Source organism: Caulobacter sp. 05L422 (assembly GCF_056397765.1).
In genome coordinates this window covers 108893-165554 of sequence record NZ_JBFTOB010000003.1, presented here as the reverse complement: position 1 = coordinate 165554, position 56662 = coordinate 108893, and the positions used below count along the sequence as shown (strand labels likewise).

At 68.8% G+C, this 56662-nt stretch carries 48 protein-coding genes (2 of these 48 cut by a window edge); 21 read left to right on the top strand and 27 right to left on the bottom strand.

Annotated elements, in window-relative coordinates:
* The 6 genes from AC1DMQ_RS04850 to AC1DMQ_RS04825 all read left to right on the top strand — a co-directional run.
* Positions 1-193, top strand: the final stretch of a protein-coding gene (locus tag AC1DMQ_RS04850; RefSeq protein ID WP_477032413.1) for a type III PLP-dependent enzyme. 1067 nt of this gene lie to the left of the window's left edge; the window shows 193 of its 1260 coding nt (coding positions 1068-1260); its start codon lies off the left edge, out of view; the stop codon is at positions 191-193.
* Positions 194-358: 165 nt separating this feature from the next.
* Complete coding sequence (locus tag AC1DMQ_RS04845; protein WP_477032412.1) at positions 359-1411, top strand: 1,9-bis(guanidino)-5-aza-nonane synthase; 1053 nt, start codon at positions 359-361, stop codon at positions 1409-1411.
* A gap of 60 nt (positions 1412-1471) precedes the next feature.
* Positions 1472-2227 carry an acid phosphatase gene (locus AC1DMQ_RS04840; RefSeq protein ID WP_477032411.1) on the top strand — a complete coding sequence of 252 codons (756 nt, stop codon included), beginning with the start codon at positions 1472-1474 and terminating at the stop codon, positions 2225-2227.
* 61 nt (positions 2228-2288) lie between these two features.
* The gene (locus AC1DMQ_RS04835; RefSeq protein ID WP_477032410.1) at positions 2289-2777 is read left to right on the top strand and encodes a transcriptional repressor; all 489 of its coding nucleotides are present in this window, start codon (positions 2289-2291) and stop codon (positions 2775-2777) included.
* 69 nt (positions 2778-2846) lie between these two features.
* Entirely contained in the window at positions 2847-3569 is a 723-nt protein-coding gene (locus AC1DMQ_RS04830) for a hypothetical protein (RefSeq protein WP_477032409.1), read from the top strand.
* Between the two features lie 80 nt (positions 3570-3649).
* Positions 3650-4597 (top strand): thioesterase family protein, encoded by a 948-nt coding sequence (locus tag AC1DMQ_RS04825; RefSeq protein ID WP_477032408.1) that lies wholly within the window; start codon positions 3650-3652, stop codon positions 4595-4597.
* Between the two features lie 24 nt (positions 4598-4621).
* On the opposite strand, the gene AC1DMQ_RS04820 is transcribed toward AC1DMQ_RS04825, so the two are convergent.
* Complete coding sequence (locus tag AC1DMQ_RS04820) at positions 4622-4978, bottom strand: ankyrin repeat domain-containing protein (protein ID WP_477032407.1); 357 nt, start codon at positions 4976-4978, stop codon at positions 4622-4624.
* A gap of 5 nt (positions 4979-4983) precedes the next feature.
* Positions 4984-5895, bottom strand: coding sequence for an alpha/beta fold hydrolase (locus AC1DMQ_RS04815; protein ID WP_477032406.1), 912 nt, complete (start codon positions 5893-5895; stop codon positions 4984-4986).
* Between the two features lie 73 nt (positions 5896-5968).
* Between AC1DMQ_RS04815 and AC1DMQ_RS04810 the strand changes: the two genes are divergently transcribed.
* Positions 5969-6427 carry a DUF488 domain-containing protein gene (locus AC1DMQ_RS04810; RefSeq protein WP_477032405.1) on the top strand — a complete coding sequence of 153 codons (459 nt, stop codon included), beginning with the start codon at positions 5969-5971 and terminating at the stop codon, positions 6425-6427.
* 161 nt (positions 6428-6588) lie between these two features.
* Here the strand turns inward: AC1DMQ_RS04810 and AC1DMQ_RS04805 are convergent, their stop codons facing one another.
* Positions 6589-7380, bottom strand: a complete 792-nt coding sequence (locus AC1DMQ_RS04805; protein WP_477032404.1) for an SH3 domain-containing protein — start codon at positions 7378-7380, stop codon at positions 6589-6591.
* A 66-nt stretch (positions 7381-7446) separates the two neighbouring features.
* On the opposite strand from AC1DMQ_RS04805, the gene AC1DMQ_RS04800 reads away from it, so the two are divergent.
* Complete coding sequence (locus tag AC1DMQ_RS04800) at positions 7447-8337, top strand: crotonase/enoyl-CoA hydratase family protein (RefSeq protein ID WP_477032403.1); 891 nt, start codon at positions 7447-7449, stop codon at positions 8335-8337.
* 49 nt (positions 8338-8386) lie between these two features.
* On the opposite strand, the gene AC1DMQ_RS04795 is transcribed toward AC1DMQ_RS04800, so the two are convergent.
* From AC1DMQ_RS04795 to AC1DMQ_RS04775, 5 genes are all read right to left on the bottom strand, one after another.
* Positions 8387-9712 carry a hypothetical protein gene (locus AC1DMQ_RS04795; protein WP_477032402.1) on the bottom strand — a complete coding sequence of 442 codons (1326 nt, stop codon included), beginning with the start codon at positions 9710-9712 and terminating at the stop codon, positions 8387-8389.
* 242 nt (positions 9713-9954) lie between these two features.
* The gene (locus tag AC1DMQ_RS04790; protein ID WP_477032401.1) at positions 9955-11202 is read right to left on the bottom strand and encodes a pentapeptide repeat-containing protein; all 1248 of its coding nucleotides are present in this window, start codon (positions 11200-11202) and stop codon (positions 9955-9957) included.
* A 67-nt stretch (positions 11203-11269) separates the two neighbouring features.
* Positions 11270-12229 (bottom strand): magnesium transporter CorA family protein, encoded by a 960-nt coding sequence (locus AC1DMQ_RS04785; RefSeq protein WP_477032400.1) that lies wholly within the window; start codon positions 12227-12229, stop codon positions 11270-11272.
* A gap of 51 nt (positions 12230-12280) precedes the next feature.
* A complete protein-coding gene (locus AC1DMQ_RS04780; RefSeq protein WP_477032399.1) occupies positions 12281-12985 on the bottom strand; it encodes a CHAP domain-containing protein in 705 nt (234 codons plus the stop codon).
* Between the two features lie 67 nt (positions 12986-13052).
* Positions 13053-14150 carry an acyltransferase family protein gene (locus tag AC1DMQ_RS04775; protein ID WP_477032510.1) on the bottom strand — a complete coding sequence of 366 codons (1098 nt, stop codon included), beginning with the start codon at positions 14148-14150 and terminating at the stop codon, positions 13053-13055.
* 117 nt (positions 14151-14267) lie between these two features.
* On the opposite strand from AC1DMQ_RS04775, the gene AC1DMQ_RS04770 reads away from it, so the two are divergent.
* Together AC1DMQ_RS04770 and AC1DMQ_RS04765 are read left to right on the top strand one after the other, a co-directional pair.
* Complete coding sequence (locus AC1DMQ_RS04770) at positions 14268-15047, top strand: TerC family protein (RefSeq protein WP_477032398.1); 780 nt, start codon at positions 14268-14270, stop codon at positions 15045-15047.
* 250 nt (positions 15048-15297) lie between these two features.
* Positions 15298-16869, top strand: coding sequence for an MDR family MFS transporter (locus AC1DMQ_RS04765; protein ID WP_477032397.1), 1572 nt, complete (start codon positions 15298-15300; stop codon positions 16867-16869).
* Positions 16870-16903: 34 nt separating this feature from the next.
* On the opposite strand, the gene AC1DMQ_RS04760 is transcribed toward AC1DMQ_RS04765, so the two are convergent.
* Entirely contained in the window at positions 16904-19066 is a 2163-nt protein-coding gene (locus AC1DMQ_RS04760; protein WP_477032509.1) for a primosomal protein N', read from the bottom strand.
* A 163-nt stretch (positions 19067-19229) separates the two neighbouring features.
* Here AC1DMQ_RS04760 and AC1DMQ_RS04755 point away from each other — a divergent pair, with 163 nt between their 5' ends.
* Together AC1DMQ_RS04755 and AC1DMQ_RS04750 are read left to right on the top strand one after the other, a co-directional pair.
* The gene (locus AC1DMQ_RS04755) at positions 19230-19910 is read left to right on the top strand and encodes a DUF484 family protein (RefSeq protein ID WP_477032396.1); all 681 of its coding nucleotides are present in this window, start codon (positions 19230-19232) and stop codon (positions 19908-19910) included.
* Positions 19907-20857, top strand: coding sequence for a tyrosine recombinase XerC (locus AC1DMQ_RS04750; RefSeq protein ID WP_477032508.1), 951 nt, complete (start codon positions 19907-19909; stop codon positions 20855-20857). The genes AC1DMQ_RS04755 and AC1DMQ_RS04750 overlap by 4 nt, the downstream gene beginning before the upstream one ends.
* 114 nt (positions 20858-20971) lie before the next feature.
* On the opposite strand, the gene AC1DMQ_RS04745 is transcribed toward AC1DMQ_RS04750, so the two are convergent.
* Positions 20972-22999, bottom strand: coding sequence for a sulfatase-like hydrolase/transferase (locus tag AC1DMQ_RS04745; protein ID WP_477032395.1), 2028 nt, complete (start codon positions 22997-22999; stop codon positions 20972-20974).
* 267 nt (positions 23000-23266) lie between these two features.
* On the opposite strand from AC1DMQ_RS04745, the gene AC1DMQ_RS04740 reads away from it, so the two are divergent.
* The 3 genes from AC1DMQ_RS04740 (at position 23267) to AC1DMQ_RS04730 (ending at position 26679) form a co-directional block, all read left to right on the top strand.
* Entirely contained in the window at positions 23267-25246 is a 1980-nt protein-coding gene (locus AC1DMQ_RS04740; protein WP_477032394.1) for a methyl-accepting chemotaxis protein, read from the top strand.
* A 231-nt stretch (positions 25247-25477) separates the two neighbouring features.
* A complete protein-coding gene (locus AC1DMQ_RS04735; protein ID WP_477032393.1) occupies positions 25478-26326 on the top strand; it encodes a hypothetical protein in 849 nt (282 codons plus the stop codon).
* Positions 26327-26331: 5 nt separating this feature from the next.
* On the top strand, positions 26332-26679 hold the full coding sequence (locus AC1DMQ_RS04730) for a hypothetical protein (protein ID WP_477032392.1): 348 nt from the start codon (positions 26332-26334) through the stop codon (positions 26677-26679).
* Positions 26680-26841: 162 nt separating this feature from the next.
* Here AC1DMQ_RS04730 and AC1DMQ_RS04725 read toward each other — a convergent pair whose 3' ends face one another.
* From AC1DMQ_RS04725 to AC1DMQ_RS04705, 5 genes are all read right to left on the bottom strand, one after another.
* Positions 26842-27165 carry a hypothetical protein gene (locus AC1DMQ_RS04725; RefSeq protein ID WP_477032391.1) on the bottom strand — a complete coding sequence of 108 codons (324 nt, stop codon included), beginning with the start codon at positions 27163-27165 and terminating at the stop codon, positions 26842-26844.
* A 78-nt stretch (positions 27166-27243) separates the two neighbouring features.
* A complete protein-coding gene (gene lpdA / locus AC1DMQ_RS04720; RefSeq protein WP_477032390.1) occupies positions 27244-28644 on the bottom strand; it encodes a dihydrolipoyl dehydrogenase in 1401 nt (466 codons plus the stop codon).
* Positions 28645-28844: 200 nt separating this feature from the next.
* Positions 28845-29327 (bottom strand): putative signal transducing protein, encoded by a 483-nt coding sequence (locus tag AC1DMQ_RS04715; RefSeq protein ID WP_477032389.1) that lies wholly within the window; start codon positions 29325-29327, stop codon positions 28845-28847.
* Positions 29328-29371: 44 nt separating this feature from the next.
* Complete coding sequence (locus tag AC1DMQ_RS04710) at positions 29372-29719, bottom strand: DUF3088 family protein (RefSeq protein WP_477032388.1); 348 nt, start codon at positions 29717-29719, stop codon at positions 29372-29374.
* A complete protein-coding gene (locus tag AC1DMQ_RS04705) occupies positions 29716-30708 on the bottom strand; it encodes a GlxA family transcriptional regulator (protein ID WP_477032387.1) in 993 nt (330 codons plus the stop codon). Before AC1DMQ_RS04705 ends, AC1DMQ_RS04710 begins: the two co-directional genes overlap by 4 nt.
* Positions 30709-30837: 129 nt before the next feature.
* Here AC1DMQ_RS04705 and AC1DMQ_RS04700 point away from each other — a divergent pair, with 129 nt between their 5' ends.
* A complete protein-coding gene (locus tag AC1DMQ_RS04700) occupies positions 30838-31473 on the top strand; it encodes an HD domain-containing protein (protein WP_477032386.1) in 636 nt (211 codons plus the stop codon).
* 71 nt (positions 31474-31544) lie between these two features.
* Here AC1DMQ_RS04700 and odhB read toward each other — a convergent pair whose 3' ends face one another.
* From odhB to AC1DMQ_RS04655, 9 genes are all read right to left on the bottom strand, one after another.
* A complete protein-coding gene (odhB, locus tag AC1DMQ_RS04695) occupies positions 31545-32777 on the bottom strand; it encodes a 2-oxoglutarate dehydrogenase complex dihydrolipoyllysine-residue succinyltransferase (RefSeq protein ID WP_477032385.1) in 1233 nt (410 codons plus the stop codon).
* 61 nt (positions 32778-32838) lie between these two features.
* Positions 32839-35802: a 2-oxoglutarate dehydrogenase E1 component gene (locus AC1DMQ_RS04690; protein WP_477032384.1), complete on the bottom strand. Its 2964-nt coding sequence runs from the start codon at positions 35800-35802 to the stop codon at positions 32839-32841.
* Between the two features lie 171 nt (positions 35803-35973).
* Positions 35974-36858, bottom strand: coding sequence for a succinate--CoA ligase subunit alpha (gene sucD, locus AC1DMQ_RS04685; RefSeq protein ID WP_477032383.1), 885 nt, complete (start codon positions 36856-36858; stop codon positions 35974-35976).
* A gap of 5 nt (positions 36859-36863) precedes the next feature.
* On the bottom strand, positions 36864-38063 hold the full coding sequence (sucC, locus tag AC1DMQ_RS04680; protein WP_477032382.1) for an ADP-forming succinate--CoA ligase subunit beta: 1200 nt from the start codon (positions 38061-38063) through the stop codon (positions 36864-36866).
* Between the two features lie 271 nt (positions 38064-38334).
* Positions 38335-41685 carry a glycosyltransferase gene (locus AC1DMQ_RS04675; protein WP_477032381.1) on the bottom strand — a complete coding sequence of 1117 codons (3351 nt, stop codon included), beginning with the start codon at positions 41683-41685 and terminating at the stop codon, positions 38335-38337.
* 75 nt (positions 41686-41760) lie between these two features.
* A complete protein-coding gene (locus tag AC1DMQ_RS04670) occupies positions 41761-43086 on the bottom strand; it encodes a spinster family MFS transporter (RefSeq protein ID WP_477032380.1) in 1326 nt (441 codons plus the stop codon).
* A 90-nt stretch (positions 43087-43176) separates the two neighbouring features.
* Entirely contained in the window at positions 43177-45420 is a 2244-nt protein-coding gene (locus AC1DMQ_RS04665) for a TonB-dependent receptor (RefSeq protein WP_477032379.1), read from the bottom strand.
* A 198-nt stretch (positions 45421-45618) separates the two neighbouring features.
* A complete protein-coding gene (locus tag AC1DMQ_RS04660) occupies positions 45619-46341 on the bottom strand; it encodes a TetR family transcriptional regulator (RefSeq protein WP_477032378.1) in 723 nt (240 codons plus the stop codon).
* 70 nt (positions 46342-46411) lie between these two features.
* Complete coding sequence (locus AC1DMQ_RS04655) at positions 46412-46969, bottom strand: DUF2306 domain-containing protein (protein WP_477032377.1); 558 nt, start codon at positions 46967-46969, stop codon at positions 46412-46414.
* A 157-nt stretch (positions 46970-47126) separates the two neighbouring features.
* Here AC1DMQ_RS04655 and AC1DMQ_RS04650 point away from each other — a divergent pair, with 157 nt between their 5' ends.
* A complete protein-coding gene (locus AC1DMQ_RS04650; RefSeq protein WP_477032376.1) occupies positions 47127-47849 on the top strand; it encodes a LytTR family DNA-binding domain-containing protein in 723 nt (240 codons plus the stop codon).
* A gap of 63 nt (positions 47850-47912) precedes the next feature.
* On the opposite strand, the gene AC1DMQ_RS04645 is transcribed toward AC1DMQ_RS04650, so the two are convergent.
* The 3 genes from AC1DMQ_RS04645 to AC1DMQ_RS04635 form a co-directional block, all read right to left on the bottom strand.
* A complete protein-coding gene (locus AC1DMQ_RS04645; protein WP_477032375.1) occupies positions 47913-49838 on the bottom strand; it encodes a methyl-accepting chemotaxis protein in 1926 nt (641 codons plus the stop codon).
* A gap of 283 nt (positions 49839-50121) precedes the next feature.
* Entirely contained in the window at positions 50122-53043 is a 2922-nt protein-coding gene (gene polA / locus AC1DMQ_RS04640; RefSeq protein WP_477032374.1) for a DNA polymerase I, read from the bottom strand.
* A 54-nt stretch (positions 53044-53097) separates the two neighbouring features.
* Positions 53098-53898 (bottom strand): isocitrate lyase/PEP mutase family protein, encoded by an 801-nt coding sequence (locus AC1DMQ_RS04635; RefSeq protein ID WP_477032373.1) that lies wholly within the window; start codon positions 53896-53898, stop codon positions 53098-53100.
* A 284-nt stretch (positions 53899-54182) separates the two neighbouring features.
* On the opposite strand from AC1DMQ_RS04635, the gene AC1DMQ_RS04630 reads away from it, so the two are divergent.
* The 4 genes from AC1DMQ_RS04630 to leuC all read left to right on the top strand — a co-directional run.
* Positions 54183-54377: a hypothetical protein gene (locus tag AC1DMQ_RS04630; protein WP_056440250.1), complete on the top strand. Its 195-nt coding sequence runs from the start codon at positions 54183-54185 to the stop codon at positions 54375-54377.
* A 33-nt stretch (positions 54378-54410) separates the two neighbouring features.
* Positions 54411-55148 (top strand): tRNA (guanosine(37)-N1)-methyltransferase TrmD, encoded by a 738-nt coding sequence (gene trmD, locus AC1DMQ_RS04625; RefSeq protein ID WP_477032372.1) that lies wholly within the window; start codon positions 54411-54413, stop codon positions 55146-55148.
* 4 nt (positions 55149-55152) lie between these two features.
* Positions 55153-55542, top strand: coding sequence for a 50S ribosomal protein L19 (gene rplS, locus AC1DMQ_RS04620; RefSeq protein ID WP_422182323.1), 390 nt, complete (start codon positions 55153-55155; stop codon positions 55540-55542).
* 451 nt (positions 55543-55993) lie between these two features.
* A protein-coding gene (gene leuC / locus AC1DMQ_RS04615) for a 3-isopropylmalate dehydratase large subunit (RefSeq protein ID WP_477032371.1) crosses the window boundary here: on the top strand, positions 55994-56662 show its beginning. Its footprint extends 774 nt past the window's final position; only the first 669 of its 1443 coding nucleotides appear in the window; the start codon lies at positions 55994-55996; its stop codon lies off the right edge, out of view.

Genomic DNA, 56662 nt, shown 5'->3' with positions numbered 1-56662 from the left:
CGTGGCGATGTCGACCCGCTTCAACGGCTTTGGCGAAACCGAGACCGTCGAGGTCCAGGACGCGCCGATGGCGTCGATGTACGGCCTGGCCAAGCGCTCGATCCCGACCCCGCGGCCCGAGGCCGAGGAACGCAAGATCGTCCGCTTCTCGCGTCCCAAGGGCGCGGCCGGCAAGAAGCGCCGTCGTCGCTAAATCGACGCGGTTCGCCAGTAGATCGTTTCTGAGTTAAACCGCGCGCCGCGCCCGACGTTACAGACGTCGGGCGTAGCCGCATTTCCCATTGCCCCCGTCGGTCGCTCCGTCCTGACGAAGGGTTCCTACCAACGACGGGCGTCCAAAGTCAGGGAAACCGAAGCGATGAACGCTCCCGTTCCGAACAACACCAAGGCCGAGCTGCTGCAGAACGTCGTCGAGCACATCGACATCACGTCGTTCGACGCCCGTCCGATCATCGACGCCATGCGCAAGATGTCGTTCAGCTCGCGCGACACCGCCCGCGCCGCCGACATCTTCAACATGGCGCTGGAAGACAAGTCCTGCTCGCCGTGGCTGATCCTGGCCGGCTCCACCTCGGCCGGCGGCTGCATGCACGTCTACCGCGACATGGTGAAGAACGGCATGATCGACGCCGTGGTCGCCACCGGCGCCTCGATCGTCGACATGGACTTCTTCGAAGCCCTGGGCTTCAAGCACTACCAGGCCGCCGGCCCGGTCGACGACAACGTGCTGCGCGACAACTACATCGACCGCATCTACGACACCTATATCGACGAGGAAGAGCTCCAGAACTGCGATCACACGATCCTGGAGATCTGCAACCGCCTGGAGCCGCGCGCCTATTCCTCGCGCGAGTTCATCTGGGAAATGGGCAAGTGGCTGAGCGAAGGCAACGCCAAGAAGCCCGGCTCGCTGATCCAGACCGCCTACGAGGAAGGCGTGCCGATCTTCTGCCCGGCCTTCGTCGACAGCTCGGCCGGCTTCGGCCTGGTCAAGCACCAGAAGGAACAGATCGCGGCGGGCAAGCCCTACCTGATGATCGACGCGGTCGCGGACTTCCGTGAACTGACGGACATCAAGATCGCGGCCGGCACCACCGGCCTGTTCATGGTCGGCGGCGGCGTTCCCAAGAACTTCGCCCAGGACACCGTGGTCTGCGCCGAGATCCTCGGCGTCGAGGCCGACATGCACAAGTACGCGATCCAGATCACCGTGGCCGACGTGCGCGACGGCGCCTGCTCGTCCTCGACCCTGAAAGAGGCCGCCAGCTGGGGCAAGGTCAACACCACCCACGAGCAGATGGTGTTCGCCGAAGCCACCACCGTGGTGCCGCTGATCGCCTCGGACGCCTATCACCGCGAGCACTGGAAGGGCCGTGAAAAGCCGCGCTGGCAGAAGCTGTTCGCCAAGTAGGCTTGATACGGACGAACCAAGAATGCAGGGTCCCCGAAGTTCGCTTCGGGGACCTTTTTCATGCGCGTCTTGTGGGTGGCCCTCGCCGGTCTGGTTGTCGCGGGTTGCGTGCCGGGCTCGCCCTACCTGGCCAAGGGCGCCTATGACGGGCGCAAGGCCGTGCCGCCGCCGCCCGCCGCCGGGTCCCCCGTCGACCAGCAGGACCGCGCCACCTTCCTGGCCACTCGCCAGCTCAAGGACAGCCCGCGCTGGTCGCTGGCCCGGCAGGACGCCCGCGAGGCCCGGATCCTGGACAGCTACAGCTGCGCCCTGGGGGTCACGCCCAGCCGCCGGGCCACGCCGAAGCTGGCGGCCATGCTGCGGCGGGTCAGCCACGACGTGCGGCCCGCCGTGTCCGGCCCCAAGCGGCTCTACAATCGCAAGCGTCCCTACCAGGTCGATCGCGGCGCCATCTGCGCCCGCAACGGCTGGATCGTGGCCATGACCTCGGACTACCCGTCGGGCCACACCACCTGGGGATGGACGGTCGGGCTGATCCTGGCCAAGGCCCAGCCGGAGCGGGCCGACGCCGTCCTCGCCCGCGCCCGCGCCTATGGCGAAAGCCGGGTGATCTGCGGCGTGCACAACGCCTCGTCCGTGGACGCCGGCCGGATCAACGCCACGGCTCTGGTCGACACGCTCGCCGCCTCACCGGACTTCCAGGCCGATCTGACGGCGGCCGGCGCCGAGCTCGACGCCGCCCGGGCGGCGGGGCCCGCCCCCGACAAGGCCCAGTGCGACGCCCAGGCCGCCCTCCTGGCCCATCCGCCGTACTAGAGCCCTCCCCTGTGGGGGAGGAGCAGTTGCGCGAGGCGGTCGCGCCCTCTACCTGTTGGCCATGGCCCATCACGCCGCGTGCGATCACGATCATCACAACCACGGCGTCGCCGGCTCGGCGCTCGAAGCCGAACTGGCCGCCGCCGAGGCCCGCTGCGGCGCGGCCGAACAGCGCCTGACCGCGCCCCGCCGCCGGGTGCTGGAACTGCTGCTGCAGGCCGGCCAGCCGGTGAAGGCCTACGACCTGATCGCCAGCTTCGCCATCGATGGTCCCCCCGCGAAGCCGCCCACCGTCTACCGGGCGCTGGACTTCCTCGAGAAGCAGGGCTTCGCCCACCGCATCGAGAGCCTCAACGCCTATGTCGCCTGTCGCAAGGAGGCCGACGGCCACGCCGCCGCCTTCCTGATCTGCGACTGCTGCGGCGCCACCCGCGAGATCGAGCCCAAGGCCAGCGCCGAGATCATCGCCGCCGGCGCCTCGGCCGGCTACGCCCTGACCGCCGTGACGATCGAGGCCCACGGGCTGTGCGCCGATTGCCGGGACGCCTAGGCGCCCTCGCCAAAGTCTGTACACTTTTTACGATTGAGACACCGCCTCACCGCCTTCTGGGAGAGCGAGATGAGCGATCGTGAACCGGCCAAGACGCACTGGTGGCACAGCGCCCCCATCGTGGTGAGCGCCATCGCTGGCCTGCTCACGGCGATCACGGGCCTGATCGTGGGCCTGCACCAGGCCGGCGTGATCGGCGGCGGTTCGGAAAAGCCGGCCGCGACGGCTGCGCCGGCCAGCGCCGCCTCGACAGCGCCCGCCGCCGCCCCGTCAGCCCTGGCCGCGCCGCCTGTCGCCGCCGAAGCCGCGCCCGCCCTCGCGCCCCTGACCGGTCCGCCCGGCCGAAACCTGCTGTCGCCGCAGTACGGCGGACGCCTGGTCGCCGCGCCGACCAAGGCCTGGTCGTCGGCCAACGACGACGTCCTGGGGCCTGGAACCACGATCACCTTCCTCGACGCCTTCGGCGTCTTCGGCTTCCAGGACGACCGGCCCGCCACCTTCGACCGTTTCGGCATCCTGGTCCTCAAGGCCGACGAAAATCCCGCCACGATCGAGATCGCCGTCGGCGACGCCCTGACCGGCCCGTTCCGGCCGCTGGCCAAGGTGCAGATCCTGAACCTGTACGTCGCGGTGAACGACGGCTGGCAGTATTTCGACCTGCCCAAGACCACCGCCCGCTATGTCCGGATCAAGACCAGCGAAAGGCCCGACGGCGGCGTCGTGGGCTATTTCAACGAGCTGAGCCTCGACGAGAAGCCCTCGGGCGAGAAGCCTCCGGGCGGGAAGTCTTGACGGCAGGGCGGGAGCGATTGCGGATGACAAGCAAACGCCGCTAGGGTTCGAACAATCGTTCACCCATCCCGGACACGCCCATGACGACCGCTGAGCCCTTCCCCGGCGTCGAGATCTGGCGCGGGGGCGTGAACACCTGGGACTGCGACGAGATGGGGCACATGAACGTGCGCTTCTATGTCGTGCGGGCCATGGAGGGACTGGCGGGGCTAGCGGCCGAGCTGGGCCTGCCGCACGCCTTCTCGCCCTACGCCAACGCCACCGTGGTGGTCCGCGAGCAGCACATCCGCTTCCTGCGCGAGGCCCATGCCGGGGCCACCCTGCACATGCTGGGCGGGGTGATCGAGATCTCCGACACCGAGGCCAAGGTGCTGCAGCTGCTGGTCCACACCGCCACCGGCCAGCTGGCGGCGACCTTTCAGACCACCATCGCCCACGTCACCCCGCGCGAGGGCGAGGCCTTCGCCTGGCCGCGCGTCGTGCATGAGCGGGCCGAGGCCCTGAAGGTCGAGGTTCCGGAACAGGCGCGGGCCCGCAGCCTGGACCTTTCGCCGTTCGAAACCACCGCCAGCCTGGAGCGCGCCGACGCCCTGGGCCTGCAACGCATCGGCCTGGGCGCCCTGTCGCCGACAGATTGCGACGTGTTCGGACGAATGCGCGCCGAGCAGTTCATCGGCCGGGTCTCGGACGGCATCGGCGCCTTCATCGGCCCGTTCCGCGACACCGTGGTCGCCCATGCCGAGCACAAGCCGGCGCGGGTCGGCGGGGCGGTGCTGGAATATCGCCTGGTCCAGCTGGCCTGGCCCCGGGCCGGCGACCGGGTCGAGCTGCGCTCGGGCCTGGTCGGGACGACGGGCAGCGCCATGCGCGTGGTCCACTGGATGCTGGACCCCACCACCGGCCGGGCCTGGGGCACCTCCGAGGCCGTGGCCATCACCTTCGACCTAGACGCCCGCAAGGTGGCGCCGATCTCGGGCGCCGCGCGTGCGGAGCTGGGCAAGTCGGCCGTGGCGGGGCTGGCGCTTTAGAACTCTCTCCGATGGGGAGAGGGGTCAAAGCAGCTCGAACAGATGCACCTGGTCCGCCAGCATCGCCACCTCCAGCGCGGTCTGGTCCCACTCGTTCTTGGCGTCCAGGTTCGCGCCCAACTCCAACAGCGCCGCGACCACCGACGCGTGCCCTGCCGCCGCCGCGTAGTGCAGGGGCGTGAAACCGCGATCTCCTGGCAGGTCGATCCGCCCGCCCAGGCGGACGAGGTCGCGGACATCCTCCGCCTGCCCCAGGCGCGCCGCCAAGTGCAGCAGGGCGTCCTTGGCCGAGCCGACGGTGTTGGGATCCGCCAGCGCCACCCCGGCCAGTTCCGGATGGGTGGCGTAGCGCGCCGCCACCTGCTCGAACGTCCGCGCCATGCCGCCTAGGCCGTCGCCATCTCGAAGATCGCCTCGCGCGCCAGGTCCGGACGCTCCATGGGCAGGAAGTGGCTGGCGCCGGCCACCGTCTCGACACGGATCGATGGATGGCGGCGCATCAGGCCCGCGCCGTCGCCGACATGGGCGGTCGAGCCCTTCTCGGCCTTGAGGATGCGCGCCGGGCAGCGGATGCGGCCCATGGCCCGCCAGGGATCGTGGGCCTGGGCGCTGTAGTTGGAGGCCTCCCAGGCCGGGGCGCAGGCCAGCTCGACCTTGCCGTCGCCGCGATCCTTGAAGCCGCCGCCGACATAGTCGGCCAGCATCGTCTCGGGCCAGGTCCGAAACGCCCCGCGCCCGCGATAGGCGGTGAAGGCGGCCTCGCGATTGTCGAACACGGCGCGGCGGCGCAGCGCGCCCTGCACCAGCGGCAGGTGCTTCCACAACGCGCCGGAGGTCCACGGCATGTGGGCGTAGAAGGCCATGATCCGCGGCATGATCACCGGGTCCAGCAGCACCAGGCCGCGCACGGCGTCGGGGGCGGCGGCGGCGGCCAGCAGGCTGACCGTGCCGCCCATCGAGTGGCCGGCCAGCACCACCGGCTGGGCCTGGTCCAGGGCGGTCAGCAGGGCCAGAAGGTCGTCGCGCAGGTCCAGCCAGCTGCGACGGTGCTCGGGATTGGCCGCCAGGCGGCTGGAGCCGTGACCGCGCTGGTCGACCGCCAGCACCCGCAGACCGGCCGACAGAGGGGCCAGCAGGGCGCGATAGGTCTGGCCGTTGAAGCCGTTGGCGTGGACGAAGACCACGTCGACCGGCCGGTCGTTGGGTCCGAACTCCAGCACCGCCATCTCGCCGGCCCCGGCGCGGCTGGCGATCGGGATGAAGCGTCGGCGAGGCTCACGGAAGACGGCCGCGTCCATGGCGAGATGCTCCTGTTGCGGCCACTGGTCCCTAAGGTAGGCGCGCGGCGTTACGTCGTCCATGGAGGGAACCATGAAACCGCCCACAAGCCCGTCCCCTGGCCCCCTGGCCACCATCGGCTACGAGACCGACACGCTGGACGGCATGATCGGCCGGCTGAAGGCCGCCGGCGTCGAGACGGTGGTCGACGTCCGCGCCGTGGCCGCCTCGCGCCGGCCGGGCTTCTCCAAGACCATGCTGGGAAACAGTCTGCGGGCCGAGGGGATCGACTATGTCCACCTGCGGCCGCTGGGCACGCCCAAGGCGGGCCGCGAAGCGGCGCGGCGGGGGCGGACCGACGAGATGCGGGAAATCTTCCACGCTCACCTGGCCGAGCCGGCGGCACAGGTGGCGCTGGGCGAGGCGACCGCCCTGGCGAGCGAGAGACGCATCGCCCTGCTCTGCTACGAGGCCGAGGCGCGGTGCTGCCACCGGGCGATCGTGGCGGATGAGATCCGGGCCCGGCTGAAGTGCGAGGTGGTGGATCTGTAGAGGTCTGAGCGGCGAACACTTGCCCCCTACGGGCCGCTTCGCGACCGTCTTCCCCCAGAGGGGGAAGAGGCGCGCCGCGTTCCACTCCTCCGCCCCCTATGGGGGCGGACAGACGGCGAAGCCGTCAGGTGGGGGCAAGTGCTCTTGCGCTCAGGCCGTCATCAAGCCGCCGTCAGCTGCCACTCGCCCTTGGTGTCCTTGCAGGCGCTGTAGCGCTCGGTGGTCGGGTTGGCGCCCTGGGTGCGGATCGAGGCGTTGATGACCCGGCAGCTGGGGGCCGGGCCGTAACCGCTCTGGTTCAGCAGCGAGGACGAGACGTAGCCGACGCCGTAGCCGTTGCGGCCCACCAGCAGCCAGTTGCTGTTCGGCGCGCCGCCCAGCACCTCGACGCGCTCGCCGGCCGACAGCTTGCCCACCACCTTGCCGCTGGTCGACGGACCCGAGCGCAGGTTGGCGGTCGAGCGGGCTGTGTAGTCGCCGCCGACGGCGTCGTAGCTGCGCAGCACCGTCACGCCGCGCTCGAAGCGCAGGCCGTCGCCGCTGAGCGGCGGACCGTAGGACGACGACACCACGTCGATGCGGCCCGAGGCGCCGGTGCGCGAATTGCTCCAGGTCTCCGACTGGCCGTTGTCCAGCGCCTTCTTGGTGGCCTGCTGGGCCATGGCCTGGTCGGTCGACTGCATGCGGCAGCCGATATAGGCCCCCGCCGCCGCGCCGGCCGCCGCGCCCAGCACGGTGCCCAGGGTCTTCTCGTTCTTGCTGACGGCGCGGCCGACCAGGGCGCCGACGCCGGCCCCGATCAGGGCTCCGCCTTCCTGCTTCTTGCCCGAACCCTCGCAGGCGAACAGCCCGCCGATCCCCTTTGACTGGGCCATCGCCGGCATCGGCGCGGCGACCAGCGAGGCGAGGACGGCGCCGACGGACAGGGTGGTGGCGATCGAATGCTTGACCATGGGGGAAGGTCTCCTCTGCAAGACTTCGGACCTTCGAAGGAAGGCCCGTTGGCGCCTGACGTCCCCATGATACAAGTGATCAACGATAAGGGAGAATGGAACGTGCAGGCCAAGCCAGACTATAGCTGCTTCGATGTCGAGATCGAGACAGGCGTGGCGCATCTGCGCCTGAAACGTCCCGAAGCGCTCAACACCATGACCCGGGCGTTCTGGAACGAGCTGCCGGCCATCGTCCGCGACATCGACGACAACGCCCGCGCCCGCTGCATCGTCATCTCCTCGACCGGCAAGCATTTCTGCGCCGGCATGGACCTGTCGGTGTTCACCGACGGCGAGGGCGTGACCGGCGGCGACCCCGCCGACCGCTTCGTGGCGGCCGAGAGCTTCCGCCGCCACGTCCATCACCTGCAGGACACGTTCAGCTGCCTGGACGAGGCCCGCATGCCGGTGATCGCCGCCATCCAGGGCGGCTGCATCGGCGGGGCGGTGGACTTCATCAGCGCCTGCGACATCCGCTACGCCAGCGCCGACGCCTTCTTCACGATCCACGAGATCAACATCGGCATGACCGCCGACGTCGGCACCTTCCCGCGCCTGTGCAAGCTGATCCCCGAGGGCTGGGTGCGCGAGCTGGCCTACACCGGCCGTCGCCTGCCCGCCGCCCGGGCCCGCGAGATCGGCCTGGTCAACGAGGTGTTCGCCACCCACGAGGAGGTCGTCGCCCACGCCCTGGCCACCGCCCGCGAGATCGCCAGCAAGTCGCCCCTGGCCGTGGCCGGCAGCAAGGTGATGATCAACTACGCCCGCGACCACACGATCAAGGACGGGCTGGACTACATCGCCACCTGGCAGACCGGCATGTTCTCGCCGCCCCACATGATGGAGGCCTTCCAGGCCAAGGCCCAGAACCGCGAACCGGTCTATCCGGACCTCGTGCCGCTGAAGAAGCGGATGTGAGCGATCCGGCCCCCTCGCCCTTGCGGGAGAAGGATCTGCAGCCGGCGGCCTAAGGCGCGGGAACGATCTGGATGATGGCGGCCCGATCCAGCCCGCCGGCCAGGACGGGGGCGATCTTGTCGTCCTTGCGTTGCCAGTACAGGTACTCGGAGGCTCCGACGAGCCCGAGCGCCGGCACGAAGGGCTCGGAGCCCCACCCCTGTCGCCCGTTTGTCGGGGCCATCACCAGCCGCAGCAATGCGGCGTACGGCCGGAGGTCCACCTTGCCTCTGTCGACGGCGACGAACCGATCCCGTGGCACCTGGCGCAGGAAGAAGCAGTCGTTGGGGGCGTTGGGCGCGTTGGGGCCGCCGTTGGGGTTGCGCTTCTGGAACAGCCATATCTCCGCGTTCGGGGCTTCCCGGGGGAAGTGCCTGCGCGTCTCGGGGTCCACGAATCCCAGCCCGCGACCGCCGTACAGGACACGGGAGATGTCCCATCGGCCCGCATGCATGTGGGGACCGCGCACGAGGTACCGACGTCCCTCCGTCAGGGAGGCTGGCAGGGTCCGGGTCCATTGCGGGATCGCCTCGTTCAGCATGGCCCGCTGCAGCGCCATGCTCTTGGTGGTGTCGGCGATCTCCTGCTTCAGGGTCTCGAAATCGCCGGCGGCGACGCGGGCGTTGGCCAGTTGGGACATGCCGATGTACTGGACCACGAACAACCCGTGCAGCCACTCGTCCAGCCGGCGCCAGTAGGTGCTGAGCGGCGTGTCGGGCGCGAGTTGCCGGCCGAGGAAGATCGGTTGCCAGCGCGAGGTGAACAGGCGGATCAGCGGATCGCTGACCCCCATGGGGTCCTTGCCGAGTAGGACGTCGCTGATGACCTTCAGGCTGGCCGTGGTGCCGCCGTTGACGTCGGTGATCGCCGCCCTCAGCTCCGCCGCCCTGCGGTTGCGCTCGTCCGGGTTCACGACGTTCGACAGATGCCCGAGCTGCGTTTGGAGGTTGTCGATCTGCTGGACCGAGGGATAGCCGCGGGTGATCAGGTGCTGGAACTTCACCTCGAACAGCAGGTCCGCCAGCTTGCCCAGGATCAGCTTCTGCTGCGCCAGGATCGTGTTCAGCATGGCCTTGATCTGTTCCAGTTCGGAGCCGCCGCCGCCCCGGCCGAGAACCCTGAGCAGCGAGGCGGACACCCATTTCAGGGCCGCGCCGCCGCCGGCCCGGGCCAGCTCTTCCAGCTTGCTCTTCAGGAATTCCTCGATGCCTTCGGGCGTGGTCAGCGCCTTGGCCTCGTCGGCCATCAGGGCGTTGAAGTTCGCCTCCGAGCCGAATTCCTCCATCAGGATTTGCGATTGCTCGAACGCCGAGGTTCCCGCCTCGTCAGCCGCCATAGCCCCCTCCACCCCTAATGCGGATCTAGACGGACCGCTCTGAGGGCGATCCCTAGAAATCTACCTGAGGCAGCATAGTGCGACATACTCGCAAGTAAATAGATTGATCGTCGGGTTTCCGACAAACGAACGCACCTCCGTCCTCGCTAGGCCCCCCGCCAGACGTCGCGTCAGTTCGGCCGACGACATCGGGGGCCTCGGCTACGATGGGAGCGAACGCCGGTGCCGTGACGGCGCGGCGGTTAGGCCTCGATCGCGTCCGGAAGCTCGGCGCTGGTCAGGTCGCAGCCGTCCAGCTTGCAGCGGGTCAGGTCGGCGTCGATCAGGCGGACGCGGCGGGCGTCGGCCTTGCTGAGATCAGCGCCGCGCAGCACAGCGCGGCTGAGATCGGTGCGCAGAACCCGGCCCTGGACGATGGTCAGCGGTCCCAGCTTGGCGCCGGAGAGATCGGCCCGCGACAGCTGAGCGCCGACGAGGCGCGCGCCGCGCAGGTCGGCGCCGCGCAGATTGACCCCGCGCAGATCAGCCTCAGACAGGTTGGCGCCCTGCAGCTCGACCTTCTCCAGGTTCATGCCGAAGAAGATCGCGCCCGGCGCCGACAGGCCGGCCAGGCGGCGGCCCTTCAGGCGCTTGAGCGGCCGGAAGTCGACCATCGGGATCTTGGCCGGCGCGCCGTCCCGGCCGTCGCTGGTCACGAACAGCTCGTGCGCCTCGAGGATCTCGTGCAGCGGCGCGTCGTCGACATAGATGATCGGCGGCGGGGCGCGCAGCACCTGCGTCAGGTCGGCGCCGTCGAAGGTGGTCCCGGCCAAATCGGCGCCGGTTAGCACCGCGCGGCGCAGCGAGGCCCCGCTGAGGTCGGCGTTGTAGAGATTGGCCTTGGAGAGATTGGCGCCGTTCAGGGTCGCCTTGTTCAACCGCGCGCCCTGCAGGCTGACCCCGGCCAGGTCCGCGTCGGTCAGGTCGGCGACCCGGGCGAAGGCGTCGCCCAGCTGGGCGCCGTCCAGCCGGGCCCCGCGGGTCACGGCGTGGTCCAGCTCGCCGCGCCGGGCGCGGTGATGCAGGATCTTGAAGCCCTCGGCGTTGTCCTGGGTGGCGGTGACGCCCTCGCGCAGGTCGCAACCGGAAAGGTCGGCGCCGCTGAGATTGGCCCCGCGCAGGCAGACGCCGCGCAGGTCGGAGCGCGAGAGGTTGGCCTCGCGCAGGTCGGCGTCGCGCAGGTCGGCCCCGTACAGGGTGGCCCGCGCCAGGATGGCGCGCGAAAGCAGCGCGCCGGCCAGGCGAACCCCGGTCATGTCGGCCTCGGAAAGGTCGACCCCCTCCAGGTTGACGTTGTCGAGATCGACATAGGAGAGATTGGCGCGGGCCCCGGCCGGCAGCCCCTTCAGATAGCGCCCATGGGCCTCGATCGCGGCCTTCAGCGCCTTGGGCGGAAGCGAACGGATCAGGCTCTGCCGAGCGGCCTGCGGAGTTGAGGGGGCGGCGGACATGCGAGGGCTCTTTTCGCCGAACCGTGTCACGCCATCTTTAAGGAAACGTTCGATTTATCTCGAAAAGTCAAAGCCATCCGCGTCTTTTGAACCATAGCAGCGGCCCGGCCGCGGCGATGACCATCAAAACCAGGGCGAACGGGTAGCCGTGCAGCCAGTTGAGCTCGGGCATGTGCGCGAAGTTCATGCCGTAGATCCCCGCCACCAGGGTGGGCGGCAGGAACATCACCGAGAACACGGAGAAGATCTTGAAGATGGCGTTCTGCTCGATGTTGATCAGGCCCAGAGCCGCGTCGAGCAGGAAGGTGATGTTGCCCGACAGGTAGCCCGAATGGTCGGTGATCGACTGGACGTCGCGCTGCAGCGACTTGAGGTGGTCGCGCAGTTCCTTGTCGCCCTCGAACTGGCCGGCCAGCGAGGCGAAGCTGAGCAGACGGGCCAGGCTGACCAGGCTGTCGCGGGCCTTGGAATTGACGATCTGGGCGCGGCCCAGGCGGTTGAGGATCGCCTCGAACGCCGCCCCGCGCGGGCGGCTGAAGATCACCCTCGACTGGCCCTCGACCTCGGCGGCGGTGCGCTCGAGGATGTCGGCCGTGCGGTCGATCACCGCGTCCAGCAGCCCCAGGAACGTMTGGGCGCCGCCGGGGCACAGACTGGGCTGGCGCTCGGCCTGGGCGGCGAAGGCCGCGAACGACTTGGGCTCGACATAGCGGATGGTGACCAGCCGGTCGCCGGTCAGCACGAAGGTCACCGGTGCGGCCGTGGGCAGGTCGCCGTCGGCGTTGACCAGCACCGTGGCGGTCATGAACGTGCCGCCGTCTTCCTGGTAGAGGCGCGAGGAGGCCTCGATCTCGGCCATCTCCTCGCGGGTGGGAAGCAGCAGGCCGATCGATTTCTCGACCGCCACTTCCTCGGCCCGGGTCGGGCTGACCAGCTCGATCCACACCGCGTCGGCGGGCAACACCCAGTCGGGCGTCAAGCCGCCGGGCTCGAAACCCGGCGCGCCATGGCGCAGCACCCTCAGCATGTGGAGTCAGCCTTGTTCACACGCCGGGCATGGCCCAGAGCGCGCACGCCGTCAACGCGGGGCTTGCGGCTTTTCGGCGTCTTGCGGCGGCGTGGAGGACTGCGACTGGGCGATCAGGGCCGCGATGCGGTCGGTCGAGTCGGCGGCCTGGTTGATCATGTCCAGCGGCGAGCTGGCGCGGACCGAGGCGGCGACCTGGTTGGCGGCGGACTTGGCCAGCGAGACCGCGGCGTTCTGGGCCAGGGCCAGCTTGCTGGTCGCGGCGGCGATCGTGACCGCCTGGTTGTTCTGATAGATGAAGCCGTGGGTCGGATAGACCGTGGTGCCCAGGTCGCGGATCGGGTCGTACCAGACCTTCACTTCGCTCCAGTCGCCGGCCGGCGAGACGTCGACGACGGTGACGTCCTTCTCGACCTGGCCGCGGCCGCCGTCGATGATCGACCAGTTGGCGTGGGTCACCTGGATCACGCGGTCGGTCAGCACCTGGCTGACGAAGGCGACGTGGCCGAGGTTCATGCGGGCGGTGGGCTTGAAGCAGAGCACCGCGCCGGCGCGGGGCACGAAGCCCGTATCGTACTTGCCGATCGCCTGGCTCCACCAGGTGCGGGCGTCGCCGAAGATCTGGATTCCCGACATCAGACGCGCGAACGGGACGCACTGCCAATACCCGTCAGCGACCGCGCCGGACATCGGCACAAGGCTGATCATGGCGGCAGCGGCCAGGGAACCCCATAGGGCTCTCGTCCGTTTCGTCATGCTGTGGGTACTCCCCGCGTCACTAGGGTTAAGGGATAACCCTCGCAGGGAAATATGAAAAGTCTGTTTATCCGGCTTCAGCTGTGGCAGGGCGTCGCTGTTTCCGCTCTTTCGCCCAAGCTTTCATGTGCTCCCGCGCCGGCTTTTCGATGATGTGATAGGACAGCGCCGACAGCGGAACCAGCGCGGCGACAACCAACAGCCAAGCATAGAGCGGCAGCTGATCTCCATCGATTTTCAGAACCTTGAGCGCTGCATTGACCGCCAGGATCTTCCACGGGATGCAGATCATGTAGGTCGAGTAGCTGATCTCGCCCAGATACACGAGCGGGGCCTGAGTCGCGACGCGCGACCCGGTCGCGGCCATCGCCGCCAGCATGACGATCAGCCCGCCCAGGGTCATGACAATCACTTGATCGGGGGCACCGAACTGCACAGCTAGCAGCACCGCGGCGCCCGCCAGGCAGGCGCCCAGGCCCGAGAAGCGGCCGGTGACCGCGCCCGAGCGCCACAGGGCGTGCAGGGCGCAGCCGTAGGCGAAGCACGGCACGATCCGCAGGAAGCCCCAGCGGATCGTCGCCTCGGTCAGCGAAAAGCCCGCCAGCTTCTGGAACAGCGGATAGAGGACAGCGATCAAGGCCAGGGCCAGGCCGACGGCCAGGCGCGGCCGCTCGCGCAGCCGCCAGGCGGCCCAGGCGAAGGTCGGGAAGCTGAGATAGGCGAACCACTCGGCCGAGATCGACCACGAGGGATGGTTCCAGCCCGAGACCGGCGCGAAGCCCCAGGCCTGGACCAGCAACAGATTGGCCGGCAGGGCGCTCCAGGCCAGCATGTTGTGGTCGACGGCGATGCCGGCCACGCCCGCCGCGGCGGCCATCAGGCCCACGCCCGCCAGGGTCACCAGGTGCAGCGGATAGACCCGCGCCAGCCGGTTCCACAAGAAGTCGCCGTAGCGGAACCGCCCGTTCCCGACGCCCTGCAGATAGACGTGGCAGAGGATGAAGCCCGACAGGGTGAAGAACGCCTCGACCCCAAGATAGCCCTTGCCGATCATCGCCGGCGGGACCGCCGCCGAGAGGTTCGGCCAATAGTGGTACATCACCACCCAGAAGGCGGCGAAGAACCGAAGGGCCGTCAGGGGCTTGATATTGGCGGCGTCTGGCATCATGTCGACTCTCGGTTCGGCGAAGCCTGGGGGCTTCCGTCGCGTTCCTTGCATGGACGGCGCCTCTTGAGGGGGAGGCGATGGCGCGTTTTCCGAACCGGAATTTAGATCGGTACGATGAACGAACTCCTTCACCTCGCCGCGAGCCCAGCCGCCTGGGCCGCCCTGGTCACGCTGATCGTCATGGAAGTCGTGCTTGGCATCGACAACCTGGTGTTCATCTCAATCCTCTCCAACAAGCTGCCGCCCGAACATCGACAGAGGGTGCGTCGGATCGGCATTTCGTTGGCCTTGATCATGCGACTGGTCCTGCTTTCGACCATCGCCTTCATCGTGGGCCTGACCGCCCCGGTGTTCGACCTGGGCCTGGCCGGTCCGCTCTCTCACGGCGAACCGACCTTCGAGACGGCCTTCTCCTGGCGTGACCTGATCCTGATCGCCGGCGGCCTGTTCCTGATCTGGAAGGCCACCAAGGAAATCCACCACAGCATGGATCCCGACGCCGACGAGTCCGCCCCGGACGTCAAGACGGCGGCGATCTCCAACGTCGGCGGGGCGATCTTCCAGATCATCCTGCTGGACATCGTGTTCTCGATCGACTCGATCCTGACCGCGGTGGGCATGACCGATCACCTGCCGATCATGATCATCGCGGTGATCGTGGCGGTGACCGTGATGCTGCTGGCCGCCGACCCGCTGGGCAACTTCATCAACAACAACCCGACGGTCGTCATGCTGGCCCTGGGTTTCCTGCTGATGATCGGCGCGGTGCTGATCGCCGAGGGCTTCGGGGTGCACGTGCCCAAGGGCTACATCTACGCCGCCATGGCCTTCTCGGCCGGCGTCGAGAGCCTGAACATGCTGTCGCGCCGCAAGGGCGGGGGCAAAAAGCACTAGCCTGGGACGGGGACAGGCGCATGCGCCTGTCCCCAACCTCGACGACCCTCCCCCCCTGTGGGGAGGCGATCGCGTAGCGATCGGTGGGGGGAGTTTTTGGGATCGTCGATCCTGGCGGCGGCTGTCCGCAGACCACGCCCCCCTCCGCCGGCTTCGCCGACACCTCTCCCACAGGGGGAGAACCTTTCCCGCTTGCGAACCGCGCGGGCCGCCCGCATGAAGCGGCCCCAGGGACGTACGTGGGGACAGCATGACCACCCAGACCTTCACCGACACCGAGCGCCGGATGACCCTGGCCGGGCTGATGATCGTCTTCCTGCTCAGCGCCCTGGACCAGACGGTGGTCTCCACGGCCATGCCGCGGATCATCGCCGAGTTGAACGGCCTGACCCTCTATTCGTGGGTGACCACCGCCTATCTGCTGACCTCGACGGTGATGGTGCCGATCTGGGGCAAGCTGGGCGACATCTACGGGCGCAAGCCCGTGCTGCTGGCCGGCATCGCCATCTTCCTGGCCGGCTCGTGGCTGTCGGGCCTGTCCGGCGAGTTCGGACCGGTGCTGGGCATGAGCGGCATGGTCCAGCTGATCGTCTTCCGCGCCCTGCAGGGGATCGGCGGCGGCGCCCTGTTCACCACCGCCTTCGCGATCATCGCCGACCTCTATCCGCCGCGCGAGCGGGGCAAGTTCGCCGGCATCTTCGGTTCGGTGTTCGGCCTGGCCAGCGTGCTGGGCCCGCTGATCGGCGGCTATTTCACCGACCACGGGACGGTGCACCTGGGCGGCCACGTGATCGCCGGCTGGCGCTGGGTGTTCTACGTCAACCTGCCGCTGTCGCTGCTGTCCCTGTTCATGATCCTGGTGAAGATGCCGCCGCTGGAGCACCGGCGCTCGGGCGCGGTCGACTATCTGGGCGCGATCCTGCTGATCGCCGCCTTCGTGCCGCTTCTGCTGGCGCTCAGCCAGGGCGGCCACGACTTCGCCTGGAGCTCGCCCCAGAGCCTGGGCCTGTTCGCCTTCGCGGCCGTGGCGCTGGCCCTGTTCCTCTATGCCCAGACCCGGGTCAGCAACCCGCTGGTGCCGCTGCGGCTGTTCGGCAACCGGGTGTTCGCCACCGCCAATCTGGCCGGCTTCCTGATCTCCATGGCCTTCCTGGGCGTGGTGACCTACCTGCCGCTCTACATGCAGCTGGGCCTGGGGGTGGACGCCACGACCAGCGGCCTGGCCATCCTGCCGCTGATGGGCGGGCTGATCGTCGCCTCGACCGCCGCCGGCCAGCTGGTCAGCAAGACCGGCCGCTACAAGCCACTGATGATCGGCGGAGCGGTGCTGCTGCTGGTCGGGATCGGGCTGTTGACCCAGGTGACCGCCCACACCACCCTGCCCGACCTGTGCTGGCGGATGGCCATCGTCGGCCTGGGCCTGGGACCGGGCCAGAGCATGTTCAACATCGCCACCCAGAACGCCGTCGAGGTGCGCGACATCGGGGTGGCCACCAGCTCCAACCAGTTCTTCCGCCAGATCGGCTCGACGATCGGGGTCGCGCTGTTCGGCGCCCTGCTGACCCACCGCCTGGGCGCCGAGGGCCAGGGCTTCGACCTGGGCTCCCTGCAAGGCCTGGCCCTGAAGGCCACCGCCCAGGGCGCGGCCCGTCACGCCGATCCGGTCCTGGCCCAGGCCCTGACCCACGCCATCACCGGCGTGTTCGCCGCCGGCCTGGTCGTGATCGTGGCGGGGCTGGTGGTGATCTTCATGATCCCGGAACTGCCGCTGCGCAGCCGGCAGCCGGGCCCGGAACCGGTGCTGGAGAAGGAGCCGGTTTAAGAGCCCAGCGCGCGATTGGGGCCTTATCCGCGCCCTACAGGAAGCTGTACGGATCCACGTCGAACACCACCCGCACCGAGTTCGGGACCTTGGCCCGCGCCCGCCACGCCGCCAGGAAGCCCTGCAGGTCCACCGACCGATCCGCCCGCACCAGGAACCGCTTCCTCCGCCGCCCCCGCACCAAGGCCAGCGGCGCGTCGGCGGGGCCGAAGACCTCGACACCCTCCGCGTTGGGCGTCGCGGCCGCCAGGGCGTTGCAGTAGGCCTCCAGGGCCACCGGATCGGGACCGGTGGCGATCACCGCCGCCAGACGTCCGAACGGCGGCAGGCCGGCCTCCTGGCGCATGGCCATCTCGGCTTCCACGAAGGCGTCGCGGTCCTGGGCCTTCAGGGCCTGCAGCACGCCGTGCTCGGGCGAATAGGTCTGGAGCAGGGCCCGGCCCGGCTTCTCGTGCCGCCCGGCCCGCCCCGCCGCCTGGGCCAGCAGCTGGAACGTCCGCTCGCCGGCCCGCAGATCGCCGCCGCGCAGGGACAGGTCCGCGTCCACCACCCCCACCAGGGTCAGGTTGGGGAAGTTGTGGCCCTTGGCGGCGGCCTGGGTGGCCACCAGGATGTCGATCTCGCCGGCCGCCATGCTGTCGACCAGGGCCCGCGCCCCGGCCGCGTCGAACACCGTGTCGGACGAGAACACCGCCACCCGGGCGTCGGGGAACAGGTGGCGCGCCTCCTCCTCGACCCGCTCCACGCCGGGGCCGATCGAGGTCAGGCTGTCCTTGGCCCCGCAGTGCGGGCAGGCGTCCGGCTTCTTCATCGAGAAGCCGGTCAGGTGGCAGACCAGGCGGCCGGTGTAGCGATGCTCGACCAGCCAGCTGTCGGTGTCGGGCGACTTCATCTTCTCGCCGCAGGCCTTGCACAGCACCAGCGGCGCATAGCCCCGGCGGTTCAGGAACAGCAGGCTTTGCTCCCCTCGCGACAGAGCGACCGACACCGCCTTGACCAGCGGCGGCGACAGCCAGCGGCCGGGCTCCGGCGGGGTCTCGCGCATGTCGATCAGGGCGATGTCGGGCAGTTGCGCGGCGCCGTGGCGGGCGCTGAGCCGCAGCCAGCGATAGCGGCCCTGCTGGGCGTTCCACAGGCTTTCCAGCGACGGGGTGGCCGAGGCCAGCACCACCAGCGCCCCCTCGATCTTGGCGCGGGCGACGGCCAGGTCGCGGGCCTGGTAGATGAAGCCCTCTTCCTGCTTGAACGAGCCGTCGTGCTCCTCGTCGACCACCACCAGCCGCAGCTTGCGGAACGGCAGGAACAGGGCCGAGCGGGCCCCGACCACGATCCGCGCCTTGCCGGTGGCCACGCCCTCCCAGGCCCGGCGGCGGCGGGGCGGCGAGACGCCCGAATGCCACTCGACCGGGGCCGCGCCGAACCGGCTCTCGAAACGGGCGATCACCGCCTGGGTCAGGGCGATCTCGGGCAGCAGGATCAGCACCTGATTGTCGGGATCGGCGGCCAGGGCGGCGGCCACGGCCTCCAGATAGACCTCGGTCTTGCCCGAGCCGGTCACCCCGTCCAGCAGGGCCGCCTGGAAGCCGCCGGCGCCGAGCATCTGGGCCAGCACGTCGGCCGAGGCCTGCTGGCTGGGATTGAGGGTCTGCGGCGGCAGCGACAGGTCGGGCTGCGGGAAGCTGGTGTCCGGCTCCAGCCAGGTGACGGCCAGCACGCCCTCGTCGACCAAGCCCTTCACGACGCCCGCCGAGACGCCGGCGGCGGCCGCCAGGGCGCCCGAGGCCAGCGGCCCTCGCTCGGCGGCCGCCAGAACCTTCAGGCGCGCGGGCGTCATCTTGGCCGGTTGGGCGCCGGTCAGGGCCAGGGCCTTGTCGGGCTTGGCGGCCGGATGGCGCAGGCCGCGCAGGGCCATGGCCAGGGGCCAGCCGGGAATGTCGACCGAATAGCGCGCCGCCCACTCCACGAACGTCAGGACGCCCGGCGGCAGCGGCGGATCGTCCACCCGCTCCAGCACCGGCTTCAGCGGCCGGTTGCCGCCGGTCCCGTCGCGCAGGGCGGTGACCACGCCGCGAATCACGCGCGGACCCAGCGGCACGGTCACGTGGTCGCCGACCTCCAACCCCAGGCCTTCCGGCTCGGCGTAGTCGAACGCCTCGGGCAACGGCATGGGCAGCAGGACGGAGGCTATGCGGGGCATGGGACCAGACATGAAGGGACTTGGGTTCTGCCTCGGAAACATCCCCAGGTCGAGAGGAGCCGTCGCCGCGCCATCAAGCCGCTGTTAACCGACTTGGGGCTTCATCGGTCTCGTCCCCGACGTGAACATATGGGGACGAAGTGCGAACGGAGTAGGACCAGCCATGACCGACGCGACGCAAGCCAGGCTGCCCCTGACGGTCGATCCCGCGCTGGTCCGCGACTTCCTGCTGGCCGAGCCCGACTTCCTGCACAGCGATCCCGACCTGCTCAGCGACCTGGGCCTGCGTCCCGACGCCAGCAACATCGTCGACTTCGGACCCGCCGCCCTGGCCCGGATCTCGGCCGCCCACGAGCGCGAGGCCCTGGTCCGCCGCCGGATCGAGGCCACCGCCCGCGCCAACTTCTCGGCCCAGGCCCAGACCCACGCCGCGGTCATCGACCTGCTGGACGCCCGCAACCATTCCGACCTGGCCCGCCGGGTCGACGAGATGGCCATCCTGCGCTTCGGCCTGGCGGCCGGCGTCGTCGTGCTGGAAGGCCCGGGCCGGGTGCCCGCCGGCTGGCACGGCCTGATCGCCGGCCAGATCGACATGACCATGGGCGACCACGGCGTGGCCCGCATGGGCTTCCACGCCCCCGCGCTGGGCCTGTTCGGCGAGCGCATCGAAGAGATCAAGAGCATGGCCATCGTCCGCATGGCCCTGTGGGAGCCTTCGCGCCAGGGCCTGCTGGCCTTCGGCTCGGCAGACCCCGAGGGCTTCACGGCCGACATGGGCACGGACCTGGTGGCCTTCCTGGCCCGAGTCGTCGAGCGCACGGCCGAGCGTTGGCCGATCCTGTGACCGGCGCCCGCCAGGCCCTGACCGCCTGGCTGGACCATCTGGCCAACGAGCGGCGCGCCTCGCCGCGCACCGTGCGGGCCTATGGCGACAACGTCCTGGCCTATCTTAACTTCCTGGAGCGCCATCGCGGCGAGCCGTCCTCGGTCGCCGACATGGGGACGATCACCGCCGCTGAGTTGCGCGCCTACCTGGCCTTCCGCCGCGAGCCCTCGTCTTCAACGGCCCCATCCTCTTCGAAGGCTGACGACGGCCTCTCCCCCCGCTCGCTGTCGCAGAGCCTGTCGTCGATCCGCGCCTTCCACCGCTATCTCGACCACCGGCTGGACACGCCCAACGCCGCCATCGGCCTGGTGCGCGGGCCACGCATCAAGGTCGGCGCCCCGCGTCCGGTGTCCGAGGACCAGGCTCACGGCCTGATCGCCGAGCTGTCGATGGATCCCGACCGCGAGGACTGGGAGGTGGCCCGCGACGAGGCGGTGCTGACCCTCCTGTGGGGCTGCGGCCTGCGGATCTCCGAGGGCCTGTCCCTGACCCACCGCGACGCGCCCCTGGCCGACACCCTGCGGATCACCGGCAAGGGCGGCAAGACCCGGATCGTGCCGGTGCTCGACATCGTCCGTGAGCGGATCGACGCCTATCTGGCGGCCCTGCCCTTCGCTCTCGGACCCGACGATCCGCTGTTCCGCGCCAAGCGCGGCGGGCCGCTGTCGCCGCGCCACGTCCAGGCGACGATGCAGAACCTGCGCGGCCGCCTGGGCCTGTCGGACCGCGCCACGCCGCACGCCCTGCGCCACTCGTTCGCCACCCACCTGCTGGGGGCGGGCGCGGACCTGCGTTCGATCCAGGACCTGCTGGGCCACGCCTCGCTGTCGACCACCCAACGCTATACCCAGGTGGACGCGGCGGGCCTGCTGGCGGCCTACGGCAAGGCCCATCCGCGGGCGTGACAACGATCGGGGGCAGGCACTCGTGCGTGTCCCCAGCCTCGAGCGCGGTGCTGGCGCCTATCTCGCGAACGGCATTGCCAGAGTGGGGACACGCACGAGTGCATGTCCCCGTTCCTACAGGTCCCGCGCCTCCAGCGCCGCCAGCAACGCCGCCAGCCTGTCCGCCTCGGCCTGCACCTCGCGCGCCACGAACGGCGACGGCAGGTCGGCCCGCGCGGTGGGCGGCGAGCGCTTGACCTCCACCAGATTGACCGCCTCGTTGGGATCCAGCGTCAGGTCGTACATCTCCCACTCCTGGGCCGCCTGGCCGGACGGATCGAAATAGCGGCTGAGCTTGTGGCGCGCGGTCCGCACGCAACGCACGTGGTTGGGCTGGCGCACCGAGCCAGGGGCCAGGTTCACGCCCGGATGGTCGTGGTTCACCTGGTCGACCACCCGGTTGTAGACCGCGAACTCCTTGTCGCACTTGAGGTTGGCGGGATCGTCGTTCGAGGGCGACGGCGCGGTGATCTCGTCGTCGGTGATGAACAGCACGCCCTGGCGCTGGCCGCCGTCCGGCTCGATCACCGTATCGGTCTGGCCCTTCAGCAGGCCCGACAGGTCGACGCCCGGCAGGGGCGGCACGGGGCGGTGGCGGCCCAGGGTCTCGGCGATCCCGGCCCGCTGCTCGGCCGTCACCCCGGCCAGGCCCAGCACGGTGGGCAGGATGTCGATGTGGCTGGTCAGGGCGTCGATCTGGCGCGGCGTGCAACCCAGCGGCCCACGACCCGTCCCCGGCTCGTCCTCGACGACCTTCGTCGACGGCGGGAACCGGACGATCACCGGCACGTGCAGGGCCTCCTGATAGGCCGTGTGCCACTTCTCGATCATCATGCCGTGGGCGGCGCCGTACTCCCCGTGGTCGGCCAGGAAGATCACGATGGTGTTGTCGGCCTGGCCGGTGTCCTCCAGCGTCTTCAGGACGGCGGCCACGTGGGTGTCGACGATCGAATGGAGCCAGGCGTAGAGCTGGAGGAACTCCAGGGCGTAGCGCTCGGGCTCGTCGCTCAGCTGGAACGGGATCACCGCCTTCAGGGCCAGCTTGGCGGCGGTGTCCAAGGCCCGCTCGTCATTGTCCGGCAGGCGGGGGAACTGGGCCTCCAGCTGCGAGCGGGCGCCGTTGACGATGTTGAAGCCGGTCTTGGCGTTCAGCGCCAGGCCCACCTTGTAGGCGTAGTCGTGCTGGCAGCTGGGCTTGTCGGCCAGGGACTCGTTCTGGGTGGGCGACGGCAAGGCGCAGTCCTGCGGGAAGCCCAGGGCGTTCAGCGCGATCTGCAGCGTGCCGGCGGTCGGCGGCGGCGTCTTCTGGCCCTGCAACGGCACCGTCAGCGGACCGAAGATCGACTGGGTCCCCGAATTGTCCGGGGTCGGCAGGGCCTGGGCGATAACCGCGGGATAGGTGGCGATGTCGTGGGGGTTGGTGAACGAGGCGACCGCGAACCAGGGCGGGATGTCGGTCGGATCGGGTCCGTTGGCGTAAGGGTCCTGGGCCTGCTCGTCGGCGGTGGCGCGGTTGTAGTTCAGGGCCAGGGCCTTGCGGCGGATGAAGGCGCAGGCCTGGTCGGTGAAGCCGGCGTCGCGATAGACGCCCAGATTGTTGATCGCCGCCCCGTGGGGCTCGGGATAGGACTCCTCCCAGTCGTCGAAGCCGTAGCGGTCCAGCGAGTGCTCGGGCGGATTGCTGACGTGCCACTTGCCGAAATAGTGGGTGGTGTAGCCGGCCTGGCGCATCCAGGTCCCCAGGGTGGGGATGCCGTCCGCCGCCAGCCAGGGGAAGTTGTAGGAGTCGCCGCTCTTGAACAGGCCGTCGGTCTGGGTGACTCCGGTCCTGGTCCCGTACTGGCCGGTATAGATCGTCGCCCGGCTGGGCGTGCAAGCGCTCGCGGCGATGGTGTGGTTGCGCAGCAGCGCCGCGTTCGCGCGCAGGGCCAGCAGGCCGGGGAAGAACCTGGCGTAGGGATTGTGGTCGTCGTCCTCGCGCTGAAAGCCCAGGATTCGCTTCAGCGGCTCGGCGAAGCCCGCCTCGGGTCCGTAGGAGAACCGCGGAAAGCGGTACTGGTCGCAGGTGATCAGCAGGATGTTGGGCCGGGTCGCGTCGGTCATGTGCATCTCCCCCCAGGGGCCTCCCCACGTCGGGCGGCGCGCTCCCTCGCCGCGGCCCAGCTATGCACTATTAGGTTGAAATTATGATGTCGCAATCACCTATGAGCGCACACCAGAGCCGGCGCGCCCGGTCCCCGCTGTGACATTCCGTCGCTCGCGGGCGGCCAAAGCCTGGCAGTTAACCGCGTTTTTACGGCGTTGGCGGCTTCTGACCCCAAGACCGGAGCCCGTACCCCTTTTCGGGCACGACCGGACATGGGGTTAGCGATGAAGTTCGACGATCTGAAGATCTCCACCAAGGTGGCCCTGCCGGCTGTCATCCTGACCGTGGTCGCCCTGGCGATCACCGGCGTCGGGGCCTGGCAGTCCATGGACGCGGAGGCGGACACCAAGGTGCTCGTCGAACAGCGCGCGCCCGCCGAACTGGAAAGCTCGCGCTTCAATCGCCGCGTCACCGCCATCGGCTATGCGGCCTATCGCACCGTCTCCAATGACGGCGCCTCGGCCGAGGCCAAGGCCGCCAGCGACGAGATCGACCTGGCCTACAAGGAAGCCAAGGCCAACCTGGACGCCCTCAAGAAGGCCGACCCGACCGCCGCCAAGCAGGTCGCCGGCTTCCAGAACCGCCTCGACGGCATCTATTCCAGCGCCCGCCAAGGCGCCGACCTGGGTCTTCAGAACGCCGGCGAGGCCGCCAAGATGGTGATGGGCGTGATCGATCCCGACATCGCCAGCCTCAGCAAGGACGTCAGCGCCTACACCAACAAGCACAACGACGAGACCAAGGCCATGGTGGCCAAGAGCGCCAAGGAGAACAGGGCCGGCACGATAATGACCATCCTGTTCGGTCTGGTCGCCTCGGCCGCCGCCATGGTCTTCGCCCTGTGGATCGGCCGCTCGAAGATCTCGGCTCCGCTGAACAACCTGTCGCGCACCATGGAAGTCCTGGCCCAGGGCTCGGTGGACGTCGAAGTGGTCGGCGCCCTGCGCAAGGACGAGGTCGGCGCCATGGCCCGCTCGGTCCAGGTGTTCAAGGACAACGCCCTGGCCCTGCGCACCGCCGAGGCCGCCCAGCAACGCGCCAGCGCCGAGACCGAAGCCGAACGCGCCCGCAACCAGGAAGCCGCCGAGGCCGCCGCCCGCGAGCAGGCCTTCGTCATGGAGAACATCGCCACGGGCCTGACCCGCCTGGCCGACGGCGACCTGACCTATCGCGTCGACGCCGCCTTCCCGCCGGCCTACCAGCGCCTGCAGAGCGACTTCAACGGCGCCATCACCCAGATGGAAGACGCCATGCGCACCATCGTCCACGCCGCGAACAGCATCGGTTCGGGTTCGGACGAAATCGCCTCGGCCGCCGACGACCTGTCGCGCCGCAGCGAGCAGCAGGCCGCCAGCCTGGAGGAAACCGCCGCCGCCCTGGACGAGATCACCGCCACGGTGAAGCGCTCGTCGGCCGGCGCCGTCGAAGCCTCGCGCGTCGTCACCTCGACCCGTTCGGACGCCGAACGCTCGGCCGTGGTGGTGCGCGGCGCCGTCGACGCCATGAACGAGATCGAGAAGTCCTCGCAGTCGATCAGCCAGATCATCGGCGTCATCGACGAGATCGCCTTCCAGACCAACCTGCTGGCCCTGAACGCCGGCGTCGAAGCGGCTCGCGCCGGTGACGCCGGCCGCGGCTTCGCGGTCGTGGCCCAGGAAGTGCGGGCCCTGGCCCAGCGCTCGGCCGACGCGGCCAAGGAGATCAAGACGCTGATCTCGTCCTCGACCCAGCAGGTCAGCCAAGGCGTGTCGATGGTCGGCCAGACCGGCGAGGCCCTGCAGGCCATCGTCAGCAAGGTCAGCGAGATCGACGGCCTGGTCAGCGAGATCGCCGCCTCGGGCGCCGAGCAGGCCACCGGCCTCAACGAGGTCAACGCCGCCGTCAACCAGATGGACCAGACCGTTCAGCAGAACGCCGCCATGGTCGAGCAGTCGACCGCCGCCAGCCACGCCCTGAAGGGCGAGGCCAACGGCCTGATGCAGATGATCGGGCGCTTCCAAGTGAACGGCGCAAGCGCCGCCGTCACCACGAGCCGCCGCGCCGCTCCGGCCACCCAGGTGACCCGCCCGGCCCCGCGCCCGTCCGTCGCCCCGGCCACCGCGACCAGCCGCCCCGGCGCCAACCCGGTCCGCGCGGCCCAGGCCAAGCTGGCCGCCTTCGCCGGCTCGGCCCAGCCGAGCTCGGACGACTGGGAAGAATTCTAGGGTTCAGTAAGCGTACCGCCCTCGCGTGATTGAGGGCGTCTCCTCCCCGAGAACTTAGCGTAGAGCCCCGCCGGATTTGCCCCCGGCGGGGCTTTTTCACGTTTGTCTGGCCACACGCCCTATCCGTTCAGTATGAACTAGCACGATTTAAGATTGATCTTTTCCAATAACTCCTCCCAAATGTTTCGCGGCTATTCGCTGCAATAAAGCCAATAACTAGGGGGAAACCGAATGCCTGACGGTTCATCGACTGAAGATGTATTCGCCAATGTCAGATCCATAGCCCAGGAATTTGAAAACAGCTGGCCTGGGAATTCACAGATCGGATGCTGGAACTACCGCGTCACGGCCTCGACCTGGGCGATGTCTGCGCAGGAAAATGGAAGCGCCGATACTTTCGATTACTTCCTGATCGAATTGAACGGCCAGAGTTCTCTGGCGGCGAGAGGCGGTCGCTCGATCGCCGGCTACGGCCTCTATGTCGACTACACCGTTCCCTACCAGCCGCCCTACAAGATCGTCACGACGTCGTGGGGCCCTCAGCCGGTCACCCAGGGGCCGCCCGACGGTCTCGAACTGATCGCCAGTTCGCCAGACACCTCCCAGGCCACCAATAGCTATACCGACACGATCAGCCAGACCGTCGGCGGCAGCGTCGGTTTCATGGGCGACACCCCCACCGGTTCGGTCAGCGCATCGACGACAATCACCAACTCAACCACCCGGACGGTGTCGGACCTTCAAATCATCAATCGGTCGGGCGTCGATGACAACCTCACCTGCGAGTGGCAGTACATCGTGAACCCCGGGTCGCTGGAAGCGCAGGGCGAGACGCCGCTGCTGGCCCAGATGCTGGTTCGCCGTCCACATTCGGCCGACCCGCTGAAGGTCGGGATCACGGTGCTCACCTATTTCAGCAACAACGGCCTCAACATCAGCGATTCGGAGTGGCAAGGCCTGGACCAATTCATGCCCGGCTTCGCGGGCGACAACCTGCCGCCGCTCGAACAAGGCAATGCGCGCCTGTCCATGTGCTACAATCTAGCCATCGACGCGCCCCCTTCCCCAAGGAAGGCCTGACCCTCATGGCGCTCTCGTTTTCCCAGACTTTCGTCCGCGCCGATATGGCCTCGGCCGGCGACGCCTTGGCTCGGACGGCTCTCCTCGCGATCGACGGCTCCGTCGACCCGGATGAGCCGGACGCGCCCGGTCCGGTCGGCCCCGGCGAAGGCCCCGCCCCCCTTCAGCCCGGCGAGGATCCCAATGATCCAGACCTGCCGGCCTTCCCCGGCGAAGGCGGCGTAGCGATACCCGACGACCCAGACGATCCCGAGGGCCCGGATGCTCCGGATGGCCCTCCCGCACCGCCGCCCACGCCCGAACCGCCCGAACCGCCCGAGGAGGGCGGGGAAGTTCCCGGCGAGGGAGAGTAGGTCCCGGCGAGGAGGCTTGAAGTCCCACGCCTCCTCGCCCCGGCCTCTTGGCCGGGGCGAGGAGGATGCGGTCTGGGACAGGTCGAGGATCGCGCGAACTGGCCGGCCCCACGCCGGCTTCCCAGCCGCTTTCCGGATGAACAACCTTCCTAGCGTCGACGCTTAACGCCCGGCCGGACGATCCACGTTGAAGCGGATCGTCGAGGACACCGGGCAGCCGTCGACGCTGCGCAGTACGGTCAGGGTGTGGTTGGCGGGCGGCAGGTCGCCCAGGCGCTGGACCTTGGACTCGACGGCGAGCGGAGGCTGATCGACCTGCTGCACGCCCGTCTCCCGGCAGGCCGCCTGCTTGCGGATCGCCTCCATGGCCTCTTCCTTGGCGGTGTAGACAGCAACGCTTCCCCGAAACGGCGGCATCGCGGAGCGCGATACGGGCGGCGGCGCGGCCTGGACCGCGGCGGCCAGCAGCAGAGCGGACAAAAGCATGGCGGGGCTCCGTTTCCGAGACCCCGCCACTCTACGTTCGGTCGAGCGCGAGCGCCCGTTAAATCGGCGACAGAAGCCTTAGGCTTGCATCGTCCAGCCTTCGACGGCCATCGAGGCCTGACGGAAGGCCTCCGAGCGGGTCGGGTGCGGGTGGCAGGTGCGGGCCACGTCTTCCGACGAGCCGCCGAACTCCATCGCCACGCAGATCTCGGCGATCATGTCGCCGACGTTGGGACCCACGGCGTGGGCGCCCAGGATGCGGTCGGTCTTGGCGTCGGCCAGCACCTTCACGAAGCCGTCGGTCTCGTGGTTGATCTTTGCGCGGCTGTTGGCCAGGAACGGGAACTTGCCGACCTTGTAGGCGACGCCCGCGGCCTTGAGGTCCTCCTCGGTCTTACCGACCGTGGCGACTTCCGGCTTGGTGTAGATGACGCCCGGGATGATGTCGTAGTTCACGTGACCGGCCTTGCCGGCGATCAACTCCATGCAGGCCACGGCCTCGTCCTCGGCCTTGTGGGCCAGCATCGGGCCGCTGGTCACGTCGCCGATGACCCAGACGCCCGGCGCCGAGGTCTTGTAGTGGTCGTTGGCGATCATGCCGCGCTTGTCGACCTCGATGCCGACCGTCTCCAGGCCCAGACCCTGGGTGAACGGACGACGGCCGATGGCCACCAACACGTAGTCGGCCTGCAGGGTCTCGGCGTCGCCGCCGGCGGCCGGCTCGACAGTCACCTGGACCTGCTTGTCGCCGGCGGTCGCGCCGGTGATCTTCGAGCCCAGCTTGAACTTGAAGCCCTGCTTGGTCAGGATCTTCTGGAAGGCGGTGGCCACCTCGGTGTCGGTGCCCGGGATGATGCGGTCCAGATATTCGACCACCGTCACTTCGGCGCCCAGGCGCTTCCAGACCGAGCCCAGTTCCAGGCCGATGACGCCGGCGCCGACCACGATCAGGCTCTTGGGCACGTCGGGCAGGCTCAGCGCGCCGGTCGAGTCGACGATGCGCTTGTTGTCGATGGTCACGCCCGGCAGCGGGGTGGGCTCAGAGCCGGTGGCGATGACGATGTTCTTGGTCTCGAGGACGGTTTCCGTGCCGTCCTCGGCCTTCACGACCACCTTGCCGGGTCCGTCGATGCGGCCCCAGCCCTTGATGTAGTCGACCTTGTTCTTCTTCATCAGGAACTCGACGCCCTTGGTCAGGGCTTCGACGCTCTCGGCCTTCTGGGCCATCATCTGGGGCAGGTTCAGCTTCGGCTTGACCTCGATGCCCAGCTTGGCGAACTCGCCGCCGCTGGCGGCTTCGAACATCTCCGAGGCGTGCAGCAGGGCCTTGGACGGCATGCAGCCGACGTTCAGGCAGGTGCCGCCCAGCTTGCCGCGTCCTTCGACGATGGCGGTCTTCAGACCCAGCTGCCCGGCGCGGATCGCGCCGTTGTAGCCGCCGGGGCCGCCCCCGATGATGACGACGTCGTATTGAGCCATGGATCTTCGCCTTGAGACGCGCCACGTTCGGCGCCGGACAGAAAATGGGGCCTGTCCCCCGGTTTCCCAAGGGTGATGGGCGCGGGTACTCCTAGCGTCTCTGCCTTAAGGATCAACCCAACAGGTGCGTTAAAAAGGCGCGTTCGTGCGGTCTTGCGCGATTCCGCCCCGACGATCGGCGCGCGCGCCGGACGGAGGGTCTAGCGAAGCGCCGACGTCCCGCCCGCGATATAGCTCAGCCAGGCCCAGACGATGACCAGGAGGCTGAGGAGGCTGATCGCGGTCAGCGCGACGACCACGCCCGTCACGGCGGCATGTCGACGCCGCCCGACCACCAGCAGCCCGCCGGCCCAACCCAGCAGAAGCGCCAGGACCAGGGCCAGGCCGGTGCGGGCGGCCCCGACAGCCGGCGCGGCCGGGCGGGGCGGGATCGGCTCGTCGTCCTCGGGCTCTTCCGGAGGCGGCGCACCCGCTCGGAGCTCGCCGATCAGGGCCTTGGCCTCGGCCGCCTGGTCCTCGGGCGCCCAGAGGCGGAAGCCGCCCATGGCGATGGTCATGATGAAGTCGGCCCCGCCCCAGTACTCGTTCTGCACCAGCACCTGCACGCCCTCGGCCCGCAGGCGCGAGGCGGCGATCTGGGCTTCGGTCAGGTCGGCGAACCGGGCGATTTCCTTCAGGCTCATGCGAGGCCTCCGTGACCGAAGCCTGACCGAGAAACGCCGCGACCTCAAGGATGCGGCGGCGAGACCTCGTACCGGGCCGCCAGGACCCGGGTGATCGGGCCTTCGTTGGTGGCGAACCACAGGCCGTTCGCCTCCCGCAGGTCACCGTCGCGCAGGTCCGGATGCTCGAACGGCGCGGCCAGGATCAGGGTCGGCAGGTTCTGATGCGCCTCGCCCAGCAGGTCGACCACCGGACGGCGCGGGCGCTCATAGGGCAGGTAGGCGATGTCCAGCTGAGCGCGCACCGCCGGATAGTAGCCCAGGAACCCTTCCACCGCCGCGCAGGCCATGCAGAACCACGGCCGGTCCTGGTCGATCCAGTCGGGGCGGAGCAGGAACAGGCGGTCTTTCATGAGGCGGACTCCAGAGCGGACGCGGCGAACCGCTTGCGATACTCGGCCGGGGTGACCCCGACATGGCGCGCGAAGGCCCGGCGCAGGGTGTCGGGGTCGGAAAAGCCGCAGCGCGCGGCGACCTGCTTGGGCGGCTCGCTCCCGGTTTCCAGCAGGCGTCGCGCCGCCGTCACCCGCACGGTCTCGATCCACGAGGCCGGGGTGACGCCGACCTCTTCGCGGAACACCCGGGCGAAGTGGCGGGGGCTGAGGCCCATCCGGCGGGCCAGGCTGGTCACGTCGTGGTCCTCGGCCGGGTTGGCGGCGACCCAGCGCTGCACCGCCTGCAGGGCCGAGCGGCCCGCGGGCGCGGCCTCGCCATGGCGGCTGAACTGCATCTGGCCGCCGGGCCGCTTGAAGAACATCACCAGCTGGGCGGCGACCTTCAGGGCGATCTCGCGACCCAGGTCCTCCTCGACCAGGGCCAGGGCCAGGTCGAGGCCCGCCGTGACGCCGGCGGCGGTGCGCAGCGCCCCGTCACGAACGTGGATGGCGTCGGCCTCGACCATGACCGACGGAAAGGCCAGGGCCAGCTGCTCGGCCACGGCCCAGTGGGTGGTGACCCGCCGTCCGTCCAGCAGGCCGGCGGCGCCCAGCAGGAAGGCCCCGCTGCACACCGAGCCGTGGCGGCGGCTTTTCGCGGCGGCGGCCCGCAGCCAGTCGCCAACCGCCGGATCCAGCCGCGTCTCGGCCGCCTTGGGCGCGCCCGCGACCAGCAGGGTGTCGATCACGCCCCAGTCGGCCGCGTCCCAAGCCTCGCCGATCACGTGGTCGGCCAGCAGCCGCACGCCGGATGAACTGCGGACGGCGCGGCCCTCCGACGAGACCACGCAGGGCCGGTAGACCGTCCGGCCCGTCTGGGCGTTGGCCTCGGCGAAGACGTCCAGGGGACCGGACACGTCCAGCAGCTGCACGCCGGGCACGGCGAGGATGGCGATCGTCCGGGTCATGCGCGCCTCCTGTCCTGATCGGCGGCCGAATGGCAGAAATCGTCGCTTCACGTAAATAGCAGACATCGCCACGCGCGCCTAGCGTCCGGTCATCAGCCCCGCAGCCCGGGCCAACCCAGGACCAAGCCCATGACGATCGACACCGTGGCCATTCCCGACAGCCGTCTCGCCCGCCAGATCACCGAGCTGGTGCGCGACACCGAGACGCCCCTGCTCTTCCACCATTCCAGCCGGGTCTACTACTTCGCGGCCCTGGCCGGGCTGCGTCGCAGCCTGACCTTCGACCGCGAGCTGCTCTACGCCGGGGCGATGTTCCACGACATGGGGCTGACCCATCAGCACAGCAGCGCCCACGAGCGGTTCGAGGTCGACGGCGCCAACGCCGCCCGCGACTTCCTGCGCGGCCAGGGTCTGTCGCCGCATGACATCGACACGGTGTGGACCGCGATCGCCCTGCACACCACGCCGGGCATCCCCCAGCACATGCACCCGGTCGTCGCCCTGGTCACCGCCGGGGTCGAGATGGACGTGCTGGGCCTGGACTTCGAAGGGTTCGGCGACGCCGACCGCGAGGCCGTGGTCCGCGCCCACCCGCGCGACGACCACTTCAAGGAAGACATCCTCCAGGCCTTCTACGACGGCATCAAGCACAAGCCGGACACCACCTTCGGCAACGTGAAGGCCGACGTCCTGGCCGACAAGGACCCGCACTTCCACCGCGGGAACTTCTGCAGCGTCATCCGCGGCTCGCGCTGGCCGGGGTGAACGCACAGCTTCCAGGCAACAAAAAAGGGGCCGCTCGCGCGGCCCCTTTTCCGTTCGTCTTGTCGGAGCGACTAGAGCTCCAGCAGCAGGCGCTGCGGGTCTTCCAGGGCTTCCTTGACCTTCACCAGGAAGGTCACCGCGCCTTGGCCGTCGACCACGCGGTGGTCGTAGCTGAGCGCCAGGTACATCATCGGGCGGACCTCGATCTTGCCGCCGACCACCATGGCCCGCTCCTTGATCGCGTGCATGCCCAGGATGCCCGACTGCGGCGCGTTGAGGATCGGGGTCGACATCAGCGAGCCGTAGATGCCGCCGTTGGTGATGGTGAAGGTGCCGCCCTGCATGTCCTCGATGGCCAGCTGGCCGTCGCGGGCCTTCTTGCCCAGGGCGCCGATGGCCTTCTCGATCTCGGCCAGGCTCAGTTGGTCGGCGTCACGCACGACCGGAACGACCAGGCCCTTGTCGGTGCCGACGGCCACGCCGATGTCGTAGTGGTTCTTGTAGACGATGTCGGTCCCGTCGATCTCGGCGTTGACGTCCGGCACGGCCTTCAGGGCGGCGACGACCGCCTTGGTGAAGAACGACATGAAGCCCAGCTTCACGCCGTGCTTCTTTTCAAAGACGTCCTTGTAGGAATTGCGCAGGGCCATCACCGCGCTCATGTCGACCTCGTTGAAGGTCGTCAGCATGGCGGCGTTGTTCTGGGCTTCCTTCAGGCGACGGGCGATCGTCTGACGCAGGCGCGTCATCTTCACGCGCTCTTCGCGCTCGTGGATCGGACGCGGCGCGGCCGGGGCGGCGGCCGGAGCCGGGGCGTTGGCGCGGGCTTCCAGGGCGGCCAGGGCGTCGCCCTTGGTCACCCGGCCGTCCTTGCCCGAGCCCGCGACCTTCGACAGGTCCAGGTTGTTCTCGGCGGCGATGCGGGCCGGAGCCGGGCTGACCGGCGCGGCGGCGGCCGGAGCCGGAGCCGGAGCCGGAGCGGGCGCGAGAGCGGGAGCGGCGGCCGGAGCCGGCGCGGGGGCCGGAGCAGCGGCGGCGGCCGGAGCAGCCGGAGCGGCGGTCGCGGCGCCGCCTTCGGTCACCACGCCCAGCACCGTACCGGGCACCACGGTCGCGCCTTCCTCGGCGGCGATCGAGGCCAGGACGCCGTCGGCCGGAGCCACGACTTCAAGGCTGACCTTGTCGGTTTCCAGCTCGACGAGCAGTTCGTCCTTCTTCACCGCCTCCCCGGCCTTCTTGGTCCAGCGGGCCACCGTCGCTTCGGTGACGGATTCGCCGAGGGCGGGGGTCATGATGTCGGCCATGTGGGGTTCCGATGTCTCTTGTTTGGTCCGGCGGGTTCAGTTCAGGGCCTAAGCGAAGCGATCAGGCGAAGGCTTCGTTCAGGAAGGTCTCGAGTTCTCTCATGTGGCGGCTCATCATGCCGGCGGCCGTGGAGGCCGAGGCCGGACGGCCGACGTAGCGGGCGCGCTTGGCCTTCACGTCGAGCTTGGCCAGGCTGAGCTCCAGCCACGGATCGACGAAGGTCCAGCCGCCCATGTTCTTGGGTTCTTCCTGACACCAAACGAGTTCGGCGTTCTTGAACCTTCCGAGCACGGCCAGCACCGACTTCAGAGGCCACGGATAGAACTGCTCCAGGCGCACGATGTAGACGTCGTCGCGGCCGGCCTTGGCCCGGGCGTCGATCAGGTCGAAATAGACCTTGCCCGAGCAGGCGATGACGCGGGTGATCTTGTCGTCGCTCTTCAGCTTGATGCCGCCGACGTCGCAGTTGGCTTCGGCGCCGTCGATCATCACGCGGTGGAAGCTGGAGCCCTCGGCCATGTCAGCCAGGTTCGAGACCGCCTTCTTGTGACGCAGCAGGCTCTTGGGCGTCATGACGATCAAGGGCTTGCGGAACTCGCGGTGCATCTGGCGACGCAGGGCGTGGAAGTAGTTGGCCGGGGTGGTGCAGTTGACCACCTGCATGTTGTCTTCCGCGCACGACTGCAGGAAGCGCTCGAGGCGCGCCGAGCTGTGCTCGGGGCCCTGGCCTTCGTAGCCGTGCGGCAGCAGCATGGTCAGGCCGCTCATCCGCAGCCACTTGCGCTCGCCCGAGCTGATGAACTGGTCGATGACCACCTGGGCGCCGTTCACGAAGTCGCCGAACTGGCCTTCCCACAGGGTCATGGTGTTCGGGTCGGCCAGCGAGAAGCCGTATTCGAAGCCCAGCACCGCCTCTTCCGACAGGGCCGAGTCGATGACCTCGTAGTGGGCCTGGCCGGGGCGGATGTTATTCAGCGGCGTAAAGTGCTCTTCGGTCGTCTGGTCGATGATGTCCGAATGGCGCTGGGTGAAGGTGCCGCGCACGCTGTCCTGGCCGGACAGGCGGACGGGGAAGCCCTCGTCGAGCAGGGTGGCGAACGCCAGATGCTCGGCGGTGCCCCAGTCGATGTTCTCGCCCTTCTCGATCGCCTCGCGACGGTTCTCGATCACGCGCTTGACGGTCTTGTGGGCGTTGATGCGGTCCGGAATGGTCGTGATCTGGCGACCGATCTCCAGCAGCCGGGTCTTGGCGACGTCGGTCTTGCCCTTGCGCTCTTCGTCGCCGGGCAGGGCCAGACCCTTCCACTTGCCGTCCAGCCAGTCGGCCTTGTTGGCCTTGTAGCCCTTGCCGGCTTCGAACTCGTTGTCGAGGAAGGTCTCGAACTCGCTGACCCAGCCGTCGACTTCGCCCTGGGTGGCGACGCCCTCGCCGACCAGGCGCTGGCTGTAGAGTTCGCGGGTCGAGATGTGGTCCTTGATCTTGGCGTACATCAAGGGCGAGGTCATCGTCGGGTCGTCACCTTCGTTGTGACCGAACCGGCGATAGCAGAACATGTCGATGACCACGTCCTTGCCGAACATCTGGCGATATTCGGTGGCGACCTTGGCCGCGAAGACCACGGCTTCGGGGTCGTCGCCGTTCACGTGGAAGATCGGGGCTTCGACCATCAGCGCCACGTCCGACGGATAGGGCGAGCTGCGCGAATAGCGCGGGCTGGTCGTGAAGCCGATCTGGTTGTTGACGATGAAGTGGATGGTGCCGCCCGTGCGGTAGCCCTTCAGGCCCGACAGGGTGAAGCACTCGGCCACCACGCCCTGGCCCGCGAAGGCCGCGTCGCCGTGCAGCAGCAGCGGCAGCACGTGGCCGCGGCCGGCGTCCGGCTGCTCGCGCAGGGTGAAGGCCTGCTTGGCGCGGGCCTTGCCGATCACCACCGGATTGACGATTTCCAGGTGCGAGGGGTTGGCGGTCAGCGACAGGTGGACCTTGTTGTCGTCGAACTCGCGGTCCGACGAAGCGCCCATGTGGTACTTCACGTCGCCCGAACCCTCGATGTCCGAGGGCACCGATGAGCCGCCCTGGAACTCGTGGAAGATGACGTGATAGGGCTTGCCCATCACGGCGGCCAGGGTGTTCAGGCGGCCGCGGTGCGGCATGCCGATGACGATTTCCTTCACGCCCAGCGCGCCGCCGCGCTTGATGATCTGTTCCAGCGCGGGGATGCAGGCCTCGCCGCCGTCCAGACCGAAGCGCTTGGTGCCGGGGAAGCGCTTGTGCAGGAAGCGTTCGAAGCCCTCGGCCTCGATCAGCTTCTTCAGGATGGCGACCTTGCCCTCCTTGGAGAACACGATTTCCTTGTCGCGGCCCTCGATGCGCTCCTGCAGCCAGGCCTTCTCGGTCGGATCCGAGATGTGCATGTACTGCACGCCGACGTTGTCGCAGTAGGTGCGGCGCAGGATCGACAGGATCTCGCGGATCGTCGAGGTCTCCATGCCCAGCACGAAGTCCAGGAAGATCGGACGGTCGTAGTCGGCTTCCGAGAAGCCGTAGGTCGACGGATCCAGCTCGGGGGCCGAGGTCTTGGGTTCAAGGCCCAGCGGGTCGAGATTGGCGGCCAGGTGGCCGCGCATCCGGTAGGCCCGGATCATCATGATGGCGCGCAGGCTGTCCAGCGTGGCGGCGCGGACGGCTTCGGCGGAAGTGCCGGGAGCCTTGGCCTCGATGGCCTTGGTCATCTTGGCTTCGACGGCGGGGGCCACGGTCGGCCACTGGCCGTCGAGGGCCGACAGCCACTCGGGACGGACGGTCGGCGCCTGGCGGGGCGTCCAGGTCGGGTCCTGCGCGGCGCGCTTGACTTGGTCGGCCTGGTCCGAGAGCGTGGCGAAGAAGGCGCCCCAAGAAGGCTCGACCGATCCAGGGTTCTCCGCCCACCGGGCATAGAGATCTTCCACGAACGCCGCATTGGCGCCGTAGAGGAACGAGGTCTCGGTCAAGACCTGATTGATGATGCCTGCGTCGTCCGCCATCGTCTTTGCCTTACGATCCTTTTACGCCACCGCTAACCGCGTTGCGTAAATATAGTCTCTCAATCACCGGGCGCCCGTAGAACGAACGGGGCCCAGGTGATTTTTTCGGATCGTCGACTGGCGGTCGCAAAAAACCTGGGCCCCGCGCGGGGCGGGGTTTCGGTGTCGTGATTAGCCTTTGAGCACCTCGAGGAGGGTCTCGCCCAGCTTGGCCGGCGACGGCGAGACGCGGATGCCCGCGGCTTCCATCGCGGCGATCTTGTCTTCAGCGCCGCCCTTGCCGCCCGAGATGATCGCGCCGGCGTGGCCCATGTGACGGCCGGGAGGGGCCGTGCGGCCGGCGATGAAGCCGACCATGGGCTTCTTGCGGCCGCGCTTGGCTTCGTCCGCCAGGAACTGGGCGGCTTCTTCCTCGGCCGAGCCGCCGATCTCGCCGATCATGACGATCGACTTGGTGGCTTCGTCGGCCAGGAACAGTTCGAGGATGTCGATGAACTCGGTGCCCTTGACCGGGTCGCCGCCGATGCCGACGGCCGTGGTCTGGCCGAGGCCCGCGTTCGTGGTCTGGAACACAGCTTCGTAGGTCAGGGTGCCCGAGCGCGAAACGACGCCGACCGAGCCGTTCGAGAAGATCGAACCCGGCATGATGCCGATCTTGCACTGGTTCGGGGTCAGGACGCCGGGGCAGTTCGGGCCGATCAGGCGCGACTTGCTGCCTTGCAGGGCCTTCTTCACCTTGACCATGTCCAGCACCGGGATGCCTTCGGTGATGCAGATGATCAGCGGGATTTCCGCGTCGATGGCTTCCAGGATCGAGTCGGCCGCGAAGGGAGGCGGGACGTAGATCGCGGTGGCGTCGGCGCCGGTGACTTCGCGGGCTTCGCCGACCGTGTCGAACACCGGCAGGCCGATGTGGGTCTGGCCGCCTTTGCCCGGGGTCACGCCGCCGACCATCTTGGTGCCGTAGGCGATCGCCTGTTCCGAGTGGAACGTGCCCTGGGCGCCGGTGATGCCCTGGCAGATGACCTTGGTTTCAGAACCGATGAGGATGGACATGAGAGTTACGCAGCCCCTTTGACAGCGGCGACGATCTTCTCGGCCCCGTCCGACAGGTCGTTGGCGGCGATGACGTTCAGGCCGCTTTCCGAAATGATTTTCTTGCCGAGTTCGACGTTGGTGCCTTCCAGGCGCACGACCAGCGGAACCTTCAGGCCCACTTCCTTCACGGCGGCGATGACGCCTTCCGCGATGATGTCGCAGCGCATGATGCCGCCGAAGATGTTGACCAGGATGCCCTTCACGGACGGGTCGGAGGTGATGATCTTGAAGGCCGCGGTGACCTTCTCCTTGCTGGCGCCGCCGCCGACATCCAGGAAGTTGGCCGGCTCGGCGCCGTACAGCTTGATGATGTCCATGGTGGCCATGGCCAGGCCAGCGCCGTTGACCATGCAGCCGATTTCGCCTTCCAGGGCGATGTAGGCCAGGTCGTACTTCGAGGCTTCAATTTCCTTGGGGTCTTCTTCGCTCTCGTCGCGCAGGGCGCGGATGTCCGGGTGGCGGAACAGCGAGTTGCCGTCGAACGACAGCTTGGCGTCCAGGACCCGCAGGTGCTCGTCCTCGGTGACGATCAGCGGGTTGATCTCCAGCATGGCCATGTCCTTGGCCAGGAACGCCGTATAGAGCTGGGTGAGCAGCGTGGCGGCTTCCTTGGCCAGGCCGCCGGTCAGGCCCAGGGCCTTGGCCAGGGCGCGGGCGTGGGTCGGCCACACGCCGGTCGCCGGGTCGATCGAGAAGCTATGGATCTTTTCGGGAGTGGCGTGGGCCACGTCCTCGATGTCCATGCCGCCTTCGGTCGAGGCGACCACCGAAACCATCGAGGTCTCGCGGTCGACCAGCAGCGACAGGTAGAATTCCTTGGCGATCGCCGCGCCTTCTTCGATGTAGAGGCGGTTGACCTGCTTGCCCTTGGGACCGGTCTGGTGGGTCACCAGCACGCGGCCGAGCATTTCCTCGGCCGAAGCCTTGACGTCGGCGACCGACTTGACGACGCGGACGCCGCCCTTGGCGTCGGGGCCCAAGCCCTCGAACTTGCCCTTGCCACGGCCACCGGCGTGGATCTGGGACTTCACGACGAACACCGGTCCGCCCAGCTTTTCAGCGGCGGCGACGGCTTCCTCTGGCGTGAAGGCGGCGTAACCGCGCGGAACTGGAGCGCCGAACTCAGCGAGGACGGCTTTGGCTTGGTGTTCGTGGATGTTCATGAGGGACCGGTCTCGACGACGGCTTCTGAAATTGTGGCCGGGTTATAGGAGCGTGATTTCGCAGGCGCAACCGCGCTTGGACCGATTGTTCCGCCTATCTGAAAAAGTGGGCCTAACTGGCGCAACCCCGGAACTACTTGGACTTTTTCACCGAACGCTGAGTTCCCAGGGGTCAAGCCGCCCCTTCCTCGCCACGAAAAAAGGTACCGCTACCACTCGCAGCGCCGAATGACAGCCTTGTCATGCCCCTGGCTCGACCGTGAATGGCCGCTCACTTCACCGTCGCGGTGGCCCGCCGCTCGAGTTTTCCCCAGCCCACGCGCCCGCCCCGCGCGGCGGTCAGCACCGATTTGACCACCACATAGTACATCAACTGCCGGTAGCCGAAGCGCTGCACCGGCAGGTACGGCAGGTCGGCCCACGGGGCGCGCTTCTCCAGCGCCATGCCCAGGGCGCCGGCCGACAGGTCGACCAGGATGAACACCGCCCAATAGAGCAGGCCGCGGATCGTGTCGTCGGGCGACCACTCCACCGGGTGGGCGATCACGCCGTAGAGACCCGAGATCAGGCTCCAGACCACCGCCAGGTCGACGAGCGGAGCCGCGACCGCCAGCAGGATCTGGAACAGCCAGATCTGCGGCAGGGCCACGAAGCCCAGGGCCGGGGTTTTGGGGTTGAACAGCGCCGCGCGGTGCTTCCACACGCACTGCAGGGTGCCGAACGACCAGCGGAAGCGCTGCTTGAGCAGGCCGCCCACGGTGTCGGGGGCCTCGGTGAAGGCCTGGGCCGAGGGATCGAAGGCCACCTTCCAGCCCGCCCGCTGGCACGCGATGGTCAGGTCCTGGTCCTCGGCCAGGGTGTCGGCCGGATAGCCGCCCAGGTCGTCGAGCACGCTCTTGCGCCAGGCCCCGACCGCGCCCGGCACCACGGTCACCGCGCCCAGGGTCGCCAGGGCGCGGCGCTCCAGGTTCTGCGCGGTGACATATTCCAGGGCCTGCCAGCGGGTGACCATGTTCACCCGGTTGCCGACGATGGCGTTGCCGGCCACCGCCCCGATCGTCGGGTCCTGGAACCAGCGCACGAGGCGCCCGATGGTCTTGGGCGGGAAAAGCGTGTCGGCGTCCAGGGCCACCACATACTCGCCCTTGGCCACGGCCAGGCCGCGATTGACCGCCCGCGCCTTGCCGCCGTTCTCGAAGCTCAGCAGCGTCACGCGCGGATTGTCGCCGTGAGCGCGGCGCACCTCGTCGGCGGTGTTGTCCTTGGAGCCGTCGTCGAGGACCAGGACCTCGATGTTCCGCCACTCGGACTCCAGGATCCGCGCCACCGAGGCGGCGATCACCTTCTCCTCGTTGAAGCAGGGGATCAGCACGCTGACCAGCGGACCGGTCTCGGGATCCAGGTTCTCGGGGCTCTGGTGCGTCCAGCGGTGGACCAGGGCCAGGCCCGCCAGGAACACCAGCCGCGCCAGGCCCAGGGCGATGGCGGTCAGGAACAGGCCGGTCAGCAACATCTTCAGGGTACGGAACAACCCAAAGCCGACGCGGTCCAGCCCCAAGGCCACCGGGTCGCGGTCGCTGATCGGCATCACCTGGGCCGGGCTCATGCCGGCCAGTTCGCCGACCGTGACCAGCCGGTAGCCGCGCGCGCGGATGGCGTCGATCAGGCCCGGCAGGGCGGCCACCGTGCGCGAGCGGTCGCCGCCGGCGTCGTGCAGCAGCACCACCTGACCCGGCCGGTCGCCGGGATGGTCCAGGCGCTCCAGGGTGCGGTCGATGATCGTCTGCGGCGTCGGCTTCTGCCAGTCGTCGGGGTCGATCCGTAGGCCCACGACCAAGTAGCCCAGGGTCTGGGCGATCACGAGCGGGGCCACCTCGTGCGGGGTCGACGGCTCGGCGTCGCCGAAGAACGGCGGCCGGAACAGGCGCATCGAGCGGCCGGTGATCACCTCGAACAGGCGCTGGGTGGCGTTCAGCTCGACGTCGGTCTGGGCGATCGGCGTCTCGCCGATATTGGGGTGGGTCCAGGTGTGGCTGCCCACGTCATGGCCCTCGGCGACCTCGCGCTTCACCAGGTCGGGCCGGGTCTGCATGTTCTCGCCGATCACGAAGAAGGTGGCCGGGGCGTTCTTCTTCTTGAGGATGTCGAGGATCTTGGGCGTCCAGCGCGCGTCGGGGCCGTCGTCGAAGGTCAGGGCCACCAGGCCCGGCTTCTGGCCGTAGCGCTCGATCACGTACGAGCTGGGCAGGGTCGTGTAGGCCTGGTCGGCGATCAAGCCGGTGTCGGGATCGAACTCCAGGGTCCGCTTGCCGGGGCTGGGCAGGCCTTCGACGCGCAGCACCTCGCCGCCGCCGTCGAAATCGACGCTGGTCCCGCTGGGAATGTGGGTCAGGCCGGCGGCCGAGGCCTGGCCGTAGGGCTTGCCCAGCACGCTCCAGACGCCCGGATCCTCCATGCCCATCCGCCACAGGCCGTAGCCGCGCGGCTTCCATTCGTCGGTGACCTTGATCTCGTTGAACAGGGTCGTGGCGTCCAGGAACCAGACCTCGTGGCTGTCGCCGCTGTCGTCGACATAGTCGTAAGTCGGGTTCAGGGCGTCGTCGTCCATGTCGATGGTCGCGCCGGCGTCCTGGGCGTTGCGCATGGCTTCATGGAACGTGACCGGCGAACCCGAGGCGGCCTTGCCGTTCTTGTTCAGGGTCCAGTCGTAGCCATAGGCGCCCAGGGCCATGATCGTGCGGGCGGGATCCAGCTTGGCGAACCGCTTGGCCAACTCGCCCTCGTACCAGTCCTGGCCGGCGTTGGGCCCGGCGTCGCCGCCGCCATAGTGCTGGTCGTAGGCCATCAGGACCAGGGTGTCGGACGCGTCCTGCAGCGCCTTCAGCGGCCAGTCCTGTCCGTCGAACGGCGCGGTGACCCAGACCTCGCGGCCCTGCGGCTTCAGCACCGCCCGGGCCTCGTCCAGCAGCTTGGGATAGTTCGCCAGGCCCTTGGGCGACAGATTCTCCAGGTCGAAGACATAGCCGCCGTAGCCGCGCTTGACGGCCAGGTCGGCCAGGCCCGCGATCAGCCTGGCCCGCGCCTTGGGATCGGCCAGCAGGGCGTCGCCCAGCGGTCCGTTGAAGGCGGCGTTGGCCGAGTTGTGCACCAGGGGCAGCACGGCCGGATGGTTGGAAGCGGCCGCGATCCGCGCCACGCCCTGCGGGTCGTCGTCCAGCGCGATGTCGCCGTCCGAGCCCCTCAGCGCCACCCACTGCGGCGAGACCACGTCCAGCTTGTCGATGTTGCGGCGCAGGGACTCGCGGGAGTCCTCGTCCCAGCTGACATAGAAGCCGACGCTGATCGGGCGGACCTGGGCCGAGCCTGTCGCGGCGGTCGGCCGGGGCACCTTGCGCCAGTCGAGGTTTGGCTTGAGCCGGTGCGCGGTCTCCTTGTGCAGGGACGACAGGACGTGCGGGTCCTTCAGGGTCACCGACGGCAGGCGCGGGGCGAAAGCCAGGGTGGCCAGGAAGGCCGCGACGATCGCCGCCAGGGCCGAGAGGGTGATCCCCAGGATCAGCCGCATCCGCCGGTCCCGCCGCCCGGTGGGGTCGTGGAAGATATGCCGGTCGTCACTGCCCATGGTCGCGGTCCCGCGTTCGTCAGCGGGCTCTTGTAACCTGAACGTGTCGGAACGGTGGCGTTTTAGCGGGTGCGCCTATTCGACCCAATCCTTGGCCAGACGCCGCGAGGCCAGAAAGAACAGCAGGGCGGCGACCAGGTAGAAGCCCATGCCGGTATAGATCGACCAGCGCAGGGACTCCGCGCCGAACGCCGGCTTCAGCAGGTCCGAGACCAGGCCGAAATAATAGGTGCCGACCGCGATCCCCAGCAGGTTGTTGATCAGCAGGAACAGGGCCGAGGCCGTGGTCCGCATCGGGGCGGGGGCCAGGTGCTGGACGGCCGCCGTGATCGGTCCCAGCCACGCCAGGTTGAGGCCGGTGGGAATCAGGAAGATCGCGAAGGCCAGGGCCAGGGCGGCGCCGCCCCCCAGATCACCGACCAGCGAGCCGCTGTTCATGGCCAGCAGGAAGCACGGCACCGAGATCAGGAAGGCCACCGCCGGGGTCAGCGGATAGCCGGCCTTGGACTTCGCGCCCAGCCGGTCGGCCACCGCCCCGCCCAGCCAGATGCCCATCAGGCCGCCGAAGAAGGCGATGCCGGAATAGTACCAGGCGGTCTCGCGCAGGGTCAGGCCCAGGCTGCGCATGAAGAACGACGGCAGCCACAGCGCCACGCCGTAGCCGCAGACCGAGGACGAGGCCGCGCCGAACGACAGCAGCCAGAAGCTGGGCTTGGCGGCCAGCACCCGGACCACCTCGCCCAGCGGCGCGGCCGGGGCCTGGACGGTGGTGGTGTCGCCCACGGCCATGTCGGCCCCGCCCCGGCGCGGGTCGCGCACGACCAGCCGGAAGATCGGGGCCAGGGCCACGCCGATCAGGCCCACCACGATGAAGGCCGTCCGCCAGCCGAAGTGCACGGCCAGCAGGCCGCCCACCAGGGTCCCGGCCGCCGTGCCCAGCGGGATGCCGAACGCATAGGCCGCCAGGGCGCGGGCCCGCTGATGCTTGGGGAAATAGTCGGCCAGCATCGAATAGGCCGGGGCCACCCCGCCCGCCTCGCCGATGCCCACGCCCATCCGGGCCAGGAACAGCGCCGAGAACCCGCCGGCGAAGCCGCACAGGGCGGTGAAACCGCTCCACAGGGTCAGGGCCGTGGTCATGATCCACACCCGGCTGAAGCGGTCGGCCAGCCAGGCGATCGGGATCGCCAGGGTCGTATAGAGCAGGGCGAAGGCCAGGCCGCTCATCAGGCCGAACTGGCCGTCGCTGAGGCCGAACTCCTCCTTGATGGGCTTGGCCAGGATGCCGAGGATCTGCCGGTCCAGGAAGTTGAGCGTGTAGACCAGGACCAGCATGGCCAGCACGACGTAGCGATAGCGCGAGCCGGGAGCCGGGGTAGTGGAGGTCTGTGCGTCGCTCATCGGATCCCGCCGCGATTCGTGAAGTGGACAAAGAAACGGCGGCGGCTCGTTTCAGCAAGCCGCCGCCGTGAAGTCGAGGTTGGGGAGAGTCTAGAACTTGACCTCGACCGTCGCCGAATAGGTGCGCGGCGGGCCGTAGAAGCCGATCACCGAGTTGTTGTAGGTCGGGACGCCGAAGTTGTAGCCGCCGGTGCGATAACGCTCGTCGGTCAGGTTCTTGCCGGCCAGCAGCACCTTGAAGCGGCCGTTCTCCGGAGCCCAGCTCGCCGTCAGGTCGACCAGGGTGAAGGCCTTCTGGTCGAGCAGCGGCAGGGGCTGTTCGAACTGCTGATAGTCGTCGCGATAGCTGACCATCGGGGTGATCGCCAGCTCGCCGCCGCCCACGGTCCCGCGCCAGGTCAGGCTGACATTGCCCGTCCATTCGGGGGTGTTCTGGAAGCCGTAGAGGTCGGCCACGTTGACGATCTGGCCGCCGGCCGGGATCGTCTGCGACGGGTTGACGGGGTTGGGCGCGCCGGCCGGGACGAAGCGGCTGAAGGTGTCGTACTCGGCGTGGATGTAGCCCAGGGCCACGGTTCCCGACAGGTTCTGGCTGAACGCCGCCTTGGCCTCGAACTCGACGCCGTACAGGGTGGACGCGCCGGCGTTGTCGACCGAGCTGGCGATGCCCGAGGGCACGACCACCTGGGTGGTGACCTGCTGGTCCTTGTACTTGGACAGGAAGGCGGCCGAGGCGAACGACAGCCGGCGGTCGAACAGGTTGCCCTTCAGGCCCACCTCATAGGCGTCCACCGTCTCGGGATTGTAGCCGTTGACGGTCTGCGGGGTCAGGAAGGCGTCGCCGCGCATGTCCCAGCCGCCCGACTTGAAGCCCTTCGAATACGAGACGTAGGTGTTCAGGTCGTCGGTCAGCTCGTACGAGGCCGACAGGCGCGGGGTGAACTCCGAGAAGGTCTTCGTGGCGCCGTAGTCGGTGCGCACCTGCAGGATCGGCCGCGGCGTGCCGCCCTGGTAGGGCGAGCGCGTGGCGCCCAGGTAGAAGTAGCGGAAGGTGTTGCTGCGCTTGTGGTCGCGGGTGGCGCGGGCGCCGACCGAGACCTTGAAGCGGTCGGTGAAGTTGGCGCTGGCGTCGAAGAAGGCCGCGAAGCTCTGGGTGCTGACCTTGCCGCCGTCGGCGATCGAGACGCCCAGGTTGCCGGCGATGGTGTCGAACTCGCCCGACGCCTGGCTGTTCATGTAGTAGAGGCCGAACACGCCCTGGACGGTCTCGTCCGAATAGACCGCCTGCAGTTCCTGCGAGAACGAGCGGTCGTCGTAGGTGGCGGGAATGTCGAGGGTCGGCACGGGCGTGCCGTCGAAGTCGATGACGGTGGTGGTGTGGCCCTTGCGGCTGGCGGTGATCGACTTCAGCGTCAGGCTGTCGGTGGCGTGATATTCGCCGGTCAGCGACACGCCCTCGGTCTCGACCGAGTTGGAGTCGCCCAGGCCCGCCTGGGTGTCATAGACGTCCAGCACCGGGTAGTTGCCGACCAGGGCCGGCAGTTCGCGGTGGCCGTGGCGGGGGTTGGAGTCGTCCTCGACCTTGTCGTAGGCCAGGCGGAAGAACAGGTCGTCGGTGGGCTGGTACTCGGCGCTCAGGCGGATGGCCTGGACGTCCTTGTCATAGTGCTCGGCGCCGGTCGTCAGGTTCTTGCCGTAGCCGTCGCGCTTGTAGAGGGCGTAGGCGCCGCCGACCGACAGGCCGCCGGCGACGGGCGTGTGGCCCTCGACCAGCAGGTCGGTCTGATTGTAGCTGCCGTAGGTCGCGCGGACCTTGCCGCCGGCCTCGTCGCCCAGGCGGTTGGTCACGTACTTGATCGCGCCGCCGATGGTGTTGCGGCCGTACAGCGTGCCTTGCGGGCCGCGCAGCACTTCGATCCGCGAGACGTCGAACACGTCCAGCACCGCGCCCTGCGGCCGGTAGATGTAGACGTCGTCGACATAGAGGCCGACGCCGGGCTCGTAGCCCCACAGCGGATCCTGCTGGCCGATGCCGCGGATGTAGGAGATCAGGGTCGAGTTCGAGCCCCGCGCGGTCTGCACCGTGGTGTTCGGCGAGGTCTGTGACAGGGTGGTGATGTCGTTGGCGGCCTGGCGCTCCAGGGTCTCGGCGGTGAAGGCCGAAACCGCGACCGGCACGTCCTTGAGGGTTTCCTCGCGGCGGCGGGCCGTGACGACCAGTTCCTCGACCTGCGCGGAGTTCGCGCCGGCGGGCGCTTCTTGGGCGACCGCAGTGGTCGCGGCGGCCGACCAGGCCGCGCCGGCCAGCAACGCCAGCTTGAGCATCGTTTTCATCGGGTTTCCCCTCCCCTATGCGTTCCGTCCCGTGCCGGACCGGCCCGTTGAACGGACGCATTTCCCGGCTTCCGCGAATTCATTTGTTCGCGAATTGGATAACACTGTCACCCAGACCAGCAGTTTGCGCCAGCCTTTTTTCATCATCTGATGAAATGAAGGCGCGAGGCGTTACAAGCCTTTGGCAAGATAGGGAAATCAGCCCCGCGGCGCGCGGGCGATCACCGCCTCGAAGCCCGCCGCGCAATAGGCGAACAGTCGGGCCCGCACCGCGCCGAGGTCGCTGGAATGGCACAGCCCCTCCGACAGGGAGTCGATGCGCCCGGTCTCCGACAGGGCCAGCATCATCGAGCCGGTCAGGAACTGGTAGCTCCAGTAGAGGTCGCGATACTCGGCGTCCGGACGAACCACCTTCAGGGTCTCGACCAGCCGGTGGACGACGGGGTCGAAGAACCGCGCCATGGTCTCGCCGCCCCAGGCCGGGGTGTTGTTCACCTGGGCCACCAGGGCGAAATAGCTCTTCCACCCCTGGCCGCCGTCCTGGGAGATGCGCAGCAGGGGCTCGATGAAGGCCTCGATCACCCCCTCGACCGTCATGGATCCGGGATGGCTCTTCTCGTAGGCGTCCATCGACAGGCCGCGGGCGGTGTTGAGGATCTCGGCCCGGCGCAGGAACACCGAGTCGAACAGTTCGCGCTTGGCGCCGAAATAGTAGTGGATCAGGGCGGTATCGACGCCGGCCTCGGCCGCGACCTGGCGGATGGTGACGCCGTGGAAGCCGTGACGCGCGAACAGGCCCTCGGCGGCGTCGAGGATGGTCTCCTTCAGGTCCCGCCCCGTGGCCTTGGCGGGGCGACCGCGACCGGCCGGCTTGACGGGGGAGGCCGCCTGGGCGCGAGGGGCTCGAACTTGCGACGTCATGCTCTGTGGTCCGCGCATTGCTTGACCGTTCGTAGGCCTCCTGGCGCGGACCTGGCAAGCGCGGCGCGTATTAGCCGAACACGACCTGCCACATCAGCCGGCCCGGCAGGAAGGCGAAGGCGCCGGCGATCAGCAGGCCGCCGACGAACAGGCCGGTCATGGTCCGGCCGTGCAGGCGGACATTGTGCTTGCGGGCGGCGAACACCCCCATGGGCAGGGCGATCAGGGTCCAGCCGGCGAACAGGTGCAGGAAGCTGAAGCTCCCGGCGTTGGCGCGATGGATGAACAGCGACGAGATCGCCGCCGTCGCCATGGCGACCACCCAGACCCAGCCCAGGGTTCGATGGACGGTGTTGCCCTTCAGGCCCAGCATCAGGGCGATCCCGACCGCCAGGGCCGTGGACACCGCCGCGACGTGGATCTGGATCTGGATCGGCGCGGCCGCCAGCAGTCCGAAATTGGGCGCGTGCATCTGGCCCTTCAGGTGCAGGAAGCCGGCCAGGGTCGCGGCCGGCCCACGGCCCTGCGCCGCCCCCACCGCCAGGATCAGGCCCACGGTGACGGCCAGGCCGACGACCACCATGCGCAGAAAGCGGGCCGGACCGATTGACAGGCTGGTGTCGGACATCTTGTTTTCTCCCGAAGCGATCGCGCCGTGCTAGGGCGATCAAGGTCGGATCCGGCTTAGGATCGACGGCGACAGGGGTCATCCGAAGGTGCGTGAGAAAGCGTCGGCAGTTCGTGAACGGCGGGCCGGCGCCATTGGCGAAGCGCCAACGACCACCTTGCTGCGGAGCTATGTCCGTCCGCTGGTCGTGGCCGTCGCGGCCGGCGCGTTCCTGGCGCTGATCGGGGCCCTGGGCACCTTCGACATGCCGCTGGGCGCGCGCCTGGCCTACTGGATCGGGCTGTCGAGCCTGGGCGCGGTGCTGGGCACGACCACGGCCCTGACCGTCAGCCGGCTGTGGCCGGGGCTGGACGCGACCTGGTGGCGGGCCCTGATTATCGTGGCGGTGCTGACGCCCCTGTTCGCGACGCTGGTCTGGTTCGCCGGCGGCCGCGCGCCCCTGACCCCGCGCGTCGTGGCGACCTATTTCGGGATCACCCTGGTGATGACCAGCGGCATGACGGCCCTGATGACCCTGGCCACCCGCCGTCCCATCGAGACCCACGCCGCGCCGCCGGAGGCCCCGCCCCCGCGCTTCCTCGAACGCCTGCCGCCTCGCCTGCGCGGCGGCGAGCTCTACGCGGTCCAGGCGGAGGACCATTATCTGCGCCTGCACACCTCCAAGGGCCAGGACCTGATCCTGTTGCGGCTGTCGGACGCCGTGGCCGAGCTGGAGGGCATCGAAGGCGCCCAGACCCATCGCTCCTGGTGGGTGGCCAAGGCGGCGGTGCGCGACGCCAGGCGCGGCGACGGCCGCGCCGTCCTGACCCTGACCAGCGGCGTCGAGGCCCCGGTCAGCCGAGCCTACGCCCGGACGCTGCGCGAGGCGGGCTGGTACTAAAGAAAAAGGCCCCCCGGGGGACACCGGGGAGCCTTCCTCATCCGATCGTCGAGTGGACGCCGATCAGAACTCTTCCCATTCCTCGGTCTTCGCCGCGAGGGCGGTGTTTCCACGCGCCGCGCCGGGGCGGACGAAGGTCGCGGCGCGGGCCGCGGCCGGACGGGCGGCGGGGGCGCGCTTGGCCGGAGCCGCCGCGGCGCCGCCGACCTGGAAGCGGTCGACCAGGGCCGCCAGCTGGTTGGCCTCGTTCTTCAGCGAGTGGCTGGCCGCCGTGGCTTCCTCGACCATGGCGGCGTTCTGCTGCACCACCTGGTCCATCTGGTTCACGGCGTTGTTGACCTCGTGCAGGCCCGTCGACTGCTCGACCGCCGAGGCGGCGATCTCGGTGACCAGCTCGTCGATCGAGGCCACCTGGGTGACGATGCGCTGCAGGGCGTCGCCGGTCTGGCCGACCAGATCCACGCCGGCCCCGACCTGCTGGGTGGAGGTCGAGATCAGCGTCTTGATCTCCTTGGCCGCTTCGGCCGAACGCTGGGCCAGGGCCCGGACTTCCTGCGCCACGACCGCGAAGCCGCGGCCGGCGTCACCGGCGCGAGCCGCCTCGACGCCGGCGTTCAGGGCCAGCAGGTTGGTCTGGAAGGCGATCTCGTCGATGACGCCGATGATCTGGCTGACCTGGGCCGACGAGGTCTCGATCTCGGTCATGGCCTGGACCGCCTGGGCGACGATCCGGCCCGACTTCTCGGCGTCGGTGCGGGCGGTGGCGACCACGGTGGAGGCCTCCTTGGCGCCGGACGCGGTCTTGCGGACCGTGGCGGTGATCTCGTCCAGGGCGGCGGCGGTTTCTTCCAGGCTGGCGGCCTGCTGCTCGGTGCGGCGCGCCAGGCTGTCGGAGGCGTCGGCGATCTCGTCGGAGCCGCTGCGGACGCCGTTGGTGGAGACAATGATCGCCCCCATGGCCTCGCGCAGCTTCTCGACCGCCACGTTGAAGTCCTCGCGCAGCTGGCGATAGCGGCCGGTGAATTCGGCGTCGATGCCGCAGGTCAGGTCGCCTTGGGCCAGCCGCGCCAGGTTCGAGGCCAGGGCGTCGACCACCGCGGTCTGCTCGGCGGCGACCACGCGGCGCTCGTCGTCATTGGCGGCGCGCTCGCTTTCGGCCGCCAGACGGGTCTGTTCGGCGACGGCCTCCAGGCGGAGCTTGGCCAGCGCGGCTTCCTTGAAGGTGGCCACGGCGGCGGCCATCTGGCCGATCTCGTCCTTGCGGCCGGCGGCGGGGATGCCGACCCCGTTGTCGCCCGAGGCCAGGCGGCGCATGGCGGCGGTCATGGCCGACACCGGCGCGGCGATGACGCCCGACAGCAGCAGGCCCCCGCCGAAGGCGATGGCGATGGCGATGGCGGTGCCGATCAGCAGGGTCAGGCGCGCTTCCAGCGACGACTTCTTCTGGGCGGTCGCCTCGGCGGCGACGACGGCTTCCGAATCCTTGACGATCGCGTCGATGGCGTCCTCGACCACCGTGACCGTCTGGTCGGCGATACCGTCGTGCTTGACCAGGTCGACGGCCTGCTGGTGGGTGGCCGGATCGCGGGCCAGGGTCTCGCCCGGCTCGATGGCCGCCTTGCGGTAGCCGGCGTAGGCGGCGTCGACCGCCGAAATCCTGGTCAACTGGGCTTCGTCGCCGGCGGCCAGGGTCCGCAGCTCATCCAGGGCGGCCAGGAACTTGGGCTTGTGGGCCTCTTCCAGACGCTTGACGTAGTACTCGTCGCCCGAGAGCAGGAAGCCCCGCAGCGAGTTCTCCTGACGGGTCAGGCGGAAGGCGGCGGTGTCGGCGGCGCGCAGCGCCTGATGGGCGCGTTCCGTGCGCCGGACCGAACCCTCGAACTCCATCTGGTTGACGAAGAGCGCCGCGCCCATGATCGCGATGGTGGTGAGCATCACCGCGAAAACCGCCAACAGCTTGTGCGGAATTTTCAGGTCGCCGAAGTTCATGGTCGCGCTCCAAATGGGACCGCGACGCGCACTTCATGAACCACGGATAGTTAAGCTGCAGCCAGAAGCACGCGTCGCACAGTCAACCATTGAGGGCGACAGGGTTTCCGCGACATTAACTGTACTGTGGCGCAACGTCGCACCGGCAGAATCTATTCCTCAACAATAACAACGTTTTGTGAAATAACCCTCATCCAAGATTGTATTGTATAAGGGATACAGCGCCTTCCCCTACGGAACCCAACCTCAAGTAGCGGGTGTTCGAGGGTTAGAAAAATTTTCGTCAGTGCGCCTCGTCCCAGTTGGCGGCGGCCCGGGCCTCGACCGTCAGGGGCACCGAGATGGCCACGGCCGGCTCGGCGGCGCCCTGCATGATCTCGCGGGCGACGTCGATCGTGGCCTGGGCCTCGGCCTCGGGGGCTTCGAAGACCAGTTCGTCGTGCACCTGCAGCAGCATCCGGCTCGACAGCCCGGCCGCCTTCAGCGCGCCCGGCATGCGGATCATCGCCCGGCGCATCACGTCGGCCGCCGCGCCCTGGATCGGGGCGTTGATCGCCGCCCGCTCGGCGAACTGCCGGTGGGCCACCGACTTGCCGCCGATGTCGGGGATGTTGATCTTCCGCCCGAAGATGGTGCTGACATAGCCGTGCTCGCGCACGAAGGCCTTGGTCGCCTCCATATAGGCCTGGATGCCGGGGAAGCGCTCGAAATAGGTCTTGATATAGGCCCCCGCCTCGCCCTGCGGGATCGACAGCTGGTTGGCCAGGCCGAACGCGCTGATGCCGTAGACGATGCCGAAATTGATGGCCTTGGCCCGGCGGCGCACTTCCGAGGGCATGCCCTCGATCGGCACGTTGAACATCTCCGACGCGGTCATGGCGTGGATGTCCAGGCCCTCCTGGAAGGCCTTCTTCAGCTGGGGGATGTCGCCGATGTGGGCCAGCAGGCGAAGCTCGATCTGGCTGTAGTCGGCGCTGATCAGCACCTTGCCCGGCGCGGCCACGAAGGCCTTGCGGATCTTGCGGCCTTCCTCGGTGCGGATCGGGATGTTCTGCAGGTTCGGGTCCGACGACGACAGGCGGCCCGTCGTCGTCGAGGCCAGGGCGTAGGAGGTGTGCACCCGGTTGCCGCCGCCCGGGGCGATCGCCGCGATCAGGTTCTCGGTATAGGTGCCCTTCAGCTTGGACAGCTGGCGCCAGTCCAGCAGCACGCGCGGCAGCTCGTGCTCATTCGCGAGAGCCTCCAGCACGTCGCTGTCGGTGGACCACTGGCCAGTGGCGGTCTTCTTGCCGCCCTTCAGCTGCATCTCGCCGAACAGCACGTCGCCGATCTGCTTGGGGCTGCCCAGGTTGAAAGGCCGGCCGACCAGCTCCTGGGCCCGGGCCTCGAACTGGGCCATGCGCATCGAGAACTCGTTGGAGAGCCGGCGCAGGGTCTCGGGGTCGACGCGGATGCCGTCGTTCTCCATCGCCGCCAGCACGGTCGGCAGCGGGCGCTCCAGGGTCTCGTAGACCGTCAGCAGGCCCTCGGCGGCCAGGCGCGGCTTCAGCACATTGTAGAGGCGCAGGGTGACGTCGGCGTCCTCGGCGGCGTAGGCCGTCGCCTCGTTCAGGCCCACGTGCTTGAAGCTGATCTGCGCCTTGCCGGTCCCGGCCACCTGCTTGAACGGGATGGGCTTGTGGCCCAGCCACAGCTCCGACAGCTCGTCCATGCCGTGGCCGTGCAAGCCGGCCTCCAGCACGTAGCTGATCAGCATGGTGTCCTCGATCGGCCCCACATCGATCCCGTGGCGCGCCAGGACGGCGATGTCGTACTTGGCGTTCTGGGCGATCTTCAGCACCGCCGGATCTTCCAGCAGCGGCTTCAGGGCGGCCATCGCCTCTTCGAGCGGGATCTGGACAAGGTCGGCGGCGGCTTCCAGGGCCAGGCCGTCCTTCTCGCAGTGGCCGACCGGGATATAGCAAGCCTCTCCCGGCGAAATGGCCAGGGACACGCCGCATAGGCCGGCGGTCGCCGAAGACAGGGCGTCGGTCTCGGTGTCGAAGGCGACGATCCCCTTGGCCGTGGCCTTGGCCACCCAGGCGTTCAAGGTCTCCAAGTCCTGGATGCGGACATAGGCCGCGTGGTCGACGCTGGCCGGCTCGGCGACCGGGTTGGCCGCCGCCCGGGCGGCCGCGCCCATGTAGGACACGCCGAGCACAGGCGCGGTCGGGGTGCTGACGGGACGATCCAGGGTGCGCGGCGAGGCGGCGGCGTTGCCGTCCCCGACCCGGCGGGCCAGCGAGCGGAACTCCATCAGCTCCAGGAAGTCGGCCAGCACCTGCTTGTCGGGCTCGCGCACCACCAGGTCGTCGACCGGCTCGGGCAGAGGCGTGTCGCAGTCCAGCTTCACCAGCTGGCGCGACAGGCGGATCTGGTCGGCGAACTCGATCAGGGTCTCGCGGCGCTTGGGCTGCTTGATCTCGCCGGCCCGCTCCAGCAGCGTGTCGAGGTCGCCGTATTCGTTGATCAGCTGGGCGGCGGTCTTGATGCCGATGCCGGGGGCGCCCGGGACGTTGTCGACGCTGTCGCCGCACAGCGATTGCACGTCGACCACCCGCTCGGGATAGACGCCGAACTTCTCGAACACCTGCTCGCGGTCGATGCGCACGCCCTTCATCGGGTCGAACATCGACACGCCCTCGCCGACCAGCTGCATCAGGTCCTTGTCGGACGAGACGATCACAGCCTCGCCGCCCATGTCGCGGACCTTGCAGGCATAGGCTGCGATCAGGTCGTCGGCCTCGTAGCCGGGCAGCTCGATGGCCGGCACGCCGAACGCGCGGGTGGCCTCGCGCACCAGCGGGAACTGCGGGATCAGGTCCTCGGGCGGCGGCGGCCGGTGGGCCTTGTACTTGTCGTAGAGGGTGTTGCGGAACGTCTTCTCGGAGTGGTCCCAGATCACCGCCAGGTGCGTGGGCGCGTCGCCCTGCATGTCGCGCATCAGCTTCCACAGCATGTTGCAGAAGCCCTGGACGGCGCCCACCGGCAGGCCGTCGCTCTTGCGGGTCAGCGGCGGCAGGGCGTGATAGGCGCGGAACAGGTAGGCCGAGCCGTCGACCAGGAACAGCCGCACGGCGGGGCCGTCCTGGGTCAGGGGACGGTCTGCCCCCTCTTCACTCGGAATGGGAGCGGCGGCGGAATCGGGCGCGAGCGTGTCGGTCATGGCCGGGAAGATAGGCGGTCGGAGCGCGCCCGGGAACACCCCAAGCGCCGGTCCCTAGCCGAACCGGGCGTTCAGGTTGGGCAGGTCCTTGCCGAACGCCGCGTAGCCGGTGGTGTCGCCGTCCGCGAGAAAGGCCCGGGTCCCCGTCAGCATCGCCCCGTAGGCGGCGTTGAACGGGCCCGTGGCCGAGCTGAGACGACGCACGCCGAGCTGCGCCAGGCGCTCGGCCGACGGGATGCCGGGGCGGCCCATGGCGTTGAGCGGCAGGGCGATCCCGGCGGCCAACTGGCCCAGCAGGTCTTCCTCGATCGGCAGGGGCACGAAGATCCCGCTGGCCCCGGCGCCGGCATAGAGCGCGGCGCGGCGCAGGGTCTCGGCCAGGGCGGCCTCGCCCTGGGCCAGCCCGGCCAGATAGACGTCGGTGCGGGCGTTGATGAACAGGTTCACGCCCGCCTGGCCGGCGGCGGCCCGGGCGGTTTCGATCTTGCGGGCGTGAAGCGTCGGATCGCGGCGGCCGTCCTCGAAATTGATCCCGACCGCGCCCGCCCCGACCACCGCCTTGATGGTCTCGGCCAGGGTCGGCAGGTCGTCGGTGTAGCCGCCCTCGATGTCGGCGGTGACCGGGACCGACACCACCCGGGCGATGCCGGCGACGGTGTCGATGACGGCGGCCACCGGAACGGCGTCGCCGTCGGCATAGCCCCGCGCCCAGGCCACGGCCGCGCTGGAGGTGGCCACGGCCTTGGCGCCGGCGTCCTCCATCAGGGCGGCGCTGGCCGCGTCCCAGGCATTGGGCAGCAACAGCACGTCCGGACCGGCGTGCAGGGCGTGGAACTGGTCGGCGGTCGTGGTCATGGCGGCGGCTCCGAGGGATCTGGCGGCCGAACTATTGAGCAATCGCGCCCTAGTCGTCTCGCGGAAATCGGACCTTGATGACCCGCTGCCGACATCCCCTGGCGGCGGGCGCCCAAGAAGGCGGCCGATCGTCGAAAATGCGGCCGGCGCGTCGTAATGCCGCCTTGGCGAGGTCAATTGCCTCGCCTAGAGGCAAGAGGTTCGCCAAGGCCGCGAAAACGGGAACCTCCCCCTCTCCCGGGCTTTGGATTGAACGACCCGAAACACAGGAAGACCCCTGGCCCATGGTTTCATGGAAGAAGATCCGTGTCGGTACGGCGCTCGTCGCCGCCACCCTGACCACCGCCGCCGTGCTGGCGGTGGCCCCCGTGCATCACGTCGCGCCGCCCGCCGACATGACCAGCGAGCCGGTCAAGCTGACCCCGCCGCTGATGCCCGCCGAGGCCGGCAAACCCCTTCCCAAAACCATCCTGACCTAGATTCTTAGCGGCTTTGGGCGCTATGGAGCGCCCATGCCGTTCACCGCCACCGTCCTGACCATGTTCCCCGAGGCCTTTCCCGGCCCGCTCGGCGTCTCGCTGATCGGCACGTCGTGGAAGGAGCAGGACCTGTGGCGATTGGAAACACTGGACATTCGGGGGTTTTCCAAGGATAAGCGCGGCTTCCTCGACGACACCCCTGCGGGTGGAGGCGTAGGAGCAGTGCTAAAAGCGGACGTCATCGCCGCCGCGCTCGACAGCGTGGAGGTCGGTGGGCGGCCGCTTTTGTACATGAGCGCCCGGGGTCGGCCCCTGACCCAGGCGCGCGTCAAGGAGTGGTCGAAAGCGCCGGGCGTCATCGTCCTGTGCGGCCGTTTCGAGGGGGTGGACCAGCGGGTGCTAGACGCCCGGGGGTTCGAGGAGGTCTCGGTCGGAGACGCCGTTCTAGCCGGTGGCGAGGCGGCGGCGATGGTCGTGATCGAGGCGTGCGTTCGATTGGCTCCAGGGGTTCTGGGCAATTTCGAGAGCACGCAGGAAGAAAGCTTCGAGGACGGCCTCCTCGAGCATCCGCAGTACACGCGACCGCGGACGTTCGAAGGGCTCGACATCCCCGAGGTGCTGCTGTCGGGCGACCACAAGAAGGTGGCCCAGTGGCGGTCCAGTATGCGTGAAGAGACCACCCGCGAGCGGCGTCCAGACCTCTGGGAAGCGCATCTCGCCAATCAACAGGCAAAAGGCGGCCCGAAAACGGGTAAGCCCAAAGGAGACTAGAGTTATGGCTGCTAACATCATCAAGGAACTCGAGCGCGAAGAAGCCCAGCGTCTGCTGGCTGCCCGCGCCATCCCCGAGTTCGAGCCGGGCGACACCCTGCGCGTCAACGTCCGCATCAAGGAAGGCGAGCGCGAGCGCGTCCAGGCCTACGAGGGCGTCTGCATCGCCCGTTCGGGCGGCGGCGTGCACGAGAGCTTTACCGTCCGCAAGATCTCGTTCGGCGAAGGCGTGGAACGTCTGTTCCCGCTGCTCTCGCCGAGCATCGAAAGCATCGAAGTCAAGCGTCGCGGCGTCGTCCGTCGCGCCAAGCTGTACTACCTGCGCGACCGTCGCGGTAAGTCGGCCCGCATCGCCGAGCGTTCGAACGTCCGCAAGACCGAGACCGCCGAATAAGGCTCGCGATCAGCGAAACGAATGGGGCCCTGGCGGAAACGCCGGGGCCTTTTTCTTTGGGCGGTTTTCCTTTCAGCCGCCGGGGTTTCCATGGTCAAGCTTTCGTGCAACTGCACGAATATATTGACAAAACGCCGTTCGCTGGTGTTTGGTGAATGCACCCCCACCGCTTTGCGACGGGCTTATAGACCGCTCCCTTGCAAGGGAGCGGCCCTCTTCAGAAACGGCGTCATAGCCACTGAAGGAAATAAAGATATGAGGGCGCGCCACAGAGCGCGCCCTCTTTTCATTCAGCCCCCGCACCCCGCTCGCAGAGGCAAGAAACTGCGTCAAAACGTCCGCACGCGGCGCCTGTGGGGCAGGATTGATCGCAACACCCGCCGGCGAACGTGAATTTTCGGCGCTTCCTCGCTTTACGCGCCCGCCCTCAGGGCCTAGATGCGCGGGTATCATGACCCGCGCACGCAAGACCCTCTACGACAAGATCTGGGACGCCCACGTCGTCAGCGAAACCAACGGCGAAGCGATCCTCTATATCGACCTGCACCTCATCCACGAGGTCACCACCCCGCAGGCCTTCGCCGGGCTTCGCGCGGCCGGCCGCAAGGTGCGCCGGCCCGACCGCACGCTCGCCGTGGCCGACCACAACATCCCGACCGAGGGCCAGGCCCTGGGCGTCGACGCCGTGGCCGACGACGAGGCGCGCCTGCAGCTCCAGACCCTGGCGCGCAACGTCAAGGACAACGGCATCGAGTTCTTCCCGATGGGCGACATCCGCAACGGGATCGTCCACGTGGTCGGCCCCGAGCAGGGCCGCACCCAGCCGGGCATGACCATCGTCTGCGGCGACAGCCACACCTCGACCCACGGCGCCTTCGGGGCCCTGGCCCACGGCATCGGCACGTCCGAGGTCGAGCACGTCCTGGCCACCCAGACCCTGCGCCAGGAGAAGGCCAGGAACATGCTGGTCCGCGTCGACGGCCAGCTGGGCCCCGGCGTCACGGCGAAGGATGTCGCGCTGGCCGTGATCGGCGAGATCGGCACCGCCGGCGGCACCGGCTACGTCATCGAGTTCGCCGGCCAGGTGGTGCGCGACCTGTCGATGGAAGGCCGCATGACC

Excerpts from the sequence above, each read along its gene's own strand:
- AC1DMQ_RS04795 (WP_477032402.1), bottom strand. The coding sequence starts at position 9,712 with ATGGCGGCTGACGAGGCGGGAACCTCGGCGTTCGAGCAATCGCAAATC.
- AC1DMQ_RS04835 (WP_477032410.1), top strand. The coding sequence starts at position 2,289 with ATGGCCCATCACGCCGCGTGCGATCACGATCATCACAACCACGGCGTC.
- AC1DMQ_RS04700 (WP_477032386.1), top strand. The coding sequence starts at position 30,838 with ATGACGATCGACACCGTGGCCATTCCCGACAGCCGTCTCGCCCGCCAG.
- AC1DMQ_RS04780 (WP_477032399.1), bottom strand. The coding sequence starts at position 12,985 with ATGACGAAACGGACGAGAGCCCTATGGGGTTCCCTGGCCGCTGCCGCC.
- AC1DMQ_RS04800 (WP_477032403.1), top strand. The coding sequence starts at position 7,447 with ATGATACAAGTGATCAACGATAAGGGAGAATGGAACGTGCAGGCCAAG.
- AC1DMQ_RS04765 (WP_477032397.1), top strand. The coding sequence starts at position 15,298 with ATGACCACCCAGACCTTCACCGACACCGAGCGCCGGATGACCCTGGCC.
- AC1DMQ_RS04760 (WP_477032509.1), bottom strand. The coding sequence starts at position 19,066 with ATGCCCCGCATAGCCTCCGTCCTGCTGCCCATGCCGTTGCCCGAGGCG.
- AC1DMQ_RS04630 (WP_056440250.1), top strand. The coding sequence starts at position 54,183 with ATGGTTTCATGGAAGAAGATCCGTGTCGGTACGGCGCTCGTCGCCGCC.
- AC1DMQ_RS04655 (WP_477032377.1), bottom strand. The coding sequence starts at position 46,969 with ATGTCCGACACCAGCCTGTCAATCGGTCCGGCCCGCTTTCTGCGCATG.
- AC1DMQ_RS04810 (WP_477032405.1), top strand. The coding sequence starts at position 5,969 with ATGAAACCGCCCACAAGCCCGTCCCCTGGCCCCCTGGCCACCATCGGC.
- AC1DMQ_RS04675 (WP_477032381.1), bottom strand. The coding sequence starts at position 41,685 with ATGGGCAGTGACGACCGGCATATCTTCCACGACCCCACCGGGCGGCGG.
- AC1DMQ_RS04665 (WP_477032379.1), bottom strand. The coding sequence starts at position 45,420 with ATGAAAACGATGCTCAAGCTGGCGTTGCTGGCCGGCGCGGCCTGGTCG.
- AC1DMQ_RS04725 (WP_477032391.1), bottom strand. The coding sequence starts at position 27,165 with ATGCTTTTGTCCGCTCTGCTGCTGGCCGCCGCGGTCCAGGCCGCGCCG.
- AC1DMQ_RS04745 (WP_477032395.1), bottom strand. The coding sequence starts at position 22,999 with ATGACCGACGCGACCCGGCCCAACATCCTGCTGATCACCTGCGACCAG.
- AC1DMQ_RS04645 (WP_477032375.1), bottom strand. The coding sequence starts at position 49,838 with ATGAACTTCGGCGACCTGAAAATTCCGCACAAGCTGTTGGCGGTTTTC.
- AC1DMQ_RS04730 (WP_477032392.1), top strand. The coding sequence starts at position 26,332 with ATGGCGCTCTCGTTTTCCCAGACTTTCGTCCGCGCCGATATGGCCTCG.
- AC1DMQ_RS04815 (WP_477032406.1), bottom strand. The coding sequence starts at position 5,895 with ATGGACGCGGCCGTCTTCCGTGAGCCTCGCCGACGCTTCATCCCGATC.
- sucC (WP_477032382.1), bottom strand. The coding sequence starts at position 38,063 with ATGAACATCCACGAACACCAAGCCAAAGCCGTCCTCGCTGAGTTCGGC.
- AC1DMQ_RS04845 (WP_477032412.1), top strand. The coding sequence starts at position 359 with ATGAACGCTCCCGTTCCGAACAACACCAAGGCCGAGCTGCTGCAGAAC.
- AC1DMQ_RS04775 (WP_477032510.1), bottom strand. The coding sequence starts at position 14,150 with ATGCCAGACGCCGCCAATATCAAGCCCCTGACGGCCCTTCGGTTCTTC.
- AC1DMQ_RS04840 (WP_477032411.1), top strand. The coding sequence starts at position 1,472 with ATGCGCGTCTTGTGGGTGGCCCTCGCCGGTCTGGTTGTCGCGGGTTGC.
- odhB (WP_477032385.1), bottom strand. The coding sequence starts at position 32,777 with ATGGCCGACATCATGACCCCCGCCCTCGGCGAATCCGTCACCGAAGCG.
- AC1DMQ_RS04660 (WP_477032378.1), bottom strand. The coding sequence starts at position 46,341 with ATGACGTCGCAAGTTCGAGCCCCTCGCGCCCAGGCGGCCTCCCCCGTC.
- AC1DMQ_RS04715 (WP_477032389.1), bottom strand. The coding sequence starts at position 29,327 with ATGAGCCTGAAGGAAATCGCCCGGTTCGCCGACCTGACCGAAGCCCAG.
- AC1DMQ_RS04805 (WP_477032404.1), bottom strand. The coding sequence starts at position 7,380 with ATGGTCAAGCATTCGATCGCCACCACCCTGTCCGTCGGCGCCGTCCTC.
- AC1DMQ_RS04705 (WP_477032387.1), bottom strand. The coding sequence starts at position 30,708 with ATGACCCGGACGATCGCCATCCTCGCCGTGCCCGGCGTGCAGCTGCTG.
- AC1DMQ_RS04740 (WP_477032394.1), top strand. The coding sequence starts at position 23,267 with ATGAAGTTCGACGATCTGAAGATCTCCACCAAGGTGGCCCTGCCGGCT.
- AC1DMQ_RS04755 (WP_477032396.1), top strand. The coding sequence starts at position 19,230 with ATGACCGACGCGACGCAAGCCAGGCTGCCCCTGACGGTCGATCCCGCG.
- AC1DMQ_RS04820 (WP_477032407.1), bottom strand. The coding sequence starts at position 4,978 with ATGGCGCGGACGTTCGAGCAGGTGGCGGCGCGCTACGCCACCCATCCG.
- AC1DMQ_RS04830 (WP_477032409.1), top strand. The coding sequence starts at position 2,847 with ATGAGCGATCGTGAACCGGCCAAGACGCACTGGTGGCACAGCGCCCCC.
- AC1DMQ_RS04735 (WP_477032393.1), top strand. The coding sequence starts at position 25,478 with ATGCCTGACGGTTCATCGACTGAAGATGTATTCGCCAATGTCAGATCC.
- AC1DMQ_RS04710 (WP_477032388.1), bottom strand. The coding sequence starts at position 29,719 with ATGAAAGACCGCCTGTTCCTGCTCCGCCCCGACTGGATCGACCAGGAC.
- trmD (WP_477032372.1), top strand. The coding sequence starts at position 54,411 with ATGCCGTTCACCGCCACCGTCCTGACCATGTTCCCCGAGGCCTTTCCC.
- AC1DMQ_RS04635 (WP_477032373.1), bottom strand. The coding sequence starts at position 53,898 with ATGACCACGACCGCCGACCAGTTCCACGCCCTGCACGCCGGTCCGGAC.
- polA (WP_477032374.1), bottom strand. The coding sequence starts at position 53,043 with ATGACCGACACGCTCGCGCCCGATTCCGCCGCCGCTCCCATTCCGAGT.
- AC1DMQ_RS04770 (WP_477032398.1), top strand. The coding sequence starts at position 14,268 with ATGAACGAACTCCTTCACCTCGCCGCGAGCCCAGCCGCCTGGGCCGCC.
- sucD (WP_477032383.1), bottom strand. The coding sequence starts at position 36,858 with ATGTCCATCCTCATCGGTTCTGAAACCAAGGTCATCTGCCAGGGCATC.
- rplS (WP_422182323.1), top strand. The coding sequence starts at position 55,153 with ATGGCTGCTAACATCATCAAGGAACTCGAGCGCGAAGAAGCCCAGCGT.
- AC1DMQ_RS04670 (WP_477032380.1), bottom strand. The coding sequence starts at position 43,086 with ATGAGCGACGCACAGACCTCCACTACCCCGGCTCCCGGCTCGCGCTAT.
- AC1DMQ_RS04690 (WP_477032384.1), bottom strand. The coding sequence starts at position 35,802 with ATGGCGGACGACGCAGGCATCATCAATCAGGTCTTGACCGAGACCTCG.
- lpdA (WP_477032390.1), bottom strand. The coding sequence starts at position 28,644 with ATGGCTCAATACGACGTCGTCATCATCGGGGGCGGCCCCGGCGGCTAC.
- AC1DMQ_RS04790 (WP_477032401.1), bottom strand. The coding sequence starts at position 11,202 with ATGTCCGCCGCCCCCTCAACTCCGCAGGCCGCTCGGCAGAGCCTGATC.
- AC1DMQ_RS04825 (WP_477032408.1), top strand. The coding sequence starts at position 3,650 with ATGACGACCGCTGAGCCCTTCCCCGGCGTCGAGATCTGGCGCGGGGGC.